We start from the raw sequence: 54,431 nt of genomic DNA on the forward strand, positions 1-54,431 counted from the left end.
TTCGCTGCCGGAGTGCTGGACGTCGCGGAGTTGGGGGTCGTCGTCATCGCTGATCCTGTTCCTGTCTGAGCTCGGCTTCCACCTTCTGCGTCCCCTCTTCGTAGTCCGCCCAGGCGTCGGCGACCTCTTCGGGGGTGTCCGGGCCGGGGCCGGGCTCCGGCTCGGGCGCTCGCGGCGCACGGAGTTGGCGGGTCATGTGGGTCTGCGGGACGCGCTCCGGGAGGGCGGGGCGGGTGCCGCCGTCCCCGGTCACCGGCCGGAGCACGGGCGTACGCCGCGCCGGCGCCGGGGCCGGCTCCGGCCGCTCGACGACGGCCGGCTGCGGGACCGGCTCGGCCGCTGACCGCCGTACGGGGACGGGCGCGGCGGCCGGAGCGGACACGGCCGCGGCGGACCCGGGGGCGGGGGACGCTGCCGACGCGGCGGGCCGTGCCAGCAGGTCGCCCGGAAGCACGACGACCGCCGAGGTCCCTCCGTACACCGAACGCCTCAGCGTGACCTTGGCCTTGAGCTGGTCGGCCAGGTGGCCGACCACGAAGAGGCCCAGCCGGTGCGCGTTCTCGGCGAGTTCGGAGTAGGGCGGGGCCGAGTGCAGGCGCCGGTTCATCTCCTCGTAGCCGGCCACGCCCACCCGCGGCCCGCGGTCCTCGATCTCCACCGACAGCCCGTCCGCGACCACTTCGGCCCGGATGACCACCTTCGACCTGGGCGGGGAGAACCGGGTCGCATTGTCCAGCAGCTCGGCCAGCAGGTGGCTGATCTGGCTGATCACGCTCGGTTCGACGCTCGCCTCGTCCAGCGCGTGCCGTTCGATCCGCCGGAAGTCCTCGACCTCCGCGGCAGCCTCGCGCAGCAGGTCGGCGACCCGCATCGGCTCGGTGTGGGGGTCGGGGATCTCGCCGCCCGACAGGATGAGCAGGTTCTCTACCTGCCGCCGCATGCCGACGGTCAGCTGGTCGGACCGCATCAGCTCGGCGAGCAGCGCCTCGTCGTGGCCGAAGGTGTCCTGGATCTCCTCGGTGAGGCTGAGCTGGCGGCTGACCAGGTTCCCGGTGCGCGAGGCGATGCCGGAGGCGAACATGCCGAATCCGTGCCGCTCGGCCGCGAGCCGCCGGTGTCCGTCGACGGACACGGCGACGACCCGGGCGAACGCGTCGTTGATCCGCCCGACCTCGTCCTGGTCCCCTCTCACCGCCGGCAGCACGGCGTCGTCGACGGGCTGACCGCGGTGCAGCCGGGCCACGACGTCCGGCAGGGTCTGCTCGGCGACGGCGACGGTGCGCTCGTGCAGCCGCCGCAGGCGGCGGAGCACCGAGCGGGTGGTGACCACGACGACTGCCACGACCAGCAGCAGTGCGCCGGCGCTTCCGCCGACCAGCCAGTAGACCTCGCTCTCCAGCTCGGCGGCGTTCGCGTCGGCGTGCGCCAGCAGGGCGCGCGAGCGCTGGTTGCCGAGCTCGCCCAGCTGCGCCGCGAACACCTGGTGCGCCGCCGGCCAGTCGCCCACATCGGCCGGCAGCTTCATCCCGGAATCGGTGATCTTGTGCTGGGCGACGATCGCGTTCTCGACGCGCAGCTTCGTCTTCCAGGCGTCCGAGGCGGTGATCCGCTCGTAGGTCTGCCTCTCCGCGGGCGGCAGGTACGGCACGATCCACGTGTCGTACAGGTGCCGGTGCGCTCCGGCGTCGTCGAGGAACTCGCCGAAGGCGGCGGGCGTCAGCTCCCTGGAGGGCCCCGCCAGCGTGAGGATCGTGTCCTGGCGGGCCAGCATCTCGGAAGCGGAGATCATGGCGACGACCGGGCGGCTCTCCTCGACGAGGCCGGCGTCATCGGTGTGGCTGAACGCCCCCTGGTAGAGACCGGTGATCCCGTCGATGACCTCGTTGTAGTACGCCATCGCCTGCGCGGCGACGCCGGAACGGGCGTCCGCGCGCGAGCGGAAGGCGGTCAGCTGGTCGAGGCGGGTCTTGACGTCCTGTACGTGTTCCGCCGCCTCCGCGGACTCCGGCCGGTCGCCGGAGTCCGCCGCGAGGCGCCGGAATTCGGCCACGGCCTGGTCGGTGGCGGCCCGGCGGTCGCGCAGATCGGCGTCACGGACGGGGGTACCGGCCCACCGTGCGGCGGTCATCTTGCGTTCTGCCTGCAGCTCGGCCATGAGCCGGAACAGCGGCTCCCCGATGCGCTTGCTCGCCGCCAGGTCGTCGCGCAGGTGGTCGGCCTGTACCAGCAGCCGTTCGGCGGTCACCGCGACCTGCGTGCCCATGGCCACGGTGGGGACGACCGCGAGCCAGATGAGCAGTGTACGGAGGCGCACGGTGCGCCGTCTTCGGGCCTTCGACGGCCCTGGGGTGCCTTCAGGTATGGGAGACATCGGTCCTCGGGATGCGGCGGGGCAGGATCGCGCGAGCGACAGGCGCCGATCATATCCAGCCACAAAGAACACATACAGCCGCACCCGACGACTGACTTGTGCTCAAACGTGTTCGTACGAGGCGGCCGGGGTCGGGAAGAGGGGCTCTTCCGGCCAGACGGGACTTTGACGACACCCCCTACGGTGGGTGGATGGACGAGATGGCGATAGTGGCCGGTCAGGCCGAGTGGCGGGGCGGGTTCGAGGAGCGGGTGCTGGCCGGGTACCGGGCCGCGGGGTGCTCGGAGCCGCTGGCCCGGGCCCTGCTGGAGCGGGCGGAGAAGGGCATCGAGGACTGGACGGTGGCCACGGACGGCACCGGCTGGATCGCGGTCGGGCTGGCGGAGGAGAACGGGGCGGTCGTGGGCCGGATCCACGACCTGACGGTGCCCCAGGGTCGCGCGTGGGCCGAGCGGTGGTGCGCGGAGCACGGTGCGCAGCGGGTGGAGGTCCGGCTCACCGGCGGCGCGGGAGGGGGAGCGTTCGCCGGCTATCCCGTACGGGGACAGAACCGGATGCGCGCCGCAGCCGAGCGGCCCGAGCTGCCTCCGGGCCTGACGGTCCGGCCGCTCACCGAGGAGGAGTACCCGGGCTGGTATGCCGCCGAGGAGGCCGCGTACATCGCGGACATCGTCCGGGCCGGAGCGCTGACTCCGGAGCAGGCCAAGGAGAAGTCCGACCAGGACTTCGCCCGTCACCTCCCGCAGGGGTACCTGACCCCGGGGCACGGCTTCTACGCGATGGAGGCCGAGGGCCGGGTGGTCGGCACCGGCTGGGTCAACCACGGCTTCCTGCCGGGCGTGACCTTCGGCTTCTCGCTGGAAGTGCACGAGGAGCACCGGGGCAAGGGGTACGGGCGGGCCGCGATGACGGTCGGCGAGTGGGCCACGCGGCACGGTGGCGACGAGGTGATGATGTTCAACGTGTTCGGTGGGAACGAGGTCGCGATGAGCCTGTACGACAGCACCGGCTTCGCCGTGCTGGACGAGTACCGCTCGATCGACCTCTGATCCAGCGATCGGCTCGCGGAGCCGGGGAAGTCCGTCCGGTTCTCCTCCGCCTCCCGTCCCTCAGGGCCGCGGGCCTGTACGAGGAATTCCTCGGCCTCGTCCGCGAAGGCGAGAGGCCTCCTCGGATCGACGTGGATGTCGCAATCCGCACCGAACCCGGAGGCCTCCGTCACCCGTTCCAAGAACCCGGCACGCGTGTCGCCGAAGTCCCCGGACGACCCACCTGGGGGGTGTCCCGCCGCCCAACAGGCCGACGCCGCCCTGTCAGTGGGGCGTGCGACGATGCGAAGCATGATCGTCTCGCTGGAAGCCCTGTTGCCGACCGCCGGTGCGCACACCTCGACCACGTACGCCGACTGGGTCGCCGCCCACGACCCGGGCGCGGCCGGGAGCGCGCGTGACCTGGTCGAGGAGATGCGCACCGAACTCGGGCGGTCCTGGACCAAGCCGGGCCGGTTCGTGGACACGATGGCGACGCGGGCGCGGCGGCTGCCGGCGGCCCATCTGCCGTGGTTCTGGGACACCGTGGGCCATCGGCTGATCGGTTGCGGGAGCCGTCCGGGCGGCCGGGCCTATGCGGCGGCGCGGTCGGCCGAGGCCCAGCACGGACTCCCGGTCGACCCCGCGTACCGCAGGGCCAACGCACTGCTGTTCGCCGCCGGCGGGGCGATGCCGGCCAAGGAGTTCGGGGCGCACCAGCGGTTCCTCGCCGAGACCCTGGAGCCGGCCGCCGCGCACACGGCCCTGGAGGCGTTGCTGACGGCGTGGGCGGGTTCGCCGGCGGACCTGCCGGCCGATCTGGTGCGCCGGGTGCGGGCCTCCGCCAAGACCGCCGGGTACGGGGACGAGGAGGCCGCGCGGCTGGTGGGCGCGATCCTGTCGGCCACGCGCAAGAAGTCCGTACCGGACGCGCTGCTCGATGCCGCCGGGCAGCTCCTGACGGCCCATCCGCCGACGGACGCGGTCTCGGCCGGGCTGGTGGAGGTCTTCCCGGACGGAGTCACCGACGGCGGGGCCTGGCTGCGGATGCTCATCGGCTGTGGCGCGGCGGAGGCCATGGCGGCCGGCCGGGTCGTGCCCGAGGGCGGGCTGCACCACTGGGTGGGGAACTACGTGCGGATGTACCAGTACGCGGCGCAGTCCGGCGGCGGGGTGGCACGTCAGCCGCTGCCGGTGGAATTCCTCGACCTGGTGGGCCGGTTGGGGCCGCGGTTGCGGGCGGAGGGCACCGCGGTGACGGTGCACACCACCCGGCACCACTACCAGGGCTTCGACGCGGACGTGCTGGACGCCTGTCTGGCGGCCGGGGTCCCGGTCGTCGACCCGGGGCCGGAGACGCGGATGAGGTTCTGGGGCGAGCGGTCCCGGCGGGACCTGTCGGCGCTGGCCGCCGACCCGGTGTTCGGGACTCGGCTGGAGGGGACCGTCCACGCGGATCTGCTCCTGCGGTGGGGGCCGGCGCGCGGGCGCCGGGCGGGCTCGGCGGTGACGCTGCTGCCGGGCAACGAGGGCATCGCCCAGGAGGTCGCGGTCCGGGTCGGCAAGCTCGTCGACACCGTGGCAGGCGGCGGTATGGCCGGGGCCGAGGAGGCCGTGGCCGAGCTGGAGGCCGTACTGGACCGGCCGACGGTGTCCGCGCTCGACGGGATCGCCGACGCCCTGGCCGGGGCCGGGGCGGCCGGCGCTCTGCGGCGCTCGCTGGCGGCCGGTCTGCCCGAGGAACTGGCCTGGCCGGCCCTGGAGTCGGTGTACGCCGAGTTCGCGGCGGGCGCCGGCACCGAGGAATCGGAAGAGGCGCTTCCGGGGGTGGCGGGGGTGGCAGGGGTGACCGCTACCTGGCCGGTGCTGACGGTGTTCGGGCGGGACCGGGCGGTCGCCGTCGGCCCGGACGGGGTGCGGGGATCCTGCCGGTTCACGGTGCCCGAGGGCGCGACGATGTACGCGGTGCACTACGTGGGCGGCTCCTTCCTGGTGAGCTGGACGCTCAAGCCGAGTCCGTACCACTGCGACACCGCCGTGTGGGCGGACCGGCCCGCGGAGGTGTTCGCCCCCGAGGAGGTCGGTGGTCTGGTGCCGTTCGGCGGCAGTCTGGACGGGGCGTACGGCTTCCAGTTCGAGACTGCCGACGGGGGCGGCCGCCACGGGGGCCGTCGGGTCCTGCGTCCGGGCGGGACGGAGGGCATCGACCGGGACGAGCTGCAGCTCGGCGACGGCTCGCGGATCTGGACCAACGCCGTGTTCGGGCGCAGGCCGTGGGAGGTGGTGGACCCGGTGACCGGGGAGCCCCGGGGCGCGGTCGCGCTGCCCGACTTCCCGGGGCGCGCGGCGAGCGCCGATCCTGCCGCGGAGCCCTCCGAGGCCGGCATGGCGCTGGCGTCGGAGGCCCTCCAGCTGGCGCCGCTGCCCGCCGGTCTGGCGGGATCCCCGTTGGGCTGCCGGGACGGACTGGTCGGGACCCGGGTGCTGTACCGCACCCGGCACCGGAACCACGCGCCGGACCACTACCTGGTGGAGAGCGTGGACGGGCGTACGGCCCGGTTCGACGTCGACCGGCAGGGGCAGGAGCCGTGGGGCCTGTGGGCGCCGCCGGAAGGCACGGCGGCGCAGCAGGTGGAGGACGTGGTCCTCGCCGAGGCGCAGACCCGGACGGGCGTGCGCGCTTACGCCGCGGGCGGCGCGCTGCTGTGGGAGCTGGACGGACACCCGTCGCCGCGGCACCCGCGGGTGGCCCCGGTGCGCCGGGTCACCGCGTCGGGGGGCGTGGCCCTGCCGCCCGCCTTCTGGTACCTGCTGCGGACCCGGGACCCGGCCGGGTCCCGGGCACTGAGAGGGGCGGGGCGGGAGACGGCGGACGCGTTGCTGAAGGCCGCCCGAGCGGACGCGCAGGAGCTGCGCGCCGCCGTGGCCCGGGAGCTCCCGGACGTCGGCGACCCGGTGCTGGTCGAGGCCGTCGTGGCGGTGGCCGGGCGGGCCGCCCGGGTGGAGGAGCGCAGGCTCGCCCTGCACCGGCGGGTGACCCTGCTCGCGCAGGCGCCGCCCGCCCTGCCGCGCCGCTCCGCACCGGACACCGAGCTGATGCCCGCGCTGTTCGGGCTGGTCTCGGGCGGGGGCGAGGACCCGTGGCGGCGGAGCCCCGAGGCGAATCTGCCCGCGACGCTGAGCGCGCTCTCCGCTGACGGGGCCGCTCTGGCGGGGGCCGTCGTGGAGGAGGTGCGCCGTCTTTCGCCGCCGGGTCCGCCGCACGACTGGTCGCAGCTGATGGGCTCGATCGACGCCGCCGCCTGGCGGGCGGCGGTGGAACCGACTGCGGACGCGGAGCGGGCCGCTCTGCTGGCGCTGCTGGACACCTGGGCCGACCAGCCGTTCGCTCGCGCGGGCGGCCGGTGGTGGGTGGGCCGCGCATCCGCGGAGGTCGTGGACGGGCTGCGCGGGGGCGGGATCGCGGTGGCGTCCTGGCCCGTGCGGGCCGGCGGCTCGCAGAGCTGGTTCGTGGCGCCCGCCCGGGAGGAGGCGGACGACGACCCGGTGCCGGAGGAGGTTCCCCAGGCGCGGCTGGTCCGGGTCGAGCGGGATGACGCCGCCCGCCTGCGGGCCCTGATCGCGGCGGTCGAGGAGCACGGGCCGGTCCCGCTGCCGGAGTCGGCGGCCGCGCGCTTCGCCGGGCTGACGGGCGTACGCAGGCCGGTGGCCCGGCTCGTGGTGGCCGGTCTCGTCGGCCGGTGCGACCGCGACGACGACCGCGCCCTGGCCCGCAAGGCCCCGTACAAGGCGACGCCGATGACGGCCGAGTCGTACGAACGGCTGCGCGCCCGGCTCGGCGGCGCGGGCCGGCGCGCCGTCCTTGCGGCGGGCCTGCCCGAGGACCCGGCCGAGCTGTGGCGGCCGGCCGGGATCGAGGCGGCGGTGGAACGCATGGCCGCGGTGTGGCGGGAGCGGATGGGGACGCTCCCCGCCCTCGACGACGGTGCGGCCGACGCCCTGGAGGCCGAACTGGGGCTTCCGGAGGTGTGGGCCCGGCGGCTCGCGGGCGGATACGGGGCCGCCGCGGACGCGACCGTGGAGGCGGCCGGCTGGGAGCTGGCGGCGCCACCGTACGGGGCCGGCGTCGAGGTCCGGGCCGTGCCGCCGGCCGGGCCGGAGCTGCCGTACCGCACCCCGGTGGGGCTCTCGCTCTGGCAGACGGCGAGCGCGCTGGTGTGGGCGTGGACCGACCGGCCCGTGGGCGATCCGGCGGTCGCCGGCGCGATGGACGTGTACGAGCGGCTGCGCGCGGAGCTCGATCGTCCGGAACTGCTGGTGGCGCTGGCCGGTGGGCGGGTCCAGGACGCCTCGGAGCGGATCGCGGAGCGGTTCGGGCCCGGACGGCTGCCGGTGGCGATGGACCGCCGCAGGAAGGAGGAGCCGGTTCCGGTGACCGCGTACGACTCCGGGCCACTGGTGGTGTGCGCACCCGGCGGTGCCGCGTTCCTGCGGCCAGCGGCGGTGGCCGACCCGCAGGCGTGGCAGCGGGTGAGGGAGGTCACCGACCTCGCCGAGGAGCTGGACCGGGTGGCGCCGCTGCTGGTCGGCGGCGGTCTGGAGCGGATGATGCGCCGGGCTCGGTCCGGGGCGGTTCCGGCCGGTGCGTACGAGGCGGACCCGCGGCGGTCCTGCCCGGATCTGCTCGTACGGGTGTCGGAGCGGCTCGGGACGGGCGCGGATGCGGCTGCCCTGTACCTCCAGCTGGCGACGCTGGCCGCGCCGACCGACCGGAACGTGCGGCGGTGGAACGGCTGGTCGGCCGGGCGGCACACGGCCGCCCGTGCGGAACTCCTGGGCAAGGGCAGGGTGGTGGAGGCCAAGCGGGCTCGGGCGGGCCGGACCCTGTTCCTGCCCGGGGAGTGGACCGAGCTGAAGTCCCCGCACCTGCCGCTGGAGGCGGCGAAGCTGGCCGCGCACGCGGTGAGCCCGTTGTGGCGGGGCCAGATCCGCAGCCCGTTCGGGCGGGTCCTGCCGACGACACCGCTGCACGAGATGTTCGCCGCGGCCTGGGAGCGCGAGTCCGGTGAGGGGAGCGGCGGGATCGACTGAGGCCGGGCGGCGAAGGGGCCCGCCGCGGGGGGAATGCATCGGCCCCGTCCCCTGTTACACGACTCAGCTGGCATGCGCGAGTCAAAATATCGCGTGAGTGCCGCCGAGAGGAGCACCCCGTGGCACGCAACACCGCACGCCCCGTCGTCCGGCTGAAGTCGACGGCCGGGACCGGCACCACCTACACGACGCGCAAGAACACCCGGAACAACCCGGACCGGCTCGTCCTGCGCAAGTACGACGCACTGGCCGGAAGGCACGTCGCGTTCCGGGAGGAACGCTGAGGCGTACGGGGCGCCGCCCCGCAGGTACGCACGCATTCGGCCCGCACAGATGAGGAAGGACACCGCATGAAGACCCGAATCCACCCCGAATCCCGTTCCGTCGTCTTCCGCGACCGTGCGGCCGGCACGGCGTTCCTGACCCGGTCGACCGCGCACGCGTCGAGCACCATCGAGTGGGAAGACGGCAGGACCTACCCGCTGGTCGACGTCGAGATCTCGTCGGCGAGCCACCCCTTCTACACGGGGACCTCGCGGATCGTGGACGCCGAGGGTCGGGTGGAGCGTTTCCACCGGCGCTACGACCGCTGACCGGCCCACCGGCCCCGACAGCGCGTTCTTCCACCCGCCGGGGGCGATACTGGGCATCACTGCCGATGACCGCGAGGGGAGCCGTCCATGACCACGGCGAAGGACCTGTTCATCATCGCCATGGATCCGCAGCCGAACCGTCCCGTGGGGCAGGGCGACTTGTCCCTCGCACTCGCGGGAGCCGAGCTGATCGATCTCATCGGCGCGCAGGCCGTCACCCTGGACGGTGACAGCATCGTGCCGGGCGGGCAGTCCGCACCGGACGACCGCCTGTTGGGCGAGGCGTCGGCCGCGCTGACCCGGCAGGTGCCGTACGAGCGGGTCGAGGACTGGCTGTGGCGCAGGGGCCGTGACCTCGCCGCGGCGTACCAGGCCGCCCTTGAGGCGGACGGCGAATTGACGCGGGGGCGGAGCGGCCGCTCGCTGTTCGGGGCCGAGCGCGTGGAACTGGCCGATTCGCCCGCCCGCCGCCAGGCCCAGAACCGCTGGGAGGCGGACGAGCCCGTACTCGCCGCCCTCGCGACGGTGGTGGGCCTGCAGAGCGGCCCCTCCGAGGAGGAGCCCGACCCCGGCGACGAGGCGGTGACGACCGTGCTGGCCATCGTGAACGACGCGGTGATGGAGCTGGAAGCCGTACGCCAGCGCCGGTCGATCGAGAAGGCGGCGTTCGCCAACGTCTGGCGCGGCCCGTGACGGGTACGCGGCCGCCCTGCCGTCTGCCCTCCGGTCACGCCGGCCGCAAAAACGTTCGAACACCGCGGCCGCGCACGACCTGAAACACAGCAGATCCCCGGACCGCCTCCCGGACCGGGGCACAAGCTTTTAGGCTGGTCACATGCGCCACACGCTCACCAGCCTCGCCAGCGCCTACGACCTGGAGCACGTCAAGCGTGCCCCGGCCGGCGGTCGCGACTTCATGGCCCGGGCCGCCGCCTACCAGGAACGGCTGGCACAGCGCCCCGATCTGCGCCACTGGTCCCCCGTGGACGACACCGACCCCGGCGAGGACGGCCCCGCGCGCGTTCTCGACGCCGACCTCGACGCGTGGACACGGCTCGCCGACGGCCCGAACCGCGGCGCGTGGCGGATGGCACGGTTCAACCGCCCCGGGCAGGAGGACCAGCCCGGCGGCGCGCTGACCTGGCGGGAGCTCACGTACCACTACGGTCCCCTCACCGAGGACGGCCAGTGAGGGTGCGGCATGGAGGATGAGCAGACCGCGGTGCGGGTCGAGCGGGACGGCCCGGTGTTCACCGTGATCCTGAGCAGGCCGGAGGTCCGCAACGCCGTGGACGGGCCGACGGCGGCGCGGCTCGCCGAGGCCTTCCGCCGGTTCGAGGCCGACGAGGACGCGGCCGTCGCCGTGCTCTGGGGCGAGGGCGGGAGCTTCTGCGCCGGCGCCGACCTCAAGGCCATCGGCACCGAGCGCGGCAATCAGGTACTCGCCTCGGGGGACGGACCCATGGGGCCGACCCGGATGCGCCTGGGCAAGCCGGTGGTCGCGGCCGTCGCGGGGCATGCCGTGGCCGGGGGCCTGGAGCTGGCGCTCTGGTGTGACCTGCGGGTCGCCGAGGAGGACGCGGTCTTCGGTGTGTTCTGCCGCCGCTGGGGCGTGCCGCTGATCGACGGCGGTACGGTGCGGCTGCCCCGGCTGATCGGCGAGAGCCGCGCCATGGACATGATCCTGACGGGTCGTCCGGTCACCGCCGCCGAGGCGCACGGGATCGGGCTCGCGAACCGGGTGGTTGCCCGGGGGCAGTCACGCCGGGCCGCGGAGGAGCTGGCCCGGGAGATCGCCGCGTTCCCCCAAATGTCCATGCGCCACGACCGGTTGTCCGTCTTGGAACAGCACGGGCGGGACGAGGCGGAGGCACTGGCCGGGGAGTACCGGCACGGTCTCGTTCCACTGACCGCGGGCGAGACGGCGGCGGGAGCGGGCCGCTTCACCTCGGGCGCGGGGCGGCACGGCGCGTTCGGGGAGTGATCCGACGGACGGACCTCGCGCAGAGCCAGGCGAACAGCGCTGCGGCGATCACCGACAGGAACGAGTAGAGCACCGTCGTGGCCCACGACGTGAAGCCCGTGTCCACGACCGCGTACGTTCCCCACGGCGTCCTGGCGACCCGTACGGTCTTCCCGACGGCCCCACCGCCGTCCGACACCCGGACCTTGACCGGCCCGCGGTCCGCAGCGGCGATCAGGCTGCCGGTGCACTCGACGTAGCTGCCGCCCCGCCCTCCGCCCACGCGCTGGCACTCAGAGATCCGGAGTTGGTCCTCGCGGCCGGCGAACCCCAATCCGACGAGGCCGGCCATGGCCACCCATACGGTCACGGCCGTGAACAGCAGGGCGACCACGCCCCACGCTGCCGCGGCGACGGCCCTCCCCCGGTCAATCATCCCGTCAGCATAGGACCCGGCCGCGGGAGCGGGCGCGGCCGGTTGACGCTACTGGCTGATCAGCGGCAGCGGGAGCGGCGGGACGGTGTGGTTCCGCCGGATCCCGTCGGAGGACGACCATCGGACACACGGCAGGATCCCTTCAGGACGTCCCGTCAGGCATGAGGCTCACGGCGGGCAGCGACGCGGATCGCGATCTTGCCGCGTACGCGGCCTTCCCTGAGGCGGCGTATCGCGTCCGGGACTTGCGGCAGCGGGTACGTACGGTCCACCACCGGGGTGATCGCGCCGGACTCGATGAACTCCCCGAGGGCCCGCAGGTCCTCCTGGCGCGGGGTGGCGGCGAGTCCGCGCAGGCGGTGACGGGTGAAGGGCGACAGCAGCAGGGCGCGCAACTGCCGGTCGTGGCCGCCGATCCAGCGGCCGCCGGTCTCGCCGCCGACGATGATCAGCGTCCCGCCGCGGGCCAGGGCCCGGCGCAGGCGGCGCAGCGGACGGTTGCCGCCGATGTCGAGGACGAGGTCGTACGGTTGGGCCACGTCGGTGGGGTCCTCGCGGGTGTAGTCCACGACCTCGTCGGCCCCCAGGGAGCGGACCAGTTCCGTTTTGGGGGTGCTGCAGACCCCGGTGACGTGTCCCGCCCCGAGCGCCTTGGCCAGTTGGACGGCGTACGTCCCCACCCCGCCCGCGGCGCCGATCACCAGGACCCGCTGACCGGGCTCCAGCCGGCCCGCACGCAGGGCCTGGAGGGCCGTGCTCGCGGAGATCGCGACGACCGCCGCCTCCTCGGGGGTGAGCCGGGCCGGGCGCGGAGCCAACCCGTCCTCCTTGGCGCACGCGTACTCCGCGAAGGAGCCGGCGCAGGTGCCGTACACCTCGTCGCCGGGCCGGAAGCGGGTGACGCCCGCTCCGACGGCCTCGACACGGCCCGCGACGTCCATGCCCCGGATCCGCTGTCCGGGTGCGCGAAGGCCGAAGCCCGCCGCGCGCAGTGCGTAGGGCGTGCCCGTCATGAGGTGCCAGACCCCTTGGTCGAGGCCGGCCGCGTGGACGCGCAGGAGCACCTCGCCGCGCCCGGGGACGGGTCGGTCGATCTCGTCGAGCCGCAGGACTTCGGGCGGCCCGTACACGTCCTGGACGATGGCTCTCATCAGCTGTCTCCCCCGTTGTCGTCCGTCCCGCCGGATGTGCGAGTGCCGTGCGCGCCGCCGGTGCCGGCCGCGTACCGGAAGACGCTGTCGAGAGGCACGCCGAACACCTGGGCGATCTGGAAGGCCATCTCCAGCGACGGCGAGTAGCGGCCCTGCTCGATGGCGATGACCGTCTGGCGGCTCACGCCGATGCGGCGGGCGAGCTCGGCCTGGGTCATCTCCCCGTGCGCGAAGCGCTGGGCCCGGATGGTGTTGGTGACCCTCGTCGGCTTCACCACGGGTGGAAGCCGAACCGGTACGAGATGACCTTGACCACCGAGCTGAGCACAGAAGCGAGAACGAACGCCAGGTAGATGGCGTTGGCGATCCAGAACGGTGCGGCCTCGGCCATCGCGAGCAGCAGGCCGGCCACGCCGCCGATGACGACGAACGACTGCCCCACGTACTCCCCGAAGCGGTGGATCTCCCGGTCGCGCTGGTCCTTGACGTTCGCGTCCTTCGGCGAGGACGCGGCGATCGCGATGTGGGCGGCGATCGACGCGACGATCGACAGGCCGACCGTCCACAGCAGTGCTCCCGCGTACGGCGTGCGCGTCAGCGCCACTCCTGCGGGGCGCTCCAGTACGACCCACAGGTACAGCGCGTACGACCCGATCGCGACCACCAACATGCTCCAGGCACGTTTCTCCTCGACTGCCACTGCCCCTCCCGATGTCAAGAAAACCAGACACTCGGAGTGTCAAGCAGCCGCAACACAATGTCAAGAATTCTTGACCCCGGGATATCGGCCGGATGCCGACGGAGTGCCGATGGCGTGCCCCCGTGCCACGCTGAGACGGAGATCGCGACAGTCCGGCACGCTCGACTGACCGGACGGCCGCGCCGAGCAAGGAGGCCGACATGGCCAGTGACTCCACCCGGACCAGAGCGGCCGGCGCCGGCCCGACCCCGTGGCACGCGCCCACATCCGGAACCACCGTCCTCGCGGCAGCGCTGATGATTTTCGGTGGCGCCATGGCCGTCTTCGAGGGAATCGCGGCCATCGCCCACGACGACCTGTTCCTCGCGACGCGCCACTACGTGTTCGAGTTCAGCCTGACGGGCTGGGGCTGGGTCCACCTCATCCTGGGCATCATCCTCGTCCTGGCGGGTTGCGCCGTCCTCTCCGGAGCCCTGTGGGCGCGCTTCTTCGGCGTGTTCGTCGCGGGTCTGGGCGCTCTCGCCAACTTCCTGTGGATCCCGTACTACCCCGTCTGGGCCACGGTGCTGGTCGCCGTGAACCTCTTCATCGTCTGGGCGCTGTGCAGGGGCATGCACCATGAGGCCGGGGACGGCCCGGTGGCGTGACGCACCCCCGACCCCCCCGGGCAGAGGCGTCCATCCACCCCGCCGTACGTCAGTGCGCCGGCAGAGCCCTTTTCAGCTGTGTGTCCAGGTCTTTGGCGAGTTGGGCGTCGGAGGGTGGCTTGTCGCCCTGGAGCCGGGACAGTTGCGCGGTGAACGTCTGGCTGAAGGCGCCGTAGAGGGGGGTGCGCGGCCGCTGCACGGCGTCCTCCAGGGCGGGCAGCAGGGTACCGCGCGCGTAGGCGGGGCGGCCGTTCGCGTCCCGCGGCATCCGGTCGGTGCGCTCGGTCGTCGGGGACGCCGTGGCCTGGCCGGACGACTTGGCCGTCTTGCAGACCAGTCCGTTGTCCTCGTAGGCGGAGAGCCTGGTGGCCGCGAACCCCGCGTCGAGCAGGCAGCGTTCGCTCTCCCTCCCGGTGAGGAACTCGATCAGCTGCCGGGCGGTGTCGCGCCGCTGCGATCCCCGGGCCACGGCCAGGTTCTGTCCGCCCAGCACCGCCTTGCCGGGCAGGGGGGCCACGCCGAGCTGCTGTTCGGACAGGGACTGGTGGAGCGTGCGGTACGCGTAAGGCCAGTGGCGCAGGAAGCCCGTGCGGCCGTCCGCGAAGTCGGTGAGCGTGTCCGCCTCGTCGGAGTGGACCGCGTCCGGCAGGGTGTACGCGGCCTGGGTGCGGTTGCGCAGTTCGTCCAGCCCCGCCTGCAGGTCGGCCACGGAGCCGGCGTAGCGGCCCTGCTTGTCGGTGAGGGCGAACCCGTCGGACGCGGAGGCGAAGGCCTCGACGCCGTTGACGGTGAGGCCTTCGTACGACGCGTCGAGCTGTGAGGTCCAGCCCTTCACGTAGGGGCCGGGCAGTCTTTTGCCGGCGGTGTCGAGCGCGCCGATCAGCCGCTGGACCGCGGGCCAGCCGGTGCCCTTGCCGAGGTCGGTTTTCGTCACGCCCGCGGCCGCCAGGTAGTCACGGCGGTAGAAGAGCAGACCGACGTCGCTGTTGAAGGGGACGGAATACAGCTTGTCTCCCCAACGGGCCGTACCTGCCACGGACTTGATCACGTCGGAGTCGACCAGCTGGTCGGGGAGCTGCTGGACGAGGCCCGCCGCCGCGAACTCCGGCACCCAGGTGACGTCGAGGTTGACCACGTCGTACTCGGCGCTGCCGGACTGCAGCGCGCCGAGCAGCTGGCTGCGCTGCTGGTCGGCCGATCCGGGCAGCTCGACGAGGCGGGCCCGGAAGCCGGAGCCCTTGACCTCCTGCTGCCGGTTCCACTCGGCGATGAGCTGCTGGCGGATGCCGCCCTTGCCGGTCACGTCCCGGCCGCTGGCCAGCACGATCTCGCCCGGGGCGTCGGCGGTGCCCGCGGCGGCCGACTGCCCGCCGCCGGGGTCGCCGGCGCCGCCCGCGTCGCACCCTGTGGCGAAGAGCAGGAGGAGGAGCGTGGCGGACACGCCGCGCCGCAGGCGCCCTCGGCCGTGGCTCATCCCTCGTCCCCCGTTCCGGTCCTGGCGACCTCGTCCCGCAGCCGGGCGACGAGATCCCCCTTGGTGTCCAGGCAGCGGCCGCCGCTCGCCTCGGAGATGGCCGCGTCCGGTTTGCCCTTGTCGCATCCGCCGCTGTCCAGCGAGGCCATGACCACCGGTACCTTCCCCACGCGCGCCGAGGCGAGCAGGCCGGTCAGCCGGCCGTCCTCGGTCAGCCGGTTGTTGTCCTCGTCGTCCGTGATGTACACGATCAGCTGGGGGCGGTGGAAGTCGGTACCGCGCTGGGCCATGAACTCCAGGGCTGCGACCAGCGCCTTGTAGGGATTGGCTTCCAGGTCCTTGACCTGCGCCGAAGCGACGACCGTGCGCTGAGCCTGGTCGCGCTCGTGCTTGCCGAAGGACAGCACTTCGCCGTACGGGCGGGGGCTGCCCGGGTCGGAGGCCACGCCCCAGACCCCGTACTCGTCCTGTCCGCCGAGTCCGGCGAGGGACTGGGCGATGATGCCGGGGGCGCCGCCGGGGCCCTCCCACAGGCCGCCCATGGATCCGGACGAGTCGAGCAGGAAGAGCACCCGGCCGGGCCCGTTGGCTTCGCGGTAGTGCTTGAGCGCCTCGGTCATCGAGGCAGGAAGGGCCGGGCCGGGGAGGAGGCCCGGGTCGGCCAGGGCCCCGAAGTCGGTGCCGCCGAGGGGCCGGTGGCCACCCGCTCCGCTTCTGAAGCCGTCCTGCCCGAACACGGCGAGTCCGCCGGAGGCTGCGGACTCGGGGTTCGCCTTGCCCCCTTTGCCGGTGAGCCAGGTACGGAAGCGCTCCACGGCGCCGTCCCGCGCCGCCTTGTCCCGGTCGGCGCCCCGCCAGCGCGCCCGTACGAACGTCGGGCTCAGGCCCGGGACGTCGACGGGGTACTCGGCCATCCGCCCGGTCCGCGTCGCACTGTCGCAGCCCACTGCGGTCTTCAGCAGGAACTCCGGGACCAGGGCCGTGGTGCGCTTGTCGACCGCCCCGTCGTCGGGCAGCGTGCACAGCAGCTCCGCGCCGGTGCGCGAGGGCGGTCCCGCCTGGGCCACACCGTGCTCGGAGGAGGCCGGGTCCTGGCCCCCCGTACCGCCCCCGTACAGGCCGATCGTCGCGAGGAGGCCGGCGTCGGTGTTCTCCGGGTCGGTGCGGCGCACTTCGGCCGTCGCATCGCGGTTCCTGATCGCTTCCGTCAAGGCCGCGAGGCTGCCCACCCGCTCGGCGGCCGGCTCCGCGGCCAGGTTCTGCGGTACGGCGAGCACCACCGGCGAGTACGCGAACGGCTCGGGATCGGCCTCCAGCGTGACGTAGGTCCGCTCGGCGGACGTGAGGCGGGCCCGGTCGACGCTCGCGAACGAGGCCGGGATCCAGATGTCCGGCTGGGGGCCGATGTCGCGCTGCGGGTTGTTGTCGTCGCCCGTCGGCCGCTGCCACGGGTCGGACTGCCGGCTGAACGCGGCGACGGTGGCGGCGGATCCGGCGCTGTAGACGGTGATGCCGCTGCCCCTGCAGCCGTCTCCCGTCCTGTTGGCCTCCGACATGAGGTACGCCTCCGCGGCCTTGCGGAGGGTGGGTTCGAGGTCGGGGTCGGTGAGCAGCCGGAGTTCGATCGGCGGCTTGCAGGGTGCCGCGTCGCCGTCCAGGACGGCCAGGCAGGTGGCGAAGAGGCCGGCGAGCGCCGCGGGCACGCCGATGAAGGCCGCGAGCCTGCGGCGGCCGGTGAGGGGCAGGAGCCTGCCAGGTCTTCGGGCGGGAGGCCGCAAGCCGCCCGTTGGTCCCGCCGACTGCGGCGAGGGCTGCCGGCCGCCGGTCCCGTTCGGCTCGGCGAAGGGCACGGGCGGGGGCTGGGGCGGGGGCGGGCCGGGCCGGACGGGAGGGGCCGCGAGCAGTACGTCGGCTCCGGAGGTGGCCGAACGGCTCTGCGGTTCCCACGGCTCGGGGGGCTCGCGCAACGTCCTGTGGTGCGCGGACATGTGGGCCCTGAGCCGGTCGGCCAGGTCGTCGAAGCCGACCTCGCCCTCCTGCAGGAGGCGTACGAGCTGCGCGGTGAACGGCGTGGGGCCGTCGCCGGCGCCCGCGTCGATGCGGTTGTTGGCCTGGACGCTCATCAGCAGCGAGGTCCGCTGGCGCTGGGCGGTGCCGAGCGCGTCCCATGCCGCGGAGGCGTTGCCCGCGTAGCAGCAGTCGAGGATGACGACCACCCGCTCCGCCTTCGCCCGGGACAGTACGGTGAGGACGCTCTTCCAGGGCACGGCGCCGCGGAACACGGACTCGGTGCCGGGCACGATCGTCGCCCGCCGCATCAGCAGCCACAGCTCGTCACCGGTGCTGGGCACGGCTCCGTGTCCGGAGAAGTAGAGCAGGAGCAGTCCTTCGGCCGCATCGACGGCGGTGTCCAGGTGCTGGTCGAACTCGTCCACGGTGCCCGGGCGGGTGACGGTGATCCCGCCCTCGGCGAAGACGCCGCCGGCACGGAGTGCCTGTTCGAGTCCGGCCAGGTTGTGGTCGATCGCCTGGAGATCGCCCGACACGCCGAAGGGGTGCTCCGGCTGTTTGAAGTCGTAGCCGGGGACTCCGACGAGCAGCGCCCGGTTCGTTTTCCCCCGCGGGTCTAAGCGCGCCACGGGCTATCTCCCGTCGCCGCCCGGCGCGACCTCGACCTCTGGTGGCTCGCCCCGCTCCACGGAGCGGCGGTTCTCGCGCCACGCGCGGACCCCGCTCTTGACCTGCTCGAACACCACGTCGAACAGCTTCGGGGCGGCGGCGCCGATCAGCACCAGCACGATGTCCATGCCGGCACCCATCGGGCTGGCGGGCCCGTCCTGCGTCCCAGCGCGTTCATGGATCTCCAGCATGCCGCTGTTCCTGAGCTCTTCGAGCCTCTGCTCCCGTTCGAGCCACGCCTTCAGCGCCCCGATGTCGCTCTCGCTCGCACCCTGCGTGAGGCGCACGCGGATCGCGGTATTCGCCATAGCCTCCCCCTCAGCCACAACTCGACATGATGGCACGTGAGTTGCGTCAAAGGGCAGCCATCGGTCACGAACGGGACCCCGGTGAGGGAGTGTTCAGCACGTGGTCGCGGGAGGTACGGACCTCTCGGCGCAACGCCGGCAGGTCGACGTCCAGGACCTGCCCGTTCCACTTGCGGGGTTCACCGTGGATCAGCACGGCGCTGATGTTGCGCGCGTCGGAGCCCAGTACGACGGTGCCGATCGGGTCGTTGAGCGGCATGTTGTTGAGGTCCTCGGCCTGGATGACCAGCAGGTCCGCCTTCTTGCCCGGGGTGAGTGAGCCGGTGACGCCGGCGAGTCCGTTGGTGCGGGCGCCCTGGAGGGTGGCGAAGTCCAGGACGTCGTGGGTGGTGATGCGCGAGGGCTGCCGGTCGGTCCCGTAGGCGGCGTTGACGGCTCGCATCCGCTGGATGGCGTGCAGGGTCCGCATCTGGGTGAACATGTCGCCGGCCAGGGCTACTTCGACGTCGATGCTGAGGCCCGGGCGGATGCCGGCGGACAGGGCCTCGTCGACGGCGGGGATCGCGGTCTCCAGGCCGATCTGGGCGTCGGAGGTGGGGGCGAGCGCCACGGTGGTACCGGTCTCCCCCATGGCCGTCCAGGCCTCGGGGGTCAGTCCCGTGGAGTGGATGAGGGTGACGTCGGGGCCGAGGATGCCCTCCTTGGCCCAGCCCAGCACCGCCTCCGAGGATGCCGTGCCGAAGACGGCGTCGACGCTCACGCCGATGCCCAGGTCCCGGGCGACGCGTGCGAGCTCCGGGCCGTAGGCGAGCGCGGGGCCGGCGATCTCGTCGGTGGCCAGGGCCGCCAGGCGCAGGGTCAGCAGTTGGTCGCCGCTGCCGAAGTACGTGTCCTTGATGCGGGTCAGGTCTCCTGGCCACTGCCGGTCCCAGGTGCCGAAGTGCGGGCCCATGGAGGCGTGTACGCCGCGGATTCCGGTGTCGAGGAGGGCATGGATCGCGGCGTCGGAGTGCTCGCGGCTGCGGGAGTTGTGGGAGAAGTCGAGCATCGTGGTGATGCCGCTGTCGATCGCGCTGAGGGCGGCCAGCCGGGTGCCGACGTACATGTCCTCAGGCCGGTAGGCGGTGGCGTGGCCGGCCAGGGTGGACATGACGTAGCCGCCCAGGTCGTCGACGTCCGGCATGATCCGGCGCAGGGGGGCCTGCCAGGCGTGCCGGTGGGTGTCGACGAAGCCGGGGCCGAGGATCGCGCCCGTGCAGTCGATGACGACGGCGTCGTCGACGTTCAGGTCATGGCCGACTGCGGTGATCGTATCGCCCTCGACGAGGAGTTCGCCGCGGTCGATGACGCCGAGGCGGGGGTCCATGGTGACGAGGGTCGCGCCGGTGAACAGGATGCGCCGCCGGCCGGCGGGGCGGCGCCGGATCTGCGCGAGGACGGCGCCGCTGGTGGTGTCGTGGAGGGTCATGGGGGCTTCCTTCGTACGCCGTACAGGGCGGTGGCGGCGGCCGGGCGGGCGGGTGCCCGGGGGCCGCCGGACCACCAGCCTCACCGCGGTCCGGACACCGGACCAGGCCGCAGTCATCCCAGGTGTGGGACACCCACCCACGGTCCGCGGGCCTCGGTTGCGGGTACGGTGCGGAGTTCCGCGAGGGCGGCCGCGGTGGCACTGGCCGGCTCGGCCTGGTAGACGACCAGCTGCTGGTGCGGGGCGTCGTTGACGGTGAAGGCCGAGAAATGGAGCTCCAGGGCGCCGACTTCCGGGTGCACGAGGAGCTTTTCCCGCCGGGTCTTGCCCTTCACCTCGTGCCGTGACCACAGTTCGGCGAATTCCGGGCTCTGCGCGCGGAGCGTCTCCACGACCTCGTTCATCCGCGGGCATGCGGGGTCGTGGCCGTAGGCGGCGCGGATCTCGGATGCGCAGGAGTGCGCGGCCCGGGCCCAGTCCTGGTGGAAGTCGCGCCCGGCCGGGTCGAGGAAGACCATGCGGGCCAGGTTGTCGAAGCGCCGGAACCCGCTGTGCACGGCGGCGGCGAGGGCGTTGTACGCCAGGACGTCCAGGGCAGGTCCCAGGACGAAGGCAGGGGTGTCGGGCCAGCTGTCGAGCAGCTGCCGCAGCTGCGGGCTGACCCGGTCCCGGCCACCGGTGGGAGCGCCACCGCGCAGGTGCGCGGCCCGGGGCAGTCGGCGCAGGTGGTCGTGCGCCTCGCCGTCGAGCCGCAGGGCGACGGCTATCGCGTCGATGACCTGCGGCGACGGGCTGGTCTCGCGGCCTTGTTCCAGCCGCGTGTAGTAGTCGGGGCTCACGCCCGCGAGCAGCGCGACCTCCTCCCGCCGCAGCCCGGGTACCCGCCGTCGCCCGTGCGCGGGCAGGCCGGCCTCGTGCGGCGTGAGCCCCTCGCGGCGCGCCCTCAGAAACTCCCCCAGCGGGGTGCTGTCGCTCATGCCCCCAACGTAGCGGGGACGTCCGCGTCCACCGCCGTGCGGATGCGGAGGCGATCGGCCGGTGCTGCCGACGGTGTGGGTCCGGTTCGGGTCGTCGGGGGCGGCCGTTAGGGTGAGTTGATCAATCGTTTCAAGAAAGGCCACGCGGCTCCCAGTGTCCGAATCACGCCCCCACACCCTGTTCTCCTTCGGCACTCTGAGGGACGAGCGGGTGCAAACCGCTCTCTTCGGGCGTACCGTGCCCACGTCTGCGGCGTCGCTGGCCGGCTACACCACCCGGCCCCTCCCGATCACCGATCCGGCCGTGATCGCCGCCAGCGGGCTCGACGTACACCTGATCCTGGAGCGCGAGCCGGGCTCCTCCGTCGAGGGCGCCGTCCTGCACCTCACCGACCGGGACCTGGCCGCGGCCGACGCGTACGAGGTCGACGACTACGCCCGCCGACGGGTGGTCCTCACCTCCGGGCAGAGCGCCTGGGCCTACCTCGACGCGGACCCGCTGCGCTCGGCCCGGCGGATCGTCATCGTGGGCGACAGCATCGCGTACGGGCGCTGCGACCCGCGGGGAGGATGGGCGGGCCGCCTCGCGGCCGCGCACATCGCGGGGAACGAAGCCGCACACCGCTTCTTCAACCTGGCCGTACCGGGCAGCTTCCTCACCGATGTCAGCGAGCAGACGCCCGCACTGCTGGCCCCCCGCCTGCCCGACACGCTCATCGTCGCCGCGGGCGTCAACGACTCCGCGGTGCCGCTCGCCTCCCCGCACCCTCCGCACGCCGCGTACGACGGGCCGGCGTACCTCGCGGACCGCCTCGGCCCGCTGGCAGCCACGGCCCTGGACCACAATGCGCGACTCGTGGTCGTGGGACCGACGTGGATCGACGAAGCGCGCACCGGCGACTACGAGGGCCTGCGCTTCACGGAGGCGCGCGTACGGGAGCTGCGCGAGTTGATGCGGTCCTGGTGCGGCGAACACCACGTCGACTTCCTCGACATGTGGGAGCCGCTGCGCGGGAGGACCGATCTGCTCGCCGACGGTGTCCACCCCACCGCCGAAGGGCACGAGGTCCTGTACCGGCACCTCGACATCACCGGTCGCTGAGCACGACCATGCACGAAGAACACCAGCACCAACAGCAGGGCACGGCGTGAACGACTCGAACGGACTGGGCTTCTACCTGCCCGGTGCCCTGCTGCTCGCGGCAGCGGGCCTCAAGCTCCCCGCCCTGTGGCGCAACCCCCGCGACGAACTCCTGCGGTCCGTCCTGGTCCTCCTCGTTCTGGCCACCGCCGTCTTCGGATTCACCGCGATGCCCACCCTCGTCGCGGTGAACAGGTTCACGGGAGTCCCGAACGCCGCCGCACCGCTCGTGTTCTCGCTGCTCACGGCCTTCTCCGGCGCCAACATCGTGCTCATCTTCCGCTGGAGCAGCGGCCCGCAGGACGCGGAGCGGACCCGCCGGTGGTCCCGCTCGTGCAACCTCGTGACCCTCGCGGTGATCGTGGCCATCAACGTGCTCTTCGCGCTCGGCGAGGCCCCCGTCGAGCGCCTGCGCGATCTGGACACGTACTACGCGTGCACGCCGTACATCCGGGAGATGATCCTCCTCTACCTCGCGGCGCACACCACGGCGGCGGTCACCATGACGCTGCTGTGCCGGCGGTGGGCGCGCGAGGTCCACGGCGCCCTGCGCGCCGGGCTGGGGCTGATCGCGTTCGGGTACGTACTGAACCTCCTCTACGACGTCGCGAAGTTCAGTGCGATCGGCGCTCGCTGGGCGGACGCCGACTGGGACGTCCTCAGCACGGAGATCGCACCGTCCCTCGCCTCCGTGTCCGCGCTCCTGATCGCGACCGGGTTCGTCCTGCCGCTCGTCTCCCAGCACGTCATGAGCCAGTGGGCCATGTGGCGCCGGTACTCGCAGCTCCGCCCGCTGTCGCGGGAACTGCGGGGGGCGACCCGGCACAGCATCACCCTGGCCGGCGGGCCGTGGACGCCCATCGAGATCCGGTTGACGCAGCGTGAGTCGGACATCCACGACGGCATCCTCACGGTCAGCCCGTACCTGCACGCCGGGATCCGGGAAAGGGCGCTCCGGAAGGAACTGGAGGCGGGCCGTCCGGCCGACGAGGCCGCCGCGGTGGCCGACGCGGTCGCTCTGGCGACGGCCGTCGTCCTCTGGGGCCGCGCACGGAGTGCGCCGGGAGAGAACGGGCCGGAGGCTGCGAGCCCGGTCCTGACCTCCCCTAACAGCCCCTCGGGTCTGGTGCGGATGTCCAGGGCCCTGGCCAAGTCGCCCACCGTCCGCTCCCTCCGCCGGACAGCCTGACCGCCCGGACCGCCGCCCCCGGTCCCCCACGGCGGGCAGCGGAACACCTGCGTCAGGCAGCCTGTCCGGCGCACGACGGGCACAGGCCGCGGTAGGTGACCTCGACCTTCGACACCGTGAAGCCGAAGCGTTCGTCCGCCGGGAGGCCCGTCATCAAGTCGCCCGTCGGGTGGACGTCTCGGATGGTGCCGCAGCGGGAGCAGACCAGGTGGTGGTGCGGGTGGCGGGCGTTGGGGTCGTACCGCTTGGCGCGGCCGTCGGTGGACAGCTCGACGACCTCTCCGAGCGTGACCAGCTCGCCCAGGGCGTTGTAGACGGTCGCGCGCGAGATCTCGGGTAGCCGCTCCACCGCCCGGGCGTGCACCTCGTCGGCCGTGAGGTGCACGTGTTCCCCGTCGAGCACCTCCGCAACGACACGCCGCTGGGAGGTCAGGCGCCAGCCGCGCTCTCGCAGTCGTCCCAGCAGGTCACTCATATCGGTTCACCCAATCAGGTCAGGCGGGATGCCCGGAGTTCAGGAAGGTGTCCGGATCCCTATCAGATATGCAACTGGTGCTCTTCTTGACTTGGATTGCGTCCATCGTAGGATCGGTTCGGTCGGCAGCCAACCCTCACCGCAGCCACGCCCGTACGACGCTTCCGCAGCCCCTTTCCTTAGCAGCGCGATCCGCCCGGTTTGGAAGGATTCCCATGTCTGAGAACCATGATGCAAACGCCGTAGACGCGAAGACGGAGGCCGGAGGCGGGTGTCCCGTCGCGCACGGGCGCGCCGCGCACCCGACTCAGGGCGGCGGCAACCGCCAGTGGTGGCCCGAGCGGCTCAACCTCAAGATCCTCGCCAAGAACCCCGCCGTGGCCAACCCCATGGGCGAGGAGTTCGACTACGCCGAGGCGTTCAAGACCCTCGACCTCCCGGCGGTGAAGCGGGACATAGCCGAGGTGCTGACGACCTCGCAGGACTGGTGGCCCGCCGACTTCGGCCACTACGGCCCCTTCATGGTCCGTATGGCGTGGCACAGCGCCGGCACGTACCGGATCAGCGACGGCCGCGGCGGCGCCGGTGCCGGCCAGCAGCGCTTCGCCCCCCTCAACAGCTGGCCGGACAACGGAAACCTCGACAAGGCCCGCCGGCTGCTGTGGCCGGTCAAGAAGAAGTACGGCCGCAGCATCTCGTGGGCCGACCTCATGATCCTCACCGGCAACGTCGCCCTGGAGTCGATGGGCTTCGAGACGTTCGGCTTCGCCGGCGGCCGCGCGGACGTCTGGGAGCCCGACGAGGACGTGTACTGGGGTCCCGAGACCATCTGGCTCGGCGACGAGCGCTACACCGGCGACCGTGAGCTGGAGAGCCCGCTCGGTGCGGTCCAGATGGGTCTCATCTACGTCAACCCCGAGGGTCCGAACGGCAACCCCGACCCGCTCGCCGCCGCCCGCGACATCCGCGAGACGTTCCGCCGGATGGCGATGAACGACGAGGAGACCGTCGCCCTGATCGCGGGTGGCCACACCTTCGGCAAGACCCACGGTGCGGGCCCGGCGGAGAACGTCGGCGCCGACCCCGAGGGCGCTCCGATCGAACTGCAGGGTCTCGGCTGGAGCAACACCTTCGGTACCGGCAAGGGCGCGGACGCGATCACCAGCGGCCTGGAGGGCATCTGGACCGACACCCCGACCGCCTGGGACAACAGCTTCTTCCAGATCCTCTTCGGGTACGAGTGGGAACTGTTCCAGAGCCCCGCCGGCGCGAACCAGTGGCGGCCGAAGGAGGGCGCCGGAGCGGGCACCGTACCCGACGCGCACGACGCGTCGAAGACCCACGCGCCGACGATGCTGACGACGGACCTCGCGCTCCGCGTGGACCCGGCGTACGAGCAGATCTCGCGGCGCTTCCTGGAGAACCCGGCCGAGTTCGCGGACGCGTTCGCCCGCGCGTGGTTCAAGCTGACCCACCGCGACATGGGCCCGATCGTGCGCTACCTCGGCCCGGAGGTCCCCTCCGAGACGCTCCTGTGGCAGGACCCGCTCCCCGCCGTGACGCACGCGCTCGTCGACGCGGACGACATCGCCGCGCTGAAGAGCCAGGTCCTCGCCTCGGACCTGTCGGTCTCCGAGCTCGTCTCCGTCGCGTGGGCCTCGGCCTCGTCCTTCCGCGGCAGCGACAAGCGCGGCGGCGCGAACGGCGCGCGCATCCGGCTCCAGCCGCAGGCCGGTTGGGAGGTCAACGACCCCGACCAGCTCGCCACGGTGCTCCGTACGCTGGAGGGGATCCGGCAGTCCTTCAACTCGGCGCAGAGCGGCGACAAGCAGATCTCGATCGCCGACCTGATCGTCCTCGCCGGCGGCGCGGCCGTCGAACAGGCCGCCAAGAACGCCGGCTACGACGTCGAGGTCCCCTTCACCCCGGGCCGCGCGGACGCGTCGCAGGAGCAGACGGACGTGGAGTCGTTCGCCGCGCTCGAACCGGTCGCCGACGGCTTCCGCAACTACCTCGGCAAGGGCAACCGGCTGCCGGCCGAGTACCTGCTGGTCGACCGGGCCAACCTGCTGACGCTGAGCGCCCCGGAGATGACCGTCCTCGTCGGCGGACTCCGCGTCCTGGGCGCGAACCACCAGCGCTCCTCGTACGGCGTGTTCACCGCGACCCCCGAGTCGCTGACGAACGACTTCTTCGCCAACCTGCTCGACCTGGGTACGACGTGGACGGCCACGGCCGGGGACGCGAACACCTTCGAGGGCCGCGACGTCACCACGGGCGAGGTGAAGTGGACCGGAACCCGGGCCGACCTCGTGTTCGGGTCCAACTCCGAGCTGCGGGCGCTCGCGGAGGTCTACGCGAGCGATGACGCGAAGGAGAAGTTCGTGAAGGACTTCGTCGCCGCGTGGAGCAAGGTCATGGACCTGGACCGGTTCGACCTCGTCTGACCGCTCCGATCGTGGCTCCCGGGCCGGTCGGCAGCCGTTTCGACGGCCGACCGGCCCGGGAGGCGGGCATCGCGGCGCGTTCCCGCGCGGTGCCCGGCGCCTCCGCCGCACTACTCCCGGCCCTGCCCGTACCGGCCTCTCCGGCCGCTCCGGCCCGAGCGCATGGCTGACGGTTCGTCCGCGGTCCGCAGGTCGCGCCCGGGGCGCGGGCCGGGTGGGGTCAAGATGTCGGTGTACGAGCCGTGAGGCGTGAGGCAACGAGCTGGGGGATGCCCGGTGGACCTGTTCCCGGCGATTCCACTGTCGGAGTGGCGAGACTCCAAGGAGACACTGCACCGGTTCACACAGATCGTCGGCAAGATCCGGCTGGCGTGCAGCGTACGGCGCAACCACTGGTGGAACGTCCCGTTCCATGTCACGGGGCGGGGCATCACGACCCGCCCGATGGGCGGGATCGACGGGGATCCGGTCTTCACGATCGACTTCGATTTCGTCGACCACTGGTTGACCGTGTCCTGTCTCGACGGCTCGACCACCTCGTTCCCGCTCCTCGGGCAGTCGGTGGCGTCCTTCTACCGTGAGACGCTCGCCGCTCTCGACCGGATCGGCGTGGCGGTGATCCTCGCGCACCCCCATCCGTACACGCTGCCCGACGCGCACCGGCCGTTCGCCGAGGACACGGAGCACGCCTCCTACGACCCGTTCTGGGTCAACCGGCACTGGCAGGTGCTCAGCCAGGTCAACCTGGTCCTGGAGGAGTTCGCTGCCGGTTTCTCCGGGAAGGTCAGCCCGGTGCACCTGTTCTGGCATTCGTACGACATCGCGGTCACGCGGTTCTCCGACCGCTCCGTCGAGCTGGGGCCCGATGTCGACCCGGTGAGCCGTGAAGCCTATTCGCGCGAGGTCATCAGCTGCGGCTTCTGGTTCGGCGACGGCGACTACCCGCGGCCGGCCTTCTACGCGTACGCCGCGCCGGAGCCGTCGGGGCTGGCCGGGCAGCCGCTGCGGCCGGCGGCCGCGCACTGGGTCGAGCGGGGCGCCGGCCGCCTGGCCACCCTCGACTACGACGACGTCCGCGACGGCGCGCATCCCCGGCAGGCCGTCCTCGACTTCTACGGGTCCCTCTACCGTTCCGCGGCCGCCCTGGACGGCTGGGACGTGGAGCGCCTCGCTTCCCCGGGCGGTGTCACCGATCCGCTGGCCCGGGGAGGCGCCCCGACGGCGGGGTCCTCGTGACGGGCCCGCCGGCAGCGTTATTTCCTTGATTTTCCGGGTGATCGCGGCGAGCATCTCAAGGCGCTCTTCCGGCGGCGGGCGGCGGGCGGCGATCCCAGGGGGGACCCCCTCGTCGGCGTCCCGCAGCTGTGTACTCTGAGCACGCTTTCGAACCTGTTCAAGCGTTTACCGACAATGGGGGGGCCGGTGCGCAATCGCCGACTCGTAATGTCCGCTGCCGTCGTGGCAGCCAGTGTGGGTCTCATACCGGCCGTGGCCCAGGCGGCTCCGGGCACGCCCGGCGCCGCGGGCCCGCACGGGGTCTCCGCACCCGACGTCGACCTGGACAAGGTCGCGGCGTCGAGCTTCACCACCGTGATGAGCCCTGCCGAGCGAACGGTCCACACCCCGTCCGCCGCCAAGGGCAGCGGCAAGGCCGACGCCTCCGCGCAGGCGGAGGCGAGCGCCACCGCGGAGCCGACGGTCGGCCTCACCGCCAAGGGCACCAGCGCCCGCGGCATCAGCCTGGCCCTCGCCGTGGTCAGCGACCCCGGCACCGCGCTCTCGGTCAACGTCGCCTGGGGGGACGGCACCAGCGTGACCTTCGGTGCCAACGGGCCGACCAACTCGACCGAGGCGCACTCCTACGCGGAGATCGGCTCGTACACGATCAAGGTCACCCTGTCCGACGGCAGCGGTGTGCGCGGCGTCAACGAACTGGCCGTCGTGACGCCCGGCTCGGACTTCACCCCGTACGCGCCCACCCGCCTCCTGGACACCCGCGACGGCACGGGCACGACGAAGGGCAAGGTCGCCCCTTACGCCACCACCCGCGTCAAGATCTCCGGCAACGGCGCCATCCCCGCCGGGGTCACCGCCGTGGTGCTCAACGTCACCGCCACCAACACCACCAGCGGCGGCCACGTCACCGTCTTCCCCGAAGGCAGCGACCGCCCCACCACCTCGAACGTCAACTTCACCGCCGGCCAGACCGTCCCCAACCTGGTCATCGTGCCCGTCAACAAGAACGGCTACGTCGACCTCTACAACGGCGGCTGGGAACCGGTCGACCTCATCGCCGACATCACCGGCTACTTCACCCGCACCTCCTCCAGCGGCTACACCCCGCTGACCCCCACGCGCTTCCTCGACACCCGCGAGGGCCAGGGCCAGGTCGCCGGCCAGGGCACCACCGGGGTCCAGATCACCGGCCGGAACGGCATTCCGTACAACGCCACCGCCGTCGCGCTGAACGTGACCGTCACCAACCCGCGGGAGGACGGCCACCTGACCGTCTACCCGAGCGGCGGGGCGGCCCCGAGCACCTCCAACCTGAACTTCCGCGGCGGCCAGACCGTCGCCAACTCGGTCATCGTGCCGATCGGCGCCGACGGCTCGGTCAAGATCCGCAACGGTGCCTGGAAGGGCACCGACGTCATCGTCGACGTGGTCGGCTACTACAGCAAGGACAGCCAGGGCGCCTACCTGCCGTTCCTGCCGGAGCGGCTGTTCGACACCCGCGACCCCAAGGACCCCGTGTACGGCCCGATGGGGGGCCAGGGCTACATCTACATGCCGCTGTCCAGCTCGCGCCCGCAGAACACGGCGTACGTGCTGAACACGACGGTCACCAACACCCGGGGCGACGGCTACCTGACGGTGTCCCCGGACCCGAACTCGCTGTCCGCCTACGAGAACGGCTGGGCGACCTGGCCGACGCCGCCGAACTCGTCCAACCTGAACTGGAAGCGGGGCGACACCGTCCCGAACCTGGTCCAGGCCGGCATGGGCAACAACGGCATCGTCGACGCCTGGAACCGCGGCTGGGACGACATCGACCTGGTCGTCGACATCTTCGGCGTCTACCAGACGAACTGACGCACCGGCAGGCGTGATCGACAGCGCCCCGGGAAGCCCCGATCCACCGGGTGCCTTCCCGGGGCGTCCGCGCGACCCCCGCAGGTCTCGTACGGCGCGATCCGCCGGCCGCGCGCGCACCGGATCCGCTCCCGCCCGCTACCAGGGCAGCTCCCGTACCTGCTGTACGCACAGCACCACGAACAGCAGTCCGGCGGCGGCCAGCATCACGTTGCTCAGCAGCCCGTTGCGCCAGTCGGCGGGTGTGCGTGAGCTGTTGAGCAGCCACAGCAGGGTGAGGGCCAGGAACGGCATGAAGAACGCGCCGATGACCCCGTACACGATGACGAGCCCGAACGGCTGGTCGAGGAAGAGCAGGCTGATGGGCGGGAAGGTGAGCCAGAGCAGGTAGGCCCGGAACGGGAGGGACCTCTCGCGGCTCGTGCCGGCCGGGGCCAGGGAGGGGCGGTACTTCGTCACGAAGTCGGCGAACATCAGGCTCACCCCGTGCCACACGCCGATCAAAGAGGTGAAGGACGTGGCGAAGAAGCCGACGAGGAAGAGCTTGGCGGTCGCGGTTCCGTAGCGGTCCGCCAGAATGTCGGTGAGGTCGAGCAGCCCCCGGTCGCCCTTAGCGATCGCCACCCCGGAGGAGTGCAGCAGCTCGGCGCCGACGAAGAGCATGGCCACGACGAAGATGCCGGTGGTGACGTACGCGACCCGGTTGTCGAGGCGCATCACCTTCATCCAGCCCGCGTCCGTCCAGCCCTTGGCGTTGACCCAGTAGCCGTACGCGGCGAGCGTGATGGTGCCGCCGACACCGCCGACGAGGCCGAGCGTGTAGATCAGCGAACCGTCCGGGAGGACGGGCGCGAGGCCCGCGAGGGCGGCGCCGAGGTGCGGCGTGACCCGGACCGCGAGGTACACGGTGACCAGGAACATGACGCCGACCAGGACGGTCATGACCTTCTCGAAGACGGCGTACCGGTTGAACCAGACGAAGACCAGGCCCACCAGTCCGCACAGGACGGCCCAGGCCTTGAGGTCCATCGTGTCCGGGAAGAGGGCGGCGAGCGGGAGGGCGCTGGAGGACATCGCGGCGGCGCCGTAGACGAAGCCCCAGACGACGACGTACCCGGCGAAGTAGACCGTGGTCCAGGAGCCGAGGCTGCGCCAGCCCTCGAAGAGGGTGCGTCCGGTGGCGAGGTGCCAGCGGCCGGCGGCCTCCGCGAGGGAGATCTTGACCAGGCAGCCGATCACGGCCGCCCACAGCAGGGTGTAGCCGAACTTGCTGCCCGCGATGAGCGTGGCCACGAGGTCTCCGGCGCCCACGCCTGTCGCGGCGACCACGATGCCGGGTCCGATGTGCCGCCAGCTCGCCTTGCGCGGTGGGGTGTTCCCGCTCTCCTCCGTGCCGGTCTGGAGGGTGTCCGCCATGCGCCCGCCTGCCGCCTTCCCGTGCTCGCCCGCCCGGGCCGCCGGCCCCGTTGCCCCGTGCCCCGGTGTCCGGCGGGCCCCCGGTCACCAAAGCGGCTCGGCGGCGGACGCGCAAGAGGCCCTCCCCGGCCGGGCCCCCGGACAGACCACGCGCCTCGCGCGGCGCCGCCGGGTGCATGACGATGCGTACATGGCCCAGGACAGTGCCGGCGGTGCAGCGGGCGCGGAGATCCCGAACGCGGAGCTCAAACACAACGCGATCGGGTTCCTCGACGCGCTCGTCATCGGCTTGAACTCGACCTCGCCGGCCTATTCGCTGGCCGCCGTCATCGGTCCGATCGTCGCGCTGGTCGGGATCTACGCCCCGGGCGTGATGCTGGCGTCGTTCGTCCCGATGCTGCTGATCGCCGCCGCCTTCTACTACCTCAACAAGGTCGACCAGGACTGCGGGACGACGTTCTCTTGGGTGACGCGGGCCATGGGGCCCTGGGCCGGCTGGCTCGGCGGCTGGGCGATCACGATGACCGGCGTCCTGGTCATCGGCTCGCTGGCCGACGTCGCCGTCCAATTCGGCCTGCTCGCCGCCGGCCTGGACAGCTGGGCCGCGAACCCCGTGATCCGCCAGACCCTCGCCGTCGTGGTGATCCTCGCCATGACCGCGATCTGCGTCATCGGCACGGAGCTGTCGGCCCACCTCCAGGACATCCTCATCCTCGCCCAGGTCTTCTTCCTCCTGGCCTTCGCGGTGGTCGCCTTCTACCGCGTGTACGCCGGCACCAGCACCCTCGACTCCATCGAACCCTCCCTCTCCTGGCTCAACCCCTTCGGCGCCGGCGGCGCCGCCCTCACCGGCGGCCTGCTGCTCGGCGTGTTCATCTACTGGGGCTGGGAGTCCGCGGTGAACCTCACCGAGGAGGTGAAGGACTCCGCCACCGCGCCGGGCAAGGCCGGAATCTGGTCCACCGTGGTGCTCCTGGTGACGTACCTGGCCGTCGGCTTCGCCGTCGTCGCGTACGCCGGAACCGCGTTCCTCGCCGCGAACGCGGGCGAGGAGGAGGCCATCTTCGCCGTGCTCGCCCACGAGGTGATGGGCGGCTGGGACTGGGTCGTGCTCCTCGCGGTCTGCACGTCCGCCCTGGCCTCGACCCAGACCACGATCATCCCGGCCTCCCGGACGGCGCTGTCGATGGCCCGCCGGCACGCGCTGCCGCCACCGCTCGCGCACATCCACCCGCGTTTCCGGACCCCGGACGTGAGTACCTGGTGGGTCGCCGCCATCGCCATCGCCTGGTACCTCGCCGTCAACCAGATCAGCGAGAACGCGCTCCTGGACTCGCTGACCGCGCTGTCCCTGCTCATCGCCTTCTACTACGCGCTGACCGGGGTGGCCTGCGCCGTCTACTACCGCCGCCACCTGAGGGAGAACCTGCACAACTTCCTGCTCATCGGCCTCGGGCCGGTGGTCGGGGCGGGTCTGCTGGCCTGGCTGCTGGAGGAGTCGATCAGCGACATGTCGAATCCGGAGAACTCGGCCAGCGGGGTCTCCTGGTTCGGTCTCGGGCCGCCGCTGGTGATCGGGATCGGGATCGCCGTGGTCGGCGTGCTGATCATGTGCTTCTGGCGGGTACACGACGGCAGGTTCTGGCGGGAGCGGCGGGGCGTGGTCGACCCGGCACTCGTCCACGGCAAGAGGAGTCCCTGATGTCCGTGGTCCTGGGGTACGACGAGTCGCCCGGCGCGGAGCGGGCCCTGCACGTGGCCCTCGAAGTGGCCACCGCCTTCGGCGAGCCGCTCGTCCTCGTCTACGGCGCCGCCGCGCCCGGCGCCGCCGGGGAGGAGTACCGGGCCCACCGGGAAGCCGTCCGCCAGGCGGGGCGCAGCGCCCTGGCCCGTGCCGTCGAGGCCGCCGACGAGGCCGGCGTCCCGTCGACGGTCGAGGTCGTCGACGAGAAACCGGCCCAGGCCCTGCTCGACGCCGCGGAACGCCACGGGGCGCGGGTCATCATCGTCGGCAGCTGGGGTGACAGCCCGATCCGCGGCGCCCTGCTGGGCTCCACCCCGCACAAGCTGCTGCACCTGTCGCCGGTGCCGGTGCTGTGCGTTCCGACGGCGGGCGGGGTCGAGCCGTAGGGGCTCTGAACATGTCACGCCGCGGCTTTGAGCAGTCCCGCGTCCATCAGGCGCTCCGCCCAGGCGTTCATCGCCGTACGCACCTTGCCCTCGTCGGTCTGCCAGGCGTCGGCTAGGGAGGACGCGGCCAGGTCCAGGAACCCGTCGTTGACGCGCAGCGCCACCCACATCGCCGAGCCCACCGGGCTGCAGCGGAACTCGCCGCGCCCTGCCGTCCGCACCTTCATCCGGCCGTCCGCCAGAGCCGTTCCGGTCACGCCGTCCGCTGCCACGATCCGCATGTCGTCCTCCTCGTTCAAGTCCGCCTCAAGTGCTTCAAGCATCGCGGCGCGACGAGGACTCGACCATGGGGCTAGCCACCCCCTCGGGGCTGCTGCCACCCACCGTCCGGCAGTCGGGGCCGCCCGGCGCCCCCGCTCGGCCGAAACTCGGCGGACGGCTACGTCCCGTTCGGCTGGAGGACGGAGAGGATGTTGCCGGCCGGGTCCTTGAACCAGGCGATCGCGGGGCCGGGCGCCTCCCGGGCGATTCCCTTCGCGTCCTGGTCGAACGCCTCGTACCGCTCGAACGACACCCCGCGCGCGGCCAGTTCGTCGACGGCCCGGTCGATGTCGTCCACCGGGAAGTTCAGCACCGTGAAGGTGGCGGGCTCGTGGTTCTCCTTCGGGTACAGGATCACCTCGGTGTCCCCCGCCAGGTGCAGGGTCAACAGGCCGTTGTCCTCGGACACCCGCAAACCGAGCGTCTCGCCGTAGAAGCCCTTGGCGCCCTCGATGTCGTCCACCGAGTAGCCGCTGAATCCCTTGCTGTCTCCCAGCATGGTGGCTGTCCTCCGTTCCCCTCGGCTCATCCGGCACCGGCCCCCTGGCTCCAGTGTCACCCCGAACGCACCCGGTCGCCCGACGGCCGGGCTACCCGTCAACCGCATCCGCCGCGCGCGCCGCCTCCCGCGCCCGGTCGGTGGCTCCGGCCAGCGCGCGCCGCGCGTCGGCCTGCCCGGTCCGGGCCTCGCGCAGCTGCCGCTGCAGCTCGGCGACGTGCGCGTCGGCTTCGGCCGATGCCTGCTCGGCCGCGCGCAGTTCCGTCTCGCGTGCGGCGGCCTCGGCGCGGGCCTCCTCGGCCCGGGCCCGGCGCTGCTCCGCCTCGCGGGACGGCTCCGGTTCCGGCTGCGCCTGCGGTTCCGGCTTCCGCTTCGGCTGCGGTTTGGGCTTGGGCTTCGGCTGTGGCTGCGGCTTGGGCTTCGGCTGTGGCTCGGGCTTCGGTTTGGACTCGGGTTTCGACTTGGGCTCCGGCGCGACCGCCTGCTGCGGTCGTACGGGGGCCGTGGCGGGAAGGCCCGTGAAACCGACCGGCGGGTCCAACCCGGTGGAAAGGCGTCCGCTCGACCACCGCTCGGCGGCGTCCGGATCCGCGAGGGCGGCGTGGAGGGTCTGCTCCACCTCGTGCGCGACGCTCTCGCCGACCGCCTGGCCCTCCTCCTCGGCCAGCTGCCGGGCGGTACGGGCCAGTGCGGCGACCACCACGTGCCGCTGATGGGACAGCGCTTTGAGCCGGGTGCCGTCCAGAGAACGCTGTGCTTCGCGCAGCGCTCGGCCGAGCTCCAGGAAGGCCGCGACCTCCTCGGGGCGCCGCCGCACCAGCAGGTTCGATGCGTACGCCGCCCGCGTCGGGCGGCGCAGTCCCGCGATGGCCTTGGCCGCCTGCGCCTGTCCGGCCTTCCGGGCCTGGGCCGCCCGCTCGTCGCGCGCCCCGGTGAACCGGTCCGGGACCAGCCCGTACAGCTCGTCGGCCACCTCATCCACGTCAACGTCCACGACATCCACGATGACGCCTGGTCCGCTGCCGGGCTCGGCGAGCCCGGCAGCGGACTCGACCGATCAGGCGAGGGAGATCTTGTCGCCCTCCACGGCTATCTTCGCCGCCGCCAGCGGCCGCGTGGCGGGCCCGCCGGCGACCGTGCCGTCCGAGATCTTGAACAGGCTCTGGTGGCACGGGCAGACGATGTTCCCGTCCTTCACCGTGGCAACCGAGCAGCCCTGATGGGTGCAGGTCGCCGAGAAGGCCTTGAACTGCCCGGCCATCGGCTGGGTGACCACCACCTTCTGGTCCTTGAACACCTTGCCGCCGCCGACCGGGATGTCCGAGGTCTGCGCGAGTGCCTGCCCGCCGCCACCGCCGGCCGCGGCGCCCGCCGAGGGTTGGGCCTGCGCATCACCGGGTGCGGTGCCGGGTGCGCTGTCGGCTGCCGCCTCGGTGCCGCCGTCGCTGCCGCAGCCGCTCAGCACGGTGCCTGCCAGCGTGGCGGCGCCCGCCGCGAGAACCGTGCGCCGACGCGTGGTGTCGCCCATGGCCGTATCTCCTTCTCGTACCGGAAGCGGTCCGGAGCATCCCTTGCCACTCCGGCCTCAGCAGGAACACGCGGTGATGCCGCTCGTGGTTCACCGCGTCCCCCACCGAATACGAGCGAACCGCGAGGCGGGTTCCCGCGTGTGCACGGTGTGACTACGACATCCTCCGACCTGCGCACGCGAGCGGCCGAGTACGCACTCCTGCCGCTGCGCCTCTTCCTCGGCATCACCTTCGTCTACGCCGGGCTGGACAAGCTGACGGACACGGCGTTCCTGTCCGCCACCGGTGACGGCTCGATCGGACAGCAGATGGAGGCCGTGCGGGACTCGGCCGCCCTCCCGGGACTGGTCGAGCTCTCCTCGCACAGCCCGGTGGGCTTCGGCATCGCGATCGCCCTCGGGGAACTGGCCGTCGGGCTGGGCGCCCTGGCCGGTCTGCTGACCCGGCTCGCCGCTCTCGGCGGCGCCCTGATCTCGCTGAGCCTGTGGCTGACCGTCAGCTGGCCGACCACCCCGTACTACTACGGCAACGACCTCGTGTACCTGGTGGCCTGGATCCCGCTGATCCTCGCGGGCGCCCCCGCCCTGTCCCTCGACGCGCTGCTGCACCGCCACCGAGGGCGCCGCCCGTCCGGAGCGAGGCGCGCGAGGGCCGCCCGCCCGAACCCGGCTGCGACGGCGGCGTCCTGAGCCGCCCTCACCCCTGCGTGTCAGGACCGGCCGCGGCCGGTCCTGACGGCCGCGGCCGGGGCGCGCGGGGGGCGGCGTCGAGCAGCGCCCATACCCGGCGCCCGTCGGGCGCGAGGTCGCTGCCGCAGCTCACGACGGTGCGCAGGGCCGCCAGTTCGGTCAGTACCGGGTCCTCGCCCGGGGCGGCGCCGGCGACGTGGCTGAGCGCGACGGCGAGGATGCGCTGGTCCTGGTCGGCGAGGTGGACGCTGATCCGCTTGCCGCCGTCGGCGACCGCCGCCTGGACGAGACGTCCCACGGCGGCCTCCAGGTCCGGCTCGTCGAGGTGTGCGTACCCCCAGGACCGGACCTTTGCCGTCGCCTGGGCACCGGCCTTCTTCGCGGCCCACCGGTCCGCGCGGAACGTCAGCCCCGCGGTCTGCCGGTTGCGGATCTCCAGCCGCGGGCGGGCCCGGTCCACGGCCTGGCGACCCGGCCGCTGCGCTGCCGGCCGGTCTCGCGACGCTTCCACGGGCGTACGCGGCGGGGAGGACGGCGGCACCTTCGGCCCGCCCGCTTCAGCCGGTGTCGTAGTCATGCGAACACGCTACGCGCACGGGGCAGTCCTCCGAAAGCCCGCAGGTCCGGGGCCACCGTCCGCTGACGCCGACGGGACGGGCGCGGATCCGCGGGCACGCCCGCACCTGCGACGGCGGACCGCGGGTCCCGTCAGCCCAGTGCCATGGCGACGAGCGCGGCGGTGACGGTGATCGCCGCGCAGGTCACGAGCAGGGGCCTTGCCGTCGTCAGCACCCAGTCGATACCGCCGCAGCAGGCGCTGTCCGCCGCCACGTCCTCCCGTAAGGGCGGGGTCTCGCCTGCCGCCCCGCGCAGGAGGGCGCACTGGGCACACTCCTCGGTTCCGTGGAGGGAGGAGTCGGAGTCGATCCAGTACGCGCCGCTGAGCTCTGCGAATGAAACATTCGGGGACACGACTGGACGCGTAGATGCTGCTTCCATGACCGCAAAACGGGCGGCCGGCGGCGGAGGCAACGGCGGTCCCCGCATCCGAGACCGGATCGTCACTTGGGCGCGTGGTCCTGCGCCTGCGCCCGCGCGCTTCCGGGCCTCCCACCGGCGCGGCAGCGCGCGGGAGCGCCACCGGCCCTGCTAAGACACCCTGCGACGGATACCCCCGCTCCGAGGAGTCACGACATGGCACAGGTGCGCGCCGACGGTGTGAACCTCTTCTACGAAAGGACCGGTACGGGCGGTCCGCTCGTGCTGGTGCACGGGTCCTGGACCGATCACAGGGTCTGGCAGCCTGCGATCGACTCCGACATGAAGGCGGGTTTCGCCGTGGTGGCGTACGACCGCCGGGGGCACGGCGGGAGCGACTCGGCGCCGGGCCAGGGCACGCGGCGGCAGGACGAGGACGACCTGGCGGCGCTGATCGAGGGGCTGGGGGACGCCCCGGCGCACGTGGCCGGCAACTCGTTCGGGGCGTCGGTCGTGCTCGGGCTGGCCGCGCGCCGGCCCGAGCTGTTCCGGAGCATCGCCGTCCACGAGCCGCCGCTCGTCGACGTCGTCGCGAACGACCCGGCGGTGCTGGCGCAGCTGCAGCCGACGATGACCTCCGTCGACGCCGTCCTGGACCACCTGCGCAAGGGCGAGGACGGGCCGGGCGCCCGGCTGTTCGTGGAGGAGGTCGCGATGGGGCCCGGCATGTGGGACAGACTCCCGCAGGACATGCGCGAGGCGTTCGTGGCGCACGCCCCGACCTGGCTGGACGAGCAGTCCGACCCGCAGTGGGCCTCGCTGGACCTCGCCGGGCTCTCCGCATGCACCGCGCCGGTGATGCTCAGCGGGGGGACGGAGAGCCCGGCGTGGTTCGCGGCCGTGCTCGACCGGCTGGCGGATGCCCTGCCGCAGACCCGGCGCACCACCTTCGACGGCGCCGGTCACATGCCGCACGTGACGCATCCCCAGGATTACGTGGCCGCCCTGACCCGCTTCATCGGGGAGGTCTGACGGCCGGGCAGGGAAGCATCACCGCTCGGGCAGGCGCGCGGCCGCGGGCAGAGTCCGGTGGTGGTCGGTGCGCCGCACCGACCGCACCGCCGACCGTTCAGGCGGCCCGGAGGGCCGCCGCGCCGAAGGACACGTTGAAGCGGTCGCACCAGATGGTGACGCTGGAGTAGCCGGCGAGGTCCACGTCGGCCGGGATCTCGTAGTTCTGGTCGCCCTTGTTGCCCTTGAGCTTGCCCAGGCTCACGTGCTTGCCGTCGTCGAAGACGAACCAGCCGTCCGCGCCCTCCTTCACGGGCGCGTCCGTCAGCCACACCCGCAGGTCGGGGCCGCTGCTGGTGTCGAGGCCTTCGAGGCGGAGCGTGCGCGAGCCGTCGGGCAGCCTGATGAGCTCCACCGTGCCGGTGGTGCTGTGCTCGTGGCTGATCAGCGAGCCCCGGGCGATGGTCTGCGGTCCCGCTGCCGGGGCGGATCCCGGCCGCGAGGAGCCGGGCGCCGGGGCGGTGGAGGCGGTGGAGGCGGTCGGGAGTGCCTCGTTGACGGTGTGGTTCTGCCAGAGCCTCCACGGCTGGGCCCAGTACAGCCCGGAGCCCAGCACCAGGGCCGCCGCGATCAGGATCCCGGCCCGCAGCGGGCGGCGGCGCCGCTTCCCCCCGTCCGTCCCCGGCACCGCGCCTTTCGTCGTCCCCGTCATGGCAGCCCCTCTTCGTCGTTCCGTTCCCCCCACATTCAATGCGGCCGGGGGATCCGGGAGCCAGGATCTGCGGATGACGAAAGTCTTACGGCGACGGCAGGGTGACAGACTGCTTCCTTGATCGCGGGGGCATCGGGCCTTCGTGCACGGTGAATTGGACGCGTAGTGCGTAAGGCGAAGTGGGCGGCCGCCGCGGCCGGTGTGGCGCTGTTGGTCGCGGGTTGCGGTAGCGGGGGCGGTACGGACGAGGGCGGGGGCGGGAAGGCGCCGTCGGCCGGGGCGTCGGCTCCGGTCTCGGGGTCGGGTACGTCGGGCGGCGGGGCGCCGGACGCCGCCGCGGTGAAGAAGGAGATCGAGGCCGCGGCCACGTCGGCCGGTTTCGCGCGGAAGCCGGGCGACGACGTGCCGGCCGACCTGAAGTCCTGCATGGTCTCCTGGACCGCGGACAGCAAGAAGGTCTCCGACTCCCGGAAGTCGTACGACGCCGCGGTCGCCGCCCTGGCCAAGGGGGGCTGGAAGGAGACCCGGACCGTCGAGCAGCCGGCGACGGTCGTCAAGTCGCTGGACAAGAGCGGCTGGAGCGTGAAGGCGACCCACCAGGGCAAGGCGGGTGCCCTGCTGATCGTCTCGTTCATCGCGACGGAGACCGGCCCGATATGCGCGAAGGCCTTCCAGGAGGACCTCGCCAAGAACAAGCAGTAGCTTCCCCCTTGCCCGGTGGGGTGTACCCGGATGCGCCCCACCGGGCAGTCGCGTGCGGCGGCAGCGGCGTACGCCTCGAAGCGCTCGAGCGGTAGCGCCCGGCGTCCGTGGTCATTAACCCTCCCCGATCCGTTCCTTAAGGCGGCCTCAAGAACGCGGGGGCGGGGCCCGAACCGCACATTCGTCCGTTTTGCGGTCGCTAGCGTGCTGCTCGAACCTCATCCCCCGAGCACAGAGGCAGGTCCTCATGGCTGGCCATTCCCACCGCCGTACGACGAGTGCCAAGACGAAGGCGGCCGCGGCTCTGGCCGTCGCGGCGGCCGTCGGGGGCACCGCCCTGGCGCTGACCGGCACCGCACAGGCGGCGTCGGTCGGCGCGACCTTCACGAAGGCGAGCAGTTGGACCACCGGTTACACCGGGCAGTACGTGGTCACCAACCACAGCGGCGGGACCCTCAAGGACTGGACCCTTGAGTTCGACCTGCCCGCCGGCACCTCCGTCGCCTCCCTCTGGAACGGCGAACACACCGTCAACGGGCAGCACGTGACGGTCAAGCCGCCCCGCTGGGACACGGCCGGGCTCGCGGCCGGCGCCTCCGTCACCGTCGGGTTCGTGACCAACGCGAGCGGGAACGCGGGCAGTCCCACGGGGTGCCTCATCAACAAGGAGAAGTGCTCTCCGGCCACCGGGCCGACGCCCAGCCCGAGCGGCCGGCCCACCGCCGCGCCCACGGCTTCCGCCTCGCCCACCGCCAAGCCGACGGTCGCACCCACTGCGACGGCGACTGCGACGGCGAAGCCGACCCCGACCGCTGCCCCGACCGTGCCCCCGGGCGGCGGCAGCACCACCTCGGCCGGGTTCGCGCCGTACGTGGACACCTCGCTCTACCCGGCCTTCGACCTGCTGGACACCGCGGCCAAGACGGGGGTGAAGGAGTTCAACCTGGCCTTCATCACCTCCGGCGGCGGCTGCTCCCCGCTGTGGGGCGGGGTCACGGCCCTCGGGGACGACCGGGTCGCCTCGCAGATCTCCGCCCTGCGGGCCAAGGGCGGCGACGTCCGGGTGTCGTTCGGCGGCGCGTCCGGCTCCGAGCTGGGCCTGGCGTGCGGCTCCCCCGCCGAACTCGCCGCCGCGTACGGCAAGGTGGTGGACACGTACCGGCTGACCAAGGTGGACTTCGACATCGAGGGCGCGGCCCTGCCCGACGCGGCGGCGAACACCCGGCGCGCGCAAGCCATCGCGCAGCTGCAGAAGTCGCATCCCGGGCTCGACGTCTCGTTCACCCTGCCCGTGATGCCGGAGGGGCTGACCCAGCCGGGCGTCGACCTGATCGCCAATGCCAAGCGGAACGGGGTGGCGGTGTCCGCAGTCAACATCATGGCGATGGACTACGGCCCGGCGTACAGCGGTGACATGGGCGGCTACGCCATCCAGGCGGCCACCGCGACGCAGGCGCAGATCAAGGGCGTACTCGGGCTGAGCGACGCGGCGGCATGGAAGGCGGTGGCCGTGACACCGATGATCGGGGTCAACGACGTCTCCAGCGAGGTCTTCAAGGTGGACGACGCCGAGCAGCTCGTGGACTTCGCCCGCTCCAAGGGCCTCGGCTGGCTGGCGATGTGGTCGGGCGCCCGCGACAAGCAGTGCCCGGGCGGCGCGAAGAACTCCGCCGACGCGACGTGCTCCTCCATAGTCCAGGAACCGCTGGCCTTCACGAAGGCCTTCGCCGCCCGCGGTTAGGCCTCGTCCCGACGGTCTGCCGAGCGCCCGTGACGGTGTCGCGACGCTCGGCGGACGGCCGGCCGGCTGGCCGGCTGGCCGGCTGGCCGGCTGGCCGGCTGGCCGGCTGGCCGGCTGGCCGGCTGGCCGGCTGGCCGGCTGGCCGGCTGGCCGGCAGCCATGTGACCGGCCGCTCCGTCTTCGTGGCCGGCGTGGGCCTCGTACGGCAGCCGGGGTTCGGCCCACGTGCTGAACAGCACGGTGACCACCCCCGGGGCCAGGGGGTACCTCACCGAACCGCGGGAGGGGCGGCATCGACCTGGTCGTCGACGTCTTCGGCGTCCACCCGACGAACTGATCCGCCGGCGTCATGCCACCGGGCCCCTCACCCGGCTGCGGCCCCCGGGGCGCCGTGCAGGCTCACGACCGTGAAGAGGGCGCCGTCCGGGTCGGCCAGCGTGATCCGGCGGCTCGTGGGCGTGGTGTGGACGGGCGAGACGGCGCGGCCGCCGAGCCGGGTGGCGGTCTCCACGGCCGCTTCGAGGTCCGGCACGTCGAAGTGGACGTGCCAGCGCGGCCGTACCTGCGGGTCCGGGGCCTCTTCGACGGCTCCGCCGCTGATCATGGCGACGGTGTCGCGGCCGCGGCGGACGACGACGTGGTCGTGCTCGTACGAGACGTCGCAGCACCCGGAGCGTTCACAGGCCCAGTCGAGGACCTCCCCGTAGAACACGGCCGCCGCGAAGGCGTCCCGGGTGCGCAGTTCGAGCCATGCGGCGGCGCCGCCGGGATGCGCCGTCCAGTCCGGGATCACCTCGCCCTGCCAGAACCCGAAGACCGCGCCGTCGGGGTCGGCGGCGAGCGCGGCCCGGCCGGTCCCGAAGGCGAGCGGGCCCACCGCCATCGTGGCACCGCGCTCGCGCACCCGCGCGGCGGCGACGTCCGCGTCGTCCACGGCGAAATACGGGGTCCACGCCACCGGGATCCCCAGGCGCTTGGCCAGCCCGCCGATGCCGGCGACCGGCGCCCCGTCGCGCATCGCGACGGAGAACCCCTCGCCGAGGCGGGTGGGGCGGAACGCCCAGCCCAGCACGGCGCCGTAGAAATGGTGCGCGGCATCGAGGTCGCCGGTCATCAGGCTGACCCAGCACGGCGCCCCGAACACCTCATGGCTTGACGTCGACACCGGCTCCGACCTCCCTCGACCTCCCCCCGATCCACCCTAGCCCCGGGTCGCGCGGCCGGCTCCGAGGCCGGGCCGCTCGGGTCCGAAGACGGCGTAGGCCGTATGGGGTACGGGGCGCGGCCGGGAGGAACCTGCAGGAAGCCGGGGTGAACCCGCCTCGCGTACGGTGGTGCCGTCTTGATCCATGTGACGCGTGTTGCCGCCGAGTCCGGGAAGGCGGGCACGTATGCCCGAAGTCATCGTCACCGTACGAACCCTCGTCAGCCGCCGCCGGGAGCCCGTCGTCGTACAGGCCGTCCGGTCGACGGCTGCGGCCGTCGTGTCCTACGTCGTCGCGCTCTGGCTGAGCAGCGAGCCGGCGCCGCTGACCGCACCCCTGACGGCGCTGCTCGTCGTACAGGTCACCCTCTACACCACCCTCACCACCGGCATCCGCCGGGTGAACTCGGTCGTCGCGGGTGTCCTCGTCGCCATCGGGTTCAGCGCCCTCGTCGGCCTCACCTGGTGGAGCCTGGGGCTGGTCATCCTCACCTCGCTCGTCGTGGGCCATCTCGTACGCGTGGACGAGTTCGTCCCCGAGGTCGCGATCAGCGCGATGCTGGTGCTCGGCGTGACCCGGGTGGCGGCCACCGCCTGGGACCGGGTACTGGAAACCCTGATCGGGGCGGTCGTGGGGCTCCTGTTCAACATCTTCCTCACGCCGCCCGTATGGGTGGCATCGGCGAGCGAGGCGATCACCTCGCTCGCCGGCCGCATGCGCGACCTGCTGGTCCACCTCGGCGACGAGCTGGCGGAGCACACCCCGGTGGAGAAGGCGGCCGCCCGGCTGCACGAGGCCCGGAGGCTGGACAACGACATCGCCGACGTGGACGCGGCGCTGCGGCAGGCCGAGGACAGCCTTCGGCTCAATCCCAGGGTGAAGGAGGGGCTCCTCTTCCGCCTCGTGCTCCGCACGGGGCTGGACACCCTGGAGATCTGCGCCGTGGTCCTGCGCGTCTGCTGCCGCACGCTGACCGACCTCGCCAAGACGCGCACCGACGGCGCCCTCTTCCCGGACCAGCTCGCGGAGGCGCTGCGGGACCTGTTCGCGCACATGGCGAGCGCCGTCGAGCATTTCGCGGTACTGATCACCGCGCAGATCAGCGCGAGCGCCGAGGAGGCTGAAGTCCGGCTGACGCAGGAGCTCGCGGCGGCGCGGGTCAGCCGCGAGCGGGCCGGGCGGCTCCTGCAGGAGGAGGCGCGGGCGAGGCCCGGGACGTGGCAGCTGTACGGGGCCCTGCTCGCGGACGCCGACCGGGTACTGGACGAACTGGGCGTGGAGAAGCGCTCCGAACGGCTCGTGGAGGAGCTGGACCGGCACTCGCGCACGCAGCGCACCCGGCGGCCGCGGCTCAGCCGGCTGTGGCGCGACCTCTCGGCCGCGGACCGTTAGGGCCGTTGGGGTGCGGGCCGGCCGGGCGCCGCGGCGCCGGTCAGCACCAGCGGACCGGCGTGTAGTTGTGCACGAAGCGGGCCGATACCCAGCCGGGCGCGCCGTGCAGCCGGTACCAGATGTTGTTGCCCTCCACCGAGGAGCCCTTGGCCTGGCAGGACAGTTGCACCTTCTCGAAGGGGTCCAGGGAGCCGAGGACCTTCGCCGAGGTCGTCGGCCGGGCCCGGACGTGGAGGGATACGCGGCTGACCACGACACCCTGCACGTGGGTGTTGGCGGCCCCGGCGAGCGCGGCCGCGTGGGGTGCCGGGTGGGCCGCGCCCGCTTGGGCGGCGGCGGGCACCCCTGGGAGCAGCAGCCCCAGGGCGAGGCCCGCCGCGGCCGTCGCGATCACCTTCAGTTGGTTCATCCGTTGCCCCATGCGCTGGCTCCCGTTCCTGGTCGACGTCTCGGGCCGGCCGTCTCGGCCGGCCCGACGTCGACCTTGCCCCGGGGAACAGCGCCCGGTTCGGCGGCGTGCCGCCCACTCGCCCGTATGGCGCAGCGCTCGGCCGCCGGCGAGTGGAGGCCGCCGTCAGTAATAGTGCTTGCGACCTCCCACTGCGTGCCCGACAGCGCCGAGCACCCAAAGAATCAGGCCGATGACGACCAGGATCAGGCCGATCGTCCACAGAATCGAGATTCCGAAGACGAACCCTAGGATCAGCAGGATCACTCCGAGGACAATCACGACTACCTCCAAGCGCCCCGGCACCTCAGCGCGCCGGGACACTCTGCGTGTACCATCCACGCCGCGTTTCATGCCTGGAGGACCCCTCGAATCAGTCGGGCTCCGAGTAGCTGAAGTCTCCCATCGTCCAGGCGCTGACGTCCTTGATCGCGATCCGGTACATCCCGCCGGTCTCGGGGATGCCCACGGTGCCCTGGAGGATCCGGGCGACGTGGAAGTGCAGGTAGGAGGGTGACGGCGGGGCGCTGCGCATGGCATCGCCGTCCTCGGCGTCCATGAACAGGCTCGCGAACGTACCGAGCTGGTCCGAGTCCGCCAGGACCTCGGCCACGCGCCGGCGCCACGCGCTCTCGGGAGCGAGGCGGCCGGTGATGACGGCGCCGTGCACCAGGACGGTCAACGACATCTGATTGGTCTGCTGCGACTCCACGGCGGCAGCGATGGCGACGAGCAGGTCGTCAGGCTTCGACATGGGCAGGAATGCTACAAGCATCCGGCCCCGAAGCCGGGCGTGTTCACCCTTGTGCCGAGGCGGCGGAGCCTCAGTCGGCGAAACCGACGTGTACGTGGTCGTGGTGCGTGGCGTCGGAGAAGAACTGGTTCGGCCGGGTTCCACCCGAAAGCCGTACGGGGCCACCGACGTTGTACGAGCCCGGGGCCGCTGCCGCGCGCATGAAATCGGTCACGGGGCTCCGCGGTGTCGCGGGGTCCACGACAGGACGGCCGTCGACGGCCCAGACGTCGTAGGCCCGGCCCGACGGGGTCATCGCTCGGCCGGCCGGTGCCGAACACGTTCTGCGGGTGTCCCGACCGGACCACGCTGACCGACATCCGACAGGTGTCCGCGAGCCGGAGCATCGCGCGCAGCACGCTCTCGTGCACCCCGCCGCTGCGGATGTCGGCGGCCCCGCCTCGGCTGCGAGCCTTGCGGCCAGCGGCGCGGGGATGCCCAGCGCCGCGGCCCGGGCCGCGGCGTTGCGCGGGCCGCCCCCGCCCGCCGGCCAGGTCCCGAGCGCCTCGACGGCGCACGAGGCAGCCGTGCCCAGGAGCAGTGAACGGCGCCCGAAGCCGCCGGACGCCGTCGCGTGCAGGGAGGGACGCAGGCCCATGGCGGGCTCCTCGGGCTTCCGGGGACGGGACGGGGCGGGGCGGGTCGGCCGTGTCCACCGAGCGCCAAGGGCAACTTCGCACTCCGTCGCCGGTTCCGGCCCGTTCGCCTTGGCCGGGCGCGGCCGTGTCCCCCGTACGGGTGTCCAGCGTCCGGCATCTGCGCGCCCGCGCACTCCGGAGCCCGCAGGGCCGCCGCGCTCCATGACGGGGTCCGGCTGCTCCCGTCGAGGAGGCGTGGTCACCGTCGCAGCGGGGACGTGTCCTCGGCGAGCAGGGAGAGCAGGCCTGCGATCTCGTGGCCGGCTTCCGCGGGGTGCCGGAACGTCGCCCCCTCGGCGATTTCGTAGCGGTTGCGCCTGCCGTCGCGCGAACGGGTCAGGTACCCGTCCGTTTCGAGGTCGGCGACGATCGCCTGGACCGTCCGCTCGGTGAGTCCGCAGGTGACCGCGACATCGCGCAGCCGGATCCCGGGATCGCGGGAGATCGCCACGAGGACCCGAGCGTGGTTGGTCAGGAAGGTCCAGGAGGGACGGCGCTCTGAGCTGCTTTCCATGCCCCCATCATGCGCCGCACCATTCGTGTGAGACAAGTCGCGTAAGGCAGATCACGTGAAGCGAAGCGCGTAACCCAAGACGCGTAAGGGAAAACACGAAATACTTTTCCAGTAATCCTTGACGCATGACTCCTGGCAGCGCACGATCGAGATGACAGCGATCCGACCGGCCCAGGGGAGTCGGGAGATGTCTCCAGATCGGGAACCGATGACGACGACATGGCCGGACAACGTACGGTCGACCGTCCGCGTGGAAGCGGACGGCACGGGCGGCGCACTCGTCGTCCTCACCGGAGAAATCGATCAGGACTGCGCCCAGGAACTCCGGGCCGTTCTGGTCTCCGCCCTGAACGCCTGCCCCAACGGGCTGGTGCTCGACCTGGCCGAGGTCACGTTCTGCGACTGCGCGTGCCTGAACGTCCTCCTGCAGGTCCGCCTGGAGGCGGGCGTCGACCGCGTCCACCGCGCGCCCCGCTTCAGGGTCCGGAACATCAGTCCCCGGGTATCCCGGCTGCTCGAATTGACCGGCACTTTCGCGTACTTCCCGAACGGCTCCGGCCCCGGCCCCGGCTAGGTCCCGCGCCCCCGCCGCCCGGTCCCGCGCCCCGCTGCGCCTGCGGCGATCCGTTGAGCATCGCGCGGGCCGGAACCGGGGCCGCGACCTCGAACCAGACGGTCTTCCCGCCGGCCCTCGGCGTCACTCCCCAGCGCCTGGCCAGCAGGTTCATCACCTTCAGGCCGTATCCACCGGGCCGCCCCAGCACGGTCGGGGTCCTGAGCCGCGGCATCGCACGGCTGGCGTCGCTGACCTCGATCCGCAGGTCTGCCGCCCGCCCGAGCGCGGCATCCGGGGCGGAGGGGCAGAGTCTCAGGACGAGCTCCGTGGGGCCTCCTCCGTGCCTGACCGCATTGGTCACCGCCTCGGAGACCAGCAGCAGGACGTCCTCGACGGCCGCGTGCCGCTCCTCGTCCGTGAGCGCGCCGCGGTACTCCGGTCCGGGCCAGGCCCAGTCCTCGATCGTGCTGCGGCAGAAGTCACGGCAGCGCCCGACCACCTGGGCGGCGCCGTACAGGCCGAGCCGCCTCGTCCGGGCGTCTGATCCCATCGGCTCGTTCATGAATGGCCCCTACCCCACGTGCCGGAGTGAAACCTGTAACGCGGCGGGCGGCGGATGCGCTAGGGACGTTCCCGGCCCGAGGTGTGGGTCCGGGACGGCTGGGCAGGCGCCTCGTGGCAGCGATCAAGCGGAACGCAGGAGCGAGACGCCATGAGCAATCTGTGGATCTACCGGGGGACATCGGGACGCCTGGCCGGGACCGACCTGACCGGCTACAGGGTCGAGGCGCAGGACGGCTCCATCGGCAAGGTCGACAAGCACTCGGACGAAGTCGACTCGTCCTACCTCGTGGTCGACACCGGCCCGTGGATCTTCGGCAAGCACGTCCTGCTGCCGGCGGGCACCGTCGGCCTCATCGACATGGACGAGCGCCGGATCCACGTCGAACTCACCAAGGAGCAGATCAAATCCGCCCCGGAGTTCGACAAGGAGAAGCACCTCGGGGACCCGGAGTACCACAACGCCCTGGTCGGCTACTACGGGGGCATGTCGCACCGGGCCTGAGCCCTAGGGGGTGGTCTCGCCGATCACGCCGGCTCGGCCTGATCGGCGAGACACCCCGTAGCGCCGCTTCCGGCCCGGCCGCGCCTACGCGCCGGTGCCGGGCTCGGCCGCGTGCCAGACCGTCGTCGCGTTGCAGAACTCGCGGATGCCGTGGCCCGACAGCTCGCGCCCGTACCCGGAGCGCTTCACACCGCCGAAGGGCAGGGCCGGGTGGGAGGCGGTCATGCCGTTGAAGAAGACGCCCCCGGCCTCGATGTCCCGTACGAATCGTTCCTGTTCCGCCTCGTCGCGGGTCCAGACGTTCGAACTCAGGCCGAAGGGTGTGTCGTTGGCGAGCTCCACCGCCTCGTCCAGGTCCCGTACCCGGTACACGGTGGCCACCGGACCGAACGCCTCCTCGCGGTGGATGCGCATCTCGGGAGTGATCCCGGTGAGGACGGTCGGCTCGAAGAACCAGCCCTGCGCCAGGCCGTCGGGCAGGCCGGTCGGCCGCTGCCCGCCGCACAGGGCCGTCGCCCCCCGGCGTACGGCGTCCGCGACGAGCGCCTCGACGTCGGCGCGCCCCTGCTCGGTGGCGAGCGGACCGACGTCCGTGGACTCGGACAGCGGATCGCCGACGGTCAGCCCGGCCATCCGGGCCGTGAAGGCACGGGTGAACTCCTCGTGGACGTCGGCGTGTACGAGAAACCGCTTGGCCGCGATGCAGGACTGGCCGTTGTTCTGCACCCGGGCCGTGACGGCGACCGCCGCGGCCCGTTCGACGTCGGCCGACGGCATCACCACGAACGGATCGCTGCCGCCCAGCTCCAGGACGGTCTTCTTCACCTCGTCGCCGGCGACGGCCGCGACGGCCCGGCCGGCCGGCTCGCTGCCGGTGAGGGTCGCCGCCGCGACCCTGGGATCGCGCAGGATCCCCTCGACGGCGCGGGAGGAGACCAGCAGCGTCTGGAACACCCCGTCGGGGAAGCCGGCCCGCCGGAAGAGATCGCCCAGGTAAAGCGCCGTCTGCGGCACGTTCGAAGCGTGCTTGAGCAGCCCCGCGTTGCCCGCCATCAGGGCGGGCGCCGCGAAGCGGACCACCTGCCAGAGGGGGAAGTTCCACGGCATGACAGCGAGGACCACGCCGAGTGGCCGGTAGTGGACCCGGGCACGGGAGGCCCCTGCGTCCGCCACCTCGGCCTGCGGGGGCTGCTCGTCGGCCAGCAGTTCCTCGGCGTTGCGCGCGTACCAGCGCATGGCCTTCGCGCACTTCGCCGCCTCGGCCCGGGCGGCGCCGAGCGGCTTGCCCATCTCGATGGTCATCGTGCGGGCGATGTCGTCCTGGTCGTGGTCGAGCAGGTCGGCCGCGCGGTCGAGGAGGCGGGCGCGCTCGGAGAACGCCGTCGTGCGGTAGCTCCGGAAGGCCGCGTGGGCGGCCGCCAGGCGCTGCTCGATCTGCTCGGCGCCCAGCTCGTCGAAGGTCTTGAGCGTCTCGCCGTTCGCGGGATTGACGGTTGCGATGGGCACGTCCGGCCCTCCTCGTCCTCGATGCGTCGAACCGAACCGGACCGTATCGGCCCGTCCTCCCCCGGACCCGGCAGAGCGCGGTGGCGTGTCCGTCCGGGAGGCGGATTCACTCGATCGCCGGGGCGTAGGCACCCCACGCGGCCTTATCTAAGTTGTTGCTTATATAAGCGAAGGGTGCCATAGTGGCGGACGTGCACGCCTTTGACGTACTCGGAGACCCCGTCCGGCGCCGGATATTGGAGCTGCTGGCAGCCGGCGAGCAGCCGTCCGGGGCTGTCAGCGGGGTGATCCGCAAAGAGTTCGGGATCTCCCAGCCCGCCGTTTCGCAGCACCTGCGGGTACTGCGGGAGAGCGGCTTCGCCGTGGTACGGGCGGAAGGGACCCGACGGTTGTACGCCGTCCGTGCGGAGCCGTTGCGCGAGGTCGACGACTGGCTGGACAGGTTCCGCGGCTTCTGGGAGCAGCGGTTGGACGCGCTGGGCACGGAGCTCGCGCGGGGCCGCCGCGAGCGGCGGGAACAGGACCGAGGAGAGGCGCGATGAGCGACATCGTGGGACAGATCAACGACATCCACCGCGAGGTCGGCCGCCGCGAGGTGGGAGGCGAGGAGGCGCGGACCGTACTGCTGCGCCGCACCTACCCGGCCGGTGCCGAGGACGTGTGGGACGCCTGTACGAGTCCGGACCGGCTCGGGCGGTGGTTCCTCCCGGTCAGCGGCGACCTGCGGCCCGGCGGGCGCTACCAGCTGGAGGGGAACGCGGGCGGGGAGATCCTGCAGTGCGAGCCGCCGAGGCTGCTGCGGGTGAGCTGGGTGATGGGCCAGGCGCCCGGGTTCAGCGAGGTGGAGGTACGGCTGACGCCCGAGGGCGCGGAGCGGACCGTCTTCGAGCTCGAACACGTGGCGGTGGTGGAGCCGAAGTTCTGGGACCAGTACGGGCCCGGGGCGGTCGGTGTCGGCTGGGACCTCACCGTCCTGGGGCTCGGGATGTACCTGGAGGGTGATGCCGTGCACCCGTCGGAGGCGGTCGCGTGGATGGCTTCGGACGACGCCCGGGCGTTCATGACGGGCAGCAGCAAGGCCTGGGGCGGGGCGCACGCGGCCTCCGGCGAGTCGGCGGCGGCCGTGGCCGCGGCGGTCCACGCGACGACCGGGTTCTACGTGCCCCCGAAGGCGCAGTAGCCCGCCCCGGCGGGGCGGCCGCCGCTCGCCGGTCCGGACTACGTGGCCCGGATACGGCCGGCGCCGGCCAGCAGAGCGCTCAGGGCGAGCAGGGCCACGGCGCCCAGAGCGGACGCCCAGGGCGAGTTCGCGCCCTCCAGCGCCGGGGACACCCGGTGCCGGGGGTCGTAGGCGACGCGGACCTCCCCGCCCGCGGCTGCGACGCGCCGGTCCTCCGTGAGCTCGTCCGGATAGCCGCCGGGGCAGTCCAGTACGTGGCGTTACACGATCCTCTCGCCCGGGAGGCCCTCGCCCGCGGAGCTCGCCTTCCGCTCCTGGACACCGCGTACGACGCACGGGGCGACCTCCGCGCGCGCCGCCGCCTGGTCCGCGGCCGTCACGGTGAGCAGCAGTCCCAGGGCGAGGAAGAGCGCCCCGAACACGCTCCGGCTCCCGCCGACGCACGCGAAGTACACCACCGAGGCGCCGACGACCAGGACGGCTCCGCCCGCCAGCGCGACCGTGCCGGACGGCGCCGAGCGCCGGCGTAGCACCAGTGCGCCCAGCCGTACAGGGCCGCGGCCGCCACGACGGGCACCAGCGCGGCGAGCCCCCGCACCCGCGGCTCAGCATCTGACATGAACACCACCCCCCTCCCCCGCGGGGACGCCGCAGGGCGTACGGATGGTTTCCGAGTGCGTCCCGTGTCGCGGGCGGCCGCGGCGTGCGCCGGCGCCGCCCGCGACACGGGGCTCAGGACACGGGGCTCAGGACACGGGGCTCAGGACACGGGGCTCAGGACACGGGGCCCAGGGCCGGCGGTTCAGGGCCGGCGGATCAGGGCCGGCGGATCAGGGCCGGCGGATCAGCAGCGGGGGCAGGCATCGCGGATCACGCGCCAGGTGAACGTGGTGGAGCCCGTGGCGCCGACCGCGTCCTTCGCCGTGACCGTCACGGTGCGGGTGCCGCTGCCGCGCAGCACTCCGGAGATCAGGCCGGTCGAGGCGTTGATCGTGAGGCCGGTCGGCAGGTTGGCCGCCGACCAGGAATACGGGGTCGTGCCACCGGTGGCGGACATCTGCAGCCGGGCGCTGTCGTACTGGTAGTCGACCTGGTTGCCGGGAAAAGCCACCGCCGGGGCGGCGGCCACCGCGGCGGCCGCGGGCGGGGCCGGCTGCCCGGCAGCGGCGGCCGCCGAGCCGACGGGCGCGGCCAGGACGGCCGCCAAGCCGACGGCCAGGGCCGCCAATCGACGCGGGACACGCTGGTTCGATCTCAACATGACCTCCGAACTCGCTTGGTGGACAGCTGCGTTCAAGGTGCGATGGGACGCCGGAATCCTACGCACAGGTGTGCGTTTCCACCAGAACGGTGCAGAGGGCGTTCCTGCGCGACGCGCATCCCGCCGTGGTGCGGGGCCGGTTCAGGGCCGGTTCAGGGCGGCGTCCAGCGCGCTCAGCAGCTGTTCGATGTCGGCGCCGGTGGTGTGGAGGTGGGGGCTGATGCGGATGGCCGAGCCGCGGGCCCCGACGAACACGTTCGCCTCCTCCAGCGCCGCCACCACGCGCCGCTGGAGTCCGTCGGGGACGGTGATCCCGAGCATGTGCGGGCCGCGCGGCGAGGGGACGGGCAGGCCCCGCTCCCGTGCCGCCGAGGCGATACGGGCCGTGGTGGCCGCCAGGGTGACGGCGACCCGGGGCACGGTCCAGGCCGACAGCTGCTCCAGGGCGGCGAGCGCCATCGGGGTGAGTTCGAAGGCGGTGCGCGCGCCCACGTCGAAGCGGCGGGCCCCGGGCTGGTATTCGGTGCGGTACTCGACGAGCCGCCCGAAGTCGTCGGAGTCCTTGCGCACGATCCAGTTCTCCTCCAGCGGCCGCCCCTCCTGGCGGTCCGGAGCCACGTACAGGTAGCCGAGCCCGAAGGGGCCGAGCAGCCACTTGTAGCCGACGCAGACGAGGAAGTCGGGCCGCAGCGCGCCCGTGTCGATCGGGATCGCCCCGGCGGACTGGCTGGCGTCGATGACCAGGGCGGCGCCGGCGGCCCGGCTGGCCTCGGCGATCCGGTCCAGGTCGAGCAGGGCGCCGTCGGTCCAGTGCACCCGCGGCACCGAGACCACGGCCACGGTGTCGTCGAGGGAGTCCAGGACGGCCTCGGTCCAGGTCTGTCCGGGCTCGCGCCGGACGGTGAGCATCGTGGCCCCCGTACGCTCGGCGAACCGCCACCAGGTGTAGATCCCGGACGGGTACTCGCCGTCGAGGACCAGGATCCGGCTGCCGGCCCGCGCCGTGAGGTTTGCGGCGGCCACCGCGAACCCGTAGCTGGTCGCCGGCACGAGGGCGATGTCATCGGCGGTGGCGCCGATGAGGTCCCCGAACAGCCTGCGGCGCTCCTCGGCCCCGCTGAACCAGTCGGGCCCCTGAAGCCGCCAGGGCTGGGCCCGCTTGAGCAGGGCGGCCTCGCCCGCGACGAGGCCGGTGCGCAGCGTCGGCGCCACGCTGGCGGTGTTGAAGTAGGCGATGCCGTCGGGGATGTCGAACAGCTCGCGGGCGTTGGGGAGCGGCTCGCTGCCGACAGGCGAGGTCATGGGCGTGCCTTTCGCGTCGTTCGAGGGGCCGGGGCCCACCACACTGCCCGGCTCGCGGGGCCGGAAACATCAGCCGTCCCGGCGGAACACCGCACTCGCCCCACTTGGCCGACCGTCGCCGTCGGGGTGCCGGACGGGCGCGCCGCAACCGCCGGCCGGCCCGCCGGGCCGATAGTGGGGAGCTGTGAACAACGCGTCAGAGGAACATGCGGAAGAGGGCGGCGCCTGGTCCGGGCCTGCCGGGGCAGAGGCGTTCGCGGCGGTGGAGGCGGCCACGGACTGGCTGCTCGGCTATCCGTTCGTGTTCGAGGCCCTGTCCCGCCGGATCGGCAGGGACGAGGTGCTCGTGGACTACGGCTGCGGGCCCGGCCGGGTCGCCGACCGGGCGGCGCGGGTACTGGGCGCGCGGGTGCTCGGCGTGGACACCTCCGCCGAGATGCTGGCTCTGGCCCGCAGCACGGCGCCGGCGGTGGCGGAGTTCCACCTGGTCAGGGACGGCCGGGTGACGGGCCTGCCCGACGGGTGCGCGGACGCGGTGATGTGCAATCACGTCCTGGCGTCGCTGCCGACCGAGGAGGCCCTGCTCGGGGTCTTCGCCGAGATCCGCCGCCTGCTGCGGCCCGGAGCCCCGTTCGTCCTGCTGTCCACCGACCCCACCTGCACGGAGTGGGAGTACGCCTCGCTGCGCGTGGGCACCGCGGGGGCCTCGTACCGGCCGGGCGAGGAGATGCCGCTGCGTCTGCGGCGCACGGACGGGACCTGGCAGGAGGTGCGCAACCACGCCTGGCCCGTCGACCGGCTGCCGGCCCTCCTCGAAAGCGGCCGCTTCCGCGCGGTCACCCAGCGCCGGCCCACGGTGGACGAGGCGCTGGCCCTCGCCGACCCGGGTCTCCTGGACCGCTACCCCTGGACCGCGGAGCGGGCCGATCCGCCGCTCGTGATCACCTCGGCCCTCGCCGCCTGAGCCTCCCGGAGACCATCGTGTTCCCCTCTCCCGTCCGTGTCGTTCGATGGGAAACCTCAGTCTTGGCCGTGCTCGGCCTCTTGGGCGCGCTCGTCGCGGGCGCGCCGGCCGCGGCTCCCTCCCCCCGGGCGCCGCACGTACGGGCGGTGACCGTCGTCCCCGCGGCCGCGGGGAGCACCACGGCCTTGTCCGGGTACGCCATCCGCTCGACGGCCGAGGTCTCCGACGCGGCGGCCCTCGTCTCCGCCCCGGGCTACCGGACGAACGGCTGGCACCCGGCGGGGCCCCGCTCCACCGTGCTGGCCGCCCTGGTCGCGGACGGCACGCATCCCGACCCCTTCTACTCGACGAGCCAACAGCGCATCCCGGCCGCCGCTTTCACCGTGCCGTGGTGGTTCCGCGCCGAGTTCACCGTCGCCGACACTTCTACGCGCACGTACCTGGACTTCAGCGGGGTCGTCTCCGCGGCGGACGTGTTCGTCAACGGGAAGCAGGTCGCCACGGCGTCGGCGGTCGCCGGCGCGTACACGCACCACGAGCTCGACGTCACCGAACTGGTGCGGGCCGGCGCCAATGCGGTGGCCTTCCGGATCCAGCCGAACGATCCGCGCAAGAACCTCACCATGGGCTGGCTCGACTGGTTGCAG

Annotated in this window: 57 protein-coding genes (2 of these 57 running past the window's edge); 26 read left to right on the forward strand and 31 right to left on the reverse strand. The window is 72.7% G+C overall.

Annotation, left to right across the window (positions count from 1 at the left end; translation table 11 throughout):
- Together ACIBAD_RS04065 and ACIBAD_RS04070 are read right to left on the reverse strand one after the other, a co-directional pair.
- On the reverse strand, window positions 1–47 hold the 5' end (the start) of the coding sequence (locus tag ACIBAD_RS04065; RefSeq protein WP_134068887.1) for a roadblock/LC7 domain-containing protein. The gene continues 388 nt to the left of window position 1, outside the view; the window shows 47 of its 435 coding nt (coding positions 1–47); its start codon is at window positions 45–47; its stop codon lies beyond the left edge, outside the window.
- Window positions 44–2,314: a nitrate- and nitrite sensing domain-containing protein gene (locus ACIBAD_RS04070; RefSeq protein WP_398904302.1), complete on the reverse strand. Its 2,271-nt coding sequence runs from the start codon at window positions 2,312–2,314 to the stop codon at window positions 44–46. The genes ACIBAD_RS04065 and ACIBAD_RS04070 overlap by 4 nt, the downstream gene beginning before the upstream one ends.
- Before the next feature lie 248 nt (window positions 2,315–2,562).
- Here ACIBAD_RS04070 and ACIBAD_RS04075 point away from each other — a divergent pair, with 248 nt between their 5' ends.
- The 7 genes from ACIBAD_RS04075 to ACIBAD_RS04105 all read left to right on the forward strand — a co-directional run bounded on the left by ACIBAD_RS04075 (window position 2,563) and on the right by ACIBAD_RS04105 (window position 11,067).
- Entirely contained in the window at window positions 2,563–3,420 is an 858-nt protein-coding gene (locus tag ACIBAD_RS04075) for a GNAT family N-acetyltransferase (protein WP_134068889.1), read from the forward strand.
- A 291-nt stretch (window positions 3,421–3,711) separates the two neighbouring features.
- Complete coding sequence (locus ACIBAD_RS04080; RefSeq protein ID WP_398904305.1) at window positions 3,712–8,490, forward strand: hypothetical protein; 4,779 nt, start codon at window positions 3,712–3,714, stop codon at window positions 8,488–8,490.
- A gap of 119 nt (window positions 8,491–8,609) precedes the next feature.
- Window positions 8,610–8,774: a 50S ribosomal protein L33 gene (gene rpmG / locus ACIBAD_RS04085; RefSeq protein WP_389014358.1), complete on the forward strand. Its 165-nt coding sequence runs from the start codon at window positions 8,610–8,612 to the stop codon at window positions 8,772–8,774.
- 66 nt (window positions 8,775–8,840) lie between these two features.
- Window positions 8,841–9,083, forward strand: coding sequence for a type B 50S ribosomal protein L31 (locus tag ACIBAD_RS04090; RefSeq protein WP_134068892.1), 243 nt, complete (start codon window positions 8,841–8,843; stop codon window positions 9,081–9,083).
- Window positions 9,084–9,170: 87 nt separating this feature from the next.
- Complete coding sequence (locus ACIBAD_RS04095) at window positions 9,171–9,776, forward strand: GPP34 family phosphoprotein (protein ID WP_398904308.1); 606 nt, start codon at window positions 9,171–9,173, stop codon at window positions 9,774–9,776.
- Between the two features lie 142 nt (window positions 9,777–9,918).
- On the forward strand, window positions 9,919–10,275 hold the full coding sequence (locus ACIBAD_RS04100; protein WP_134068894.1) for a hypothetical protein: 357 nt from the start codon (window positions 9,919–9,921) through the stop codon (window positions 10,273–10,275).
- Window positions 10,276–10,284: 9 nt separating this feature from the next.
- Window positions 10,285–11,067, forward strand: coding sequence for a crotonase/enoyl-CoA hydratase family protein (locus tag ACIBAD_RS04105; protein WP_398904310.1), 783 nt, complete (start codon window positions 10,285–10,287; stop codon window positions 11,065–11,067).
- Here the strand turns inward: ACIBAD_RS04105 and ACIBAD_RS04110 are convergent.
- From ACIBAD_RS04110 to ACIBAD_RS04125, 4 genes are all read right to left on the reverse strand, one after another.
- Entirely contained in the window at window positions 11,027–11,482 is a 456-nt protein-coding gene (locus ACIBAD_RS04110) for a hypothetical protein (RefSeq protein WP_134068896.1), read from the reverse strand. The two genes, ACIBAD_RS04105 and ACIBAD_RS04110, sit on opposite strands and share 41 nt — an antisense overlap.
- 155 nt (window positions 11,483–11,637) lie before the next feature.
- Window positions 11,638–12,633 carry an NAD(P)-dependent alcohol dehydrogenase gene (locus ACIBAD_RS04115; protein ID WP_134068897.1) on the reverse strand — a complete coding sequence of 332 codons (996 nt, stop codon included), beginning with the start codon at window positions 12,631–12,633 and terminating at the stop codon, window positions 11,638–11,640.
- Entirely contained in the window at window positions 12,633–12,911 is a 279-nt protein-coding gene (locus ACIBAD_RS04120) for a helix-turn-helix transcriptional regulator (protein ID WP_134068898.1), read from the reverse strand. The genes ACIBAD_RS04115 and ACIBAD_RS04120 overlap by 1 nt, the downstream gene beginning before the upstream one ends.
- On the reverse strand, window positions 12,905–13,333 hold the full coding sequence (locus tag ACIBAD_RS04125; RefSeq protein WP_208328933.1) for a hypothetical protein: 429 nt from the start codon (window positions 13,331–13,333) through the stop codon (window positions 12,905–12,907). Before ACIBAD_RS04125 ends, ACIBAD_RS04120 begins: the two co-directional genes overlap by 7 nt.
- Window positions 13,334–13,533: 200 nt before the next feature.
- On the opposite strand from ACIBAD_RS04125, the gene ACIBAD_RS04130 reads away from it, so the two are divergent.
- A complete protein-coding gene (locus tag ACIBAD_RS04130; RefSeq protein ID WP_134068899.1) occupies window positions 13,534–13,980 on the forward strand; it encodes a hypothetical protein in 447 nt (148 codons plus the stop codon).
- A 49-nt stretch (window positions 13,981–14,029) separates the two neighbouring features.
- On the opposite strand, the gene ACIBAD_RS04135 is transcribed toward ACIBAD_RS04130, so the two are convergent.
- From ACIBAD_RS04135 to ACIBAD_RS04155, 5 genes are all read right to left on the reverse strand, one after another.
- Window positions 14,030–15,454, reverse strand: a complete 1,425-nt coding sequence (locus ACIBAD_RS04135) for an extracellular solute-binding protein (RefSeq protein WP_134068900.1) — start codon at window positions 15,452–15,454, stop codon at window positions 14,030–14,032.
- Window positions 15,451–18,093, reverse strand: coding sequence for a caspase family protein (locus tag ACIBAD_RS04140; RefSeq protein WP_398904314.1), 2,643 nt, complete (start codon window positions 18,091–18,093; stop codon window positions 15,451–15,453). The genes ACIBAD_RS04135 and ACIBAD_RS04140 overlap by 4 nt, the downstream gene beginning before the upstream one ends.
- Before the next feature lie 3 nt (window positions 18,094–18,096).
- The gene (locus ACIBAD_RS04145) at window positions 18,097–18,441 is read right to left on the reverse strand and encodes a hypothetical protein (RefSeq protein ID WP_134068902.1); all 345 of its coding nucleotides are present in this window, start codon (window positions 18,439–18,441) and stop codon (window positions 18,097–18,099) included.
- Between the two features lie 64 nt (window positions 18,442–18,505).
- Complete coding sequence (locus tag ACIBAD_RS04150; protein ID WP_398904317.1) at window positions 18,506–19,909, reverse strand: amidohydrolase family protein; 1,404 nt, start codon at window positions 19,907–19,909, stop codon at window positions 18,506–18,508.
- 113 nt (window positions 19,910–20,022) lie between these two features.
- Window positions 20,023–20,886, reverse strand: a complete 864-nt coding sequence (locus ACIBAD_RS04155; RefSeq protein WP_398904319.1) for a helix-turn-helix transcriptional regulator — start codon at window positions 20,884–20,886, stop codon at window positions 20,023–20,025.
- A gap of 154 nt (window positions 20,887–21,040) precedes the next feature.
- On the opposite strand from ACIBAD_RS04155, the gene ACIBAD_RS04160 reads away from it, so the two are divergent.
- Both ACIBAD_RS04160 and ACIBAD_RS04165 read left to right on the forward strand, forming a co-directional pair.
- Window positions 21,041–21,988, forward strand: coding sequence for a GDSL-type esterase/lipase family protein (locus ACIBAD_RS04160; RefSeq protein WP_398904321.1), 948 nt, complete (start codon window positions 21,041–21,043; stop codon window positions 21,986–21,988).
- 46 nt (window positions 21,989–22,034) lie between these two features.
- Entirely contained in the window at window positions 22,035–23,216 is a 1,182-nt protein-coding gene (locus ACIBAD_RS04165) for an MAB_1171c family putative transporter (RefSeq protein WP_134068906.1), read from the forward strand.
- A 52-nt stretch (window positions 23,217–23,268) separates the two neighbouring features.
- On the opposite strand, the gene ACIBAD_RS04170 is transcribed toward ACIBAD_RS04165, so the two are convergent.
- On the reverse strand, window positions 23,269–23,691 hold the full coding sequence (locus tag ACIBAD_RS04170) for a Fur family transcriptional regulator (protein ID WP_134068907.1): 423 nt from the start codon (window positions 23,689–23,691) through the stop codon (window positions 23,269–23,271).
- A 215-nt stretch (window positions 23,692–23,906) separates the two neighbouring features.
- Here ACIBAD_RS04170 and katG point away from each other — a divergent pair, with 215 nt between their 5' ends.
- The 3 genes from katG (at window position 23,907) to ACIBAD_RS04185 (ending at window position 29,231) form a co-directional block, all read left to right on the forward strand.
- The gene (gene katG / locus ACIBAD_RS04175; RefSeq protein ID WP_134068908.1) at window positions 23,907–26,138 is read left to right on the forward strand and encodes a catalase/peroxidase HPI; all 2,232 of its coding nucleotides are present in this window, start codon (window positions 23,907–23,909) and stop codon (window positions 26,136–26,138) included.
- 276 nt (window positions 26,139–26,414) lie between these two features.
- Window positions 26,415–27,374 carry a DUF5996 family protein gene (locus ACIBAD_RS04180; protein ID WP_398904324.1) on the forward strand — a complete coding sequence of 320 codons (960 nt, stop codon included), beginning with the start codon at window positions 26,415–26,417 and terminating at the stop codon, window positions 27,372–27,374.
- A 222-nt stretch (window positions 27,375–27,596) separates the two neighbouring features.
- On the forward strand, window positions 27,597–29,231 hold the full coding sequence (locus ACIBAD_RS04185; RefSeq protein WP_398904326.1) for a hypothetical protein: 1,635 nt from the start codon (window positions 27,597–27,599) through the stop codon (window positions 29,229–29,231).
- Between the two features lie 138 nt (window positions 29,232–29,369).
- On the opposite strand, the gene ACIBAD_RS04190 is transcribed toward ACIBAD_RS04185, so the two are convergent.
- Window positions 29,370–30,647 (reverse strand): Nramp family divalent metal transporter, encoded by a 1,278-nt coding sequence (locus tag ACIBAD_RS04190; protein ID WP_134068912.1) that lies wholly within the window; start codon window positions 30,645–30,647, stop codon window positions 29,370–29,372.
- Between the two features lie 190 nt (window positions 30,648–30,837).
- On the opposite strand from ACIBAD_RS04190, the gene ACIBAD_RS04195 reads away from it, so the two are divergent.
- Together ACIBAD_RS04195 and ACIBAD_RS04200 are read left to right on the forward strand one after the other, a co-directional pair.
- Window positions 30,838–32,349: an APC family permease gene (locus ACIBAD_RS04195; RefSeq protein ID WP_134068913.1), complete on the forward strand. Its 1,512-nt coding sequence runs from the start codon at window positions 30,838–30,840 to the stop codon at window positions 32,347–32,349.
- Window positions 32,349–32,777 (forward strand): universal stress protein, encoded by a 429-nt coding sequence (locus ACIBAD_RS04200; protein ID WP_134068914.1) that lies wholly within the window; start codon window positions 32,349–32,351, stop codon window positions 32,775–32,777. Before ACIBAD_RS04195 ends, ACIBAD_RS04200 begins: the two co-directional genes overlap by 1 nt.
- 14 nt (window positions 32,778–32,791) lie before the next feature.
- Here the strand turns inward: ACIBAD_RS04200 and ACIBAD_RS04205 are convergent, their stop codons facing one another.
- The 4 genes from ACIBAD_RS04205 to ACIBAD_RS04220 form a co-directional block, all read right to left on the reverse strand.
- Window positions 32,792–33,058 (reverse strand): PqqD family protein, encoded by a 267-nt coding sequence (locus ACIBAD_RS04205; RefSeq protein ID WP_134068915.1) that lies wholly within the window; start codon window positions 33,056–33,058, stop codon window positions 32,792–32,794.
- Window positions 33,059–33,216: 158 nt separating this feature from the next.
- Window positions 33,217–33,597 (reverse strand): VOC family protein, encoded by a 381-nt coding sequence (locus ACIBAD_RS04210; RefSeq protein WP_134068916.1) that lies wholly within the window; start codon window positions 33,595–33,597, stop codon window positions 33,217–33,219.
- A gap of 91 nt (window positions 33,598–33,688) precedes the next feature.
- Window positions 33,689–34,591: a hypothetical protein gene (locus ACIBAD_RS04215; protein ID WP_398904330.1), complete on the reverse strand. Its 903-nt coding sequence runs from the start codon at window positions 34,589–34,591 to the stop codon at window positions 33,689–33,691.
- Between the two features lie 63 nt (window positions 34,592–34,654).
- Window positions 34,655–35,125, reverse strand: coding sequence for a Rieske (2Fe-2S) protein (locus tag ACIBAD_RS04220; protein ID WP_134068918.1), 471 nt, complete (start codon window positions 35,123–35,125; stop codon window positions 34,655–34,657).
- 150 nt (window positions 35,126–35,275) lie between these two features.
- Here ACIBAD_RS04220 and ACIBAD_RS04225 point away from each other — a divergent pair, with 150 nt between their 5' ends.
- Entirely contained in the window at window positions 35,276–35,815 is a 540-nt protein-coding gene (locus ACIBAD_RS04225) for a DoxX family protein (protein WP_398904332.1), read from the forward strand.
- 7 nt (window positions 35,816–35,822) lie between these two features.
- On the opposite strand, the gene ACIBAD_RS04230 is transcribed toward ACIBAD_RS04225, so the two are convergent.
- Both ACIBAD_RS04230 and ACIBAD_RS04235 read right to left on the reverse strand, forming a co-directional pair.
- On the reverse strand, window positions 35,823–36,392 hold the full coding sequence (locus tag ACIBAD_RS04230) for a hypothetical protein (RefSeq protein ID WP_398904334.1): 570 nt from the start codon (window positions 36,390–36,392) through the stop codon (window positions 35,823–35,825).
- Window positions 36,393–36,523: 131 nt separating this feature from the next.
- The gene (locus tag ACIBAD_RS04235) at window positions 36,524–36,787 is read right to left on the reverse strand and encodes a hypothetical protein (protein ID WP_398904335.1); all 264 of its coding nucleotides are present in this window, start codon (window positions 36,785–36,787) and stop codon (window positions 36,524–36,526) included.
- A gap of 222 nt (window positions 36,788–37,009) precedes the next feature.
- On the opposite strand from ACIBAD_RS04235, the gene ACIBAD_RS04240 reads away from it, so the two are divergent.
- A complete protein-coding gene (locus ACIBAD_RS04240; RefSeq protein WP_134068921.1) occupies window positions 37,010–37,825 on the forward strand; it encodes an alpha/beta fold hydrolase in 816 nt (271 codons plus the stop codon).
- 97 nt (window positions 37,826–37,922) lie between these two features.
- On the opposite strand, the gene ACIBAD_RS04245 is transcribed toward ACIBAD_RS04240, so the two are convergent.
- Complete coding sequence (locus ACIBAD_RS04245) at window positions 37,923–38,516, reverse strand: DM13 domain-containing protein (RefSeq protein WP_398904337.1); 594 nt, start codon at window positions 38,514–38,516, stop codon at window positions 37,923–37,925.
- A 165-nt stretch (window positions 38,517–38,681) separates the two neighbouring features.
- Between ACIBAD_RS04245 and ACIBAD_RS04250 the strand changes: the two genes are divergently transcribed.
- Together ACIBAD_RS04250 and ACIBAD_RS04255 are read left to right on the forward strand one after the other, a co-directional pair.
- A complete protein-coding gene (locus ACIBAD_RS04250) occupies window positions 38,682–39,218 on the forward strand; it encodes a hypothetical protein (RefSeq protein WP_398904339.1) in 537 nt (178 codons plus the stop codon).
- A 247-nt stretch (window positions 39,219–39,465) separates the two neighbouring features.
- On the forward strand, window positions 39,466–40,959 hold the full coding sequence (locus ACIBAD_RS04255; RefSeq protein ID WP_398904341.1) for a cellulose binding domain-containing protein: 1,494 nt from the start codon (window positions 39,466–39,468) through the stop codon (window positions 40,957–40,959).
- 364 nt (window positions 40,960–41,323) lie between these two features.
- Here ACIBAD_RS04255 and ACIBAD_RS04260 read toward each other — a convergent pair whose 3' ends face one another.
- Complete coding sequence (locus ACIBAD_RS04260; protein WP_134074199.1) at window positions 41,324–42,073, reverse strand: VOC family protein; 750 nt, start codon at window positions 42,071–42,073, stop codon at window positions 41,324–41,326.
- A gap of 277 nt (window positions 42,074–42,350) precedes the next feature.
- Between ACIBAD_RS04260 and ACIBAD_RS04265 the strand changes: the two genes are divergently transcribed.
- Complete coding sequence (locus ACIBAD_RS04265) at window positions 42,351–43,556, forward strand: aromatic acid exporter family protein (protein WP_398904344.1); 1,206 nt, start codon at window positions 42,351–42,353, stop codon at window positions 43,554–43,556.
- Window positions 43,557–43,596: 40 nt separating this feature from the next.
- On the opposite strand, the gene ACIBAD_RS04270 is transcribed toward ACIBAD_RS04265, so the two are convergent.
- From ACIBAD_RS04270 to ACIBAD_RS04290, 5 genes are all read right to left on the reverse strand, one after another.
- A complete protein-coding gene (locus ACIBAD_RS04270; RefSeq protein WP_166681987.1) occupies window positions 43,597–43,965 on the reverse strand; it encodes an SH3 domain-containing protein in 369 nt (122 codons plus the stop codon).
- Window positions 43,966–44,130: 165 nt separating this feature from the next.
- Complete coding sequence (locus ACIBAD_RS04275) at window positions 44,131–44,286, reverse strand: DUF6131 family protein (protein ID WP_220461305.1); 156 nt, start codon at window positions 44,284–44,286, stop codon at window positions 44,131–44,133.
- Between the two features lie 91 nt (window positions 44,287–44,377).
- Complete coding sequence (locus ACIBAD_RS04280; RefSeq protein WP_398904346.1) at window positions 44,378–44,758, reverse strand: hypothetical protein; 381 nt, start codon at window positions 44,756–44,758, stop codon at window positions 44,378–44,380.
- 70 nt (window positions 44,759–44,828) lie between these two features.
- Window positions 44,829–44,972: a hypothetical protein gene (locus ACIBAD_RS04285; RefSeq protein ID WP_398904348.1), complete on the reverse strand. Its 144-nt coding sequence runs from the start codon at window positions 44,970–44,972 to the stop codon at window positions 44,829–44,831.
- A gap of 662 nt (window positions 44,973–45,634) precedes the next feature.
- Window positions 45,635–45,949 (reverse strand): helix-turn-helix domain-containing protein, encoded by a 315-nt coding sequence (locus ACIBAD_RS04290; protein WP_134068926.1) that lies wholly within the window; start codon window positions 45,947–45,949, stop codon window positions 45,635–45,637.
- A gap of 208 nt (window positions 45,950–46,157) precedes the next feature.
- On the opposite strand from ACIBAD_RS04290, the gene ACIBAD_RS04295 reads away from it, so the two are divergent.
- Window positions 46,158–46,523: an STAS domain-containing protein gene (locus tag ACIBAD_RS04295; RefSeq protein ID WP_166681988.1), complete on the forward strand. Its 366-nt coding sequence runs from the start codon at window positions 46,158–46,160 to the stop codon at window positions 46,521–46,523.
- Here ACIBAD_RS04295 and ACIBAD_RS04300 read toward each other — a convergent pair.
- Window positions 46,441–47,067, reverse strand: a complete 627-nt coding sequence (locus ACIBAD_RS04300) for an ATP-binding protein (RefSeq protein ID WP_208328935.1) — start codon at window positions 47,065–47,067, stop codon at window positions 46,441–46,443. The two genes, ACIBAD_RS04295 and ACIBAD_RS04300, sit on opposite strands and share 83 nt — an antisense overlap.
- A gap of 150 nt (window positions 47,068–47,217) precedes the next feature.
- Here ACIBAD_RS04300 and ACIBAD_RS04305 point away from each other — a divergent pair, with 150 nt between their 5' ends.
- Entirely contained in the window at window positions 47,218–47,571 is a 354-nt protein-coding gene (locus ACIBAD_RS04305; protein ID WP_134068928.1) for a PRC-barrel domain-containing protein, read from the forward strand.
- Between the two features lie 84 nt (window positions 47,572–47,655).
- On the opposite strand, the gene ACIBAD_RS04310 is transcribed toward ACIBAD_RS04305, so the two are convergent.
- On the reverse strand, window positions 47,656–49,077 hold the full coding sequence (locus tag ACIBAD_RS04310; RefSeq protein WP_134068929.1) for an NADP-dependent succinic semialdehyde dehydrogenase: 1,422 nt from the start codon (window positions 49,075–49,077) through the stop codon (window positions 47,656–47,658).
- 182 nt (window positions 49,078–49,259) lie between these two features.
- Between ACIBAD_RS04310 and ACIBAD_RS04315 the strand changes: the two genes are divergently transcribed.
- Complete coding sequence (locus ACIBAD_RS04315) at window positions 49,260–49,619, forward strand: metalloregulator ArsR/SmtB family transcription factor (RefSeq protein WP_134068930.1); 360 nt, start codon at window positions 49,260–49,262, stop codon at window positions 49,617–49,619.
- Window positions 49,616–50,257 (forward strand): SRPBCC family protein, encoded by a 642-nt coding sequence (locus tag ACIBAD_RS04320; RefSeq protein ID WP_398904352.1) that lies wholly within the window; start codon window positions 49,616–49,618, stop codon window positions 50,255–50,257. The genes ACIBAD_RS04315 and ACIBAD_RS04320 overlap by 4 nt, the downstream gene beginning before the upstream one ends.
- A 260-nt stretch (window positions 50,258–50,517) precedes the next feature.
- Here ACIBAD_RS04320 and ACIBAD_RS04325 read toward each other — a convergent pair whose 3' ends face one another.
- From ACIBAD_RS04325 to ACIBAD_RS04335, 3 genes are all read right to left on the reverse strand, one after another.
- The gene (locus ACIBAD_RS04325) at window positions 50,518–50,790 is read right to left on the reverse strand and encodes a hypothetical protein (protein ID WP_398904355.1); all 273 of its coding nucleotides are present in this window, start codon (window positions 50,788–50,790) and stop codon (window positions 50,518–50,520) included.
- 311 nt (window positions 50,791–51,101) lie between these two features.
- Complete coding sequence (locus ACIBAD_RS04330; RefSeq protein WP_398904357.1) at window positions 51,102–51,518, reverse strand: Ig domain-containing protein; 417 nt, start codon at window positions 51,516–51,518, stop codon at window positions 51,102–51,104.
- A gap of 141 nt (window positions 51,519–51,659) precedes the next feature.
- Entirely contained in the window at window positions 51,660–52,820 is a 1,161-nt protein-coding gene (locus ACIBAD_RS04335; RefSeq protein ID WP_398904359.1) for an aminotransferase class V-fold PLP-dependent enzyme, read from the reverse strand.
- Window positions 52,821–53,004: 184 nt separating this feature from the next.
- Between ACIBAD_RS04335 and ACIBAD_RS04340 the strand changes: the two genes are divergently transcribed.
- Window positions 53,005–53,784, forward strand: a complete 780-nt coding sequence (locus tag ACIBAD_RS04340; RefSeq protein WP_398904361.1) for a class I SAM-dependent methyltransferase — start codon at window positions 53,005–53,007, stop codon at window positions 53,782–53,784.
- A gap of 68 nt (window positions 53,785–53,852) precedes the next feature.
- On the forward strand, window positions 53,853–54,431 hold the beginning of the coding sequence (locus ACIBAD_RS04345; protein WP_398904363.1) for a glycosyl hydrolase 2 galactose-binding domain-containing protein. 2,124 nt of this gene lie beyond the right edge of the window; 579 of the gene's 2,703 nt are visible here — the first part of the coding sequence; the start codon lies at window positions 53,853–53,855; its stop codon lies off the right edge, out of view.

Origin of the sequence: Streptomyces sp. NPDC051109 (assembly GCF_044455885.1) — a bacterium.
In the GTDB taxonomy this organism is placed as follows: domain Bacteria; phylum Actinomycetota; class Actinomycetes; order Streptomycetales; family Streptomycetaceae; genus Streptomyces.

What these genes read in the sequence shown, in the direction of transcription:
- ACIBAD_RS04075 (WP_134068889.1), top strand. Translation starts at nt 2,563, where the DNA reads ATGGACGAGATGGCGATAGTGGCCGGTCAGGCCGAGTGGCGGGGCGGG.
- ACIBAD_RS04080 (WP_398904305.1), top strand. Translation starts at nt 3,712, where the DNA reads ATGATCGTCTCGCTGGAAGCCCTGTTGCCGACCGCCGGTGCGCACACC.
- ACIBAD_RS04090 (WP_134068892.1), top strand. Translation starts at nt 8,841, where the DNA reads ATGAAGACCCGAATCCACCCCGAATCCCGTTCCGTCGTCTTCCGCGAC.
- ACIBAD_RS04095 (WP_398904308.1), top strand. Translation starts at nt 9,171, where the DNA reads ATGACCACGGCGAAGGACCTGTTCATCATCGCCATGGATCCGCAGCCG.
- ACIBAD_RS04100 (WP_134068894.1), top strand. Translation starts at nt 9,919, where the DNA reads ATGCGCCACACGCTCACCAGCCTCGCCAGCGCCTACGACCTGGAGCAC.
- ACIBAD_RS04105 (WP_398904310.1), top strand. Translation starts at nt 10,285, where the DNA reads ATGGAGGATGAGCAGACCGCGGTGCGGGTCGAGCGGGACGGCCCGGTG.
- ACIBAD_RS04110 (WP_134068896.1), bottom strand. Translation starts at nt 11,482, where the DNA reads ATGATTGACCGGGGGAGGGCCGTCGCCGCGGCAGCGTGGGGCGTGGTC.
- ACIBAD_RS04115 (WP_134068897.1), bottom strand. Translation starts at nt 12,633, where the DNA reads ATGAGAGCCATCGTCCAGGACGTGTACGGGCCGCCCGAAGTCCTGCGG.
- ACIBAD_RS04130 (WP_134068899.1), top strand. Translation starts at nt 13,534, where the DNA reads ATGGCCAGTGACTCCACCCGGACCAGAGCGGCCGGCGCCGGCCCGACC.
- ACIBAD_RS04135 (WP_134068900.1), bottom strand. Translation starts at nt 15,454, where the DNA reads ATGAGCCACGGCCGAGGGCGCCTGCGGCGCGGCGTGTCCGCCACGCTC.
- ACIBAD_RS04145 (WP_134068902.1), bottom strand. Translation starts at nt 18,441, where the DNA reads ATGGCGAATACCGCGATCCGCGTGCGCCTCACGCAGGGTGCGAGCGAG.
- ACIBAD_RS04150 (WP_398904317.1), bottom strand. Translation starts at nt 19,909, where the DNA reads ATGACCCTCCACGACACCACCAGCGGCGCCGTCCTCGCGCAGATCCGG.
- ACIBAD_RS04155 (WP_398904319.1), bottom strand. Translation starts at nt 20,886, where the DNA reads ATGAGCGACAGCACCCCGCTGGGGGAGTTTCTGAGGGCGCGCCGCGAG.
- ACIBAD_RS04170 (WP_134068907.1), bottom strand. Translation starts at nt 23,691, where the DNA reads ATGAGTGACCTGCTGGGACGACTGCGAGAGCGCGGCTGGCGCCTGACC.
- katG (WP_134068908.1), top strand. Translation starts at nt 23,907, where the DNA reads ATGTCTGAGAACCATGATGCAAACGCCGTAGACGCGAAGACGGAGGCC.
- ACIBAD_RS04190 (WP_134068912.1), bottom strand. Translation starts at nt 30,647, where the DNA reads ATGGCGGACACCCTCCAGACCGGCACGGAGGAGAGCGGGAACACCCCA.
- ACIBAD_RS04195 (WP_134068913.1), top strand. Translation starts at nt 30,838, where the DNA reads ATGGCCCAGGACAGTGCCGGCGGTGCAGCGGGCGCGGAGATCCCGAAC.
- ACIBAD_RS04200 (WP_134068914.1), top strand. Translation starts at nt 32,349, where the DNA reads ATGTCCGTGGTCCTGGGGTACGACGAGTCGCCCGGCGCGGAGCGGGCC.
- ACIBAD_RS04205 (WP_134068915.1), bottom strand. Translation starts at nt 33,058, where the DNA reads ATGCGGATCGTGGCAGCGGACGGCGTGACCGGAACGGCTCTGGCGGAC.
- ACIBAD_RS04210 (WP_134068916.1), bottom strand. Translation starts at nt 33,597, where the DNA reads ATGCTGGGAGACAGCAAGGGATTCAGCGGCTACTCGGTGGACGACATC.
- ACIBAD_RS04220 (WP_134068918.1), bottom strand. Translation starts at nt 35,125, where the DNA reads ATGGGCGACACCACGCGTCGGCGCACGGTTCTCGCGGCGGGCGCCGCC.
- ACIBAD_RS04230 (WP_398904334.1), bottom strand. Translation starts at nt 36,392, where the DNA reads ATGACTACGACACCGGCTGAAGCGGGCGGGCCGAAGGTGCCGCCGTCC.
- ACIBAD_RS04240 (WP_134068921.1), top strand. Translation starts at nt 37,010, where the DNA reads ATGGCACAGGTGCGCGCCGACGGTGTGAACCTCTTCTACGAAAGGACC.
- ACIBAD_RS04245 (WP_398904337.1), bottom strand. Translation starts at nt 38,516, where the DNA reads ATGACGGGGACGACGAAAGGCGCGGTGCCGGGGACGGACGGGGGGAAG.
- ACIBAD_RS04255 (WP_398904341.1), top strand. Translation starts at nt 39,466, where the DNA reads ATGGCTGGCCATTCCCACCGCCGTACGACGAGTGCCAAGACGAAGGCG.
- ACIBAD_RS04260 (WP_134074199.1), bottom strand. Translation starts at nt 42,073, where the DNA reads ATGACCGGCGACCTCGATGCCGCGCACCATTTCTACGGCGCCGTGCTG.
- ACIBAD_RS04265 (WP_398904344.1), top strand. Translation starts at nt 42,351, where the DNA reads ATGCCCGAAGTCATCGTCACCGTACGAACCCTCGTCAGCCGCCGCCGG.
- ACIBAD_RS04270 (WP_166681987.1), bottom strand. Translation starts at nt 43,965, where the DNA reads ATGAACCAACTGAAGGTGATCGCGACGGCCGCGGCGGGCCTCGCCCTG.
- ACIBAD_RS04280 (WP_398904346.1), bottom strand. Translation starts at nt 44,758, where the DNA reads ATGTCGAAGCCTGACGACCTGCTCGTCGCCATCGCTGCCGCCGTGGAG.
- ACIBAD_RS04290 (WP_134068926.1), bottom strand. Translation starts at nt 45,949, where the DNA reads ATGGAAAGCAGCTCAGAGCGCCGTCCCTCCTGGACCTTCCTGACCAAC.
- ACIBAD_RS04295 (WP_166681988.1), top strand. Translation starts at nt 46,158, where the DNA reads ATGACGACGACATGGCCGGACAACGTACGGTCGACCGTCCGCGTGGAA.
- ACIBAD_RS04300 (WP_208328935.1), bottom strand. Translation starts at nt 47,067, where the DNA reads ATGAACGAGCCGATGGGATCAGACGCCCGGACGAGGCGGCTCGGCCTG.
- ACIBAD_RS04305 (WP_134068928.1), top strand. Translation starts at nt 47,218, where the DNA reads ATGAGCAATCTGTGGATCTACCGGGGGACATCGGGACGCCTGGCCGGG.
- ACIBAD_RS04320 (WP_398904352.1), top strand. Translation starts at nt 49,616, where the DNA reads ATGAGCGACATCGTGGGACAGATCAACGACATCCACCGCGAGGTCGGC.
- ACIBAD_RS04330 (WP_398904357.1), bottom strand. Translation starts at nt 51,518, where the DNA reads ATGTTGAGATCGAACCAGCGTGTCCCGCGTCGATTGGCGGCCCTGGCC.
- ACIBAD_RS04335 (WP_398904359.1), bottom strand. Translation starts at nt 52,820, where the DNA reads ATGACCTCGCCTGTCGGCAGCGAGCCGCTCCCCAACGCCCGCGAGCTG.